This window comes from Mastigocoleus testarum BC008 (genome assembly GCF_001456025.1).
Taxonomy (GTDB): Bacteria; Cyanobacteriota; Cyanobacteriia; order Cyanobacteriales; family Nostocaceae; genus Mastigocoleus; species Mastigocoleus testarum.
Genome location: NZ_LMTZ01000087.1, coordinates 115,344 through 159,741 on the forward strand (window position 1 = coordinate 115,344; position 44,398 = coordinate 159,741).

The 44,398-nt window shown below is 37.8% G+C and carries 34 protein-coding genes and 1 pseudogene (1 of these 35 running past the window's edge); 11 read left to right on the top strand and 24 right to left on the bottom strand.

Annotation, left to right across the window (positions count from 1 at the left end; genetic code table 11):
- From phnL to phnD, 10 genes are all read right to left on the bottom strand, one after another.
- Positions 1–596, bottom strand: the 5' portion of a protein-coding gene (gene phnL / locus BC008_RS15915; RefSeq protein WP_027840420.1) for a phosphonate C-P lyase system protein PhnL. 106 nt of this gene lie to the left of the window's left edge; the window shows 596 of its 702 coding nt (coding positions 1–596); its start codon is at positions 594–596; its stop codon lies beyond the left edge, outside the window.
- Between the two features lie 98 nt (positions 597–694).
- Complete coding sequence (locus tag BC008_RS15920) at positions 695–1,525, bottom strand: ATP-binding cassette domain-containing protein (RefSeq protein WP_027840419.1); 831 nt, start codon at positions 1,523–1,525, stop codon at positions 695–697.
- An 83-nt stretch (positions 1,526–1,608) separates the two neighbouring features.
- The gene (locus BC008_RS15925; protein ID WP_058183659.1) at positions 1,609–2,508 is read right to left on the bottom strand and encodes an alpha-D-ribose 1-methylphosphonate 5-phosphate C-P-lyase PhnJ; all 900 of its coding nucleotides are present in this window, start codon (positions 2,506–2,508) and stop codon (positions 1,609–1,611) included.
- A 100-nt stretch (positions 2,509–2,608) separates the two neighbouring features.
- Positions 2,609–3,700 carry a carbon-phosphorus lyase complex subunit PhnI gene (locus tag BC008_RS15930; RefSeq protein WP_027847078.1) on the bottom strand — a complete coding sequence of 364 codons (1,092 nt, stop codon included), beginning with the start codon at positions 3,698–3,700 and terminating at the stop codon, positions 2,609–2,611.
- A gap of 538 nt (positions 3,701–4,238) precedes the next feature.
- Positions 4,239–4,811 (bottom strand): phosphonate C-P lyase system protein PhnH, encoded by a 573-nt coding sequence (gene phnH, locus BC008_RS15935; protein ID WP_027845033.1) that lies wholly within the window; start codon positions 4,809–4,811, stop codon positions 4,239–4,241.
- A complete protein-coding gene (gene phnG, locus BC008_RS15940) occupies positions 4,804–5,259 on the bottom strand; it encodes a phosphonate C-P lyase system protein PhnG (RefSeq protein ID WP_027845032.1) in 456 nt (151 codons plus the stop codon). The genes phnH and phnG overlap by 8 nt, the downstream gene beginning before the upstream one ends.
- Positions 5,256–6,050, bottom strand: coding sequence for a phosphonate ABC transporter, permease protein PhnE (gene phnE, locus BC008_RS15945; RefSeq protein WP_027845031.1), 795 nt, complete (start codon positions 6,048–6,050; stop codon positions 5,256–5,258). Before phnE (BC008_RS15945) ends, phnG begins: the two co-directional genes overlap by 4 nt.
- Before the next feature lie 45 nt (positions 6,051–6,095).
- Positions 6,096–6,893 (bottom strand): phosphonate ABC transporter, permease protein PhnE, encoded by a 798-nt coding sequence (gene phnE, locus BC008_RS15950; RefSeq protein WP_027845030.1) that lies wholly within the window; start codon positions 6,891–6,893, stop codon positions 6,096–6,098.
- On the bottom strand, positions 6,862–7,638 hold the full coding sequence (gene phnC, locus BC008_RS15955) for a phosphonate ABC transporter ATP-binding protein (RefSeq protein ID WP_027845029.1): 777 nt from the start codon (positions 7,636–7,638) through the stop codon (positions 6,862–6,864). The genes phnE (BC008_RS15950) and phnC overlap by 32 nt, the downstream gene beginning before the upstream one ends.
- A gap of 336 nt (positions 7,639–7,974) precedes the next feature.
- Positions 7,975–8,895, bottom strand: a complete 921-nt coding sequence (gene phnD, locus BC008_RS15960) for a phosphonate ABC transporter substrate-binding protein (protein ID WP_027845028.1) — start codon at positions 8,893–8,895, stop codon at positions 7,975–7,977.
- A 1,508-nt stretch (positions 8,896–10,403) separates the two neighbouring features.
- Between phnD and BC008_RS15965 the strand changes: the two genes are divergently transcribed.
- Positions 10,404–10,643, top strand: coding sequence for a hypothetical protein (locus BC008_RS15965; protein WP_027845027.1), 240 nt, complete (start codon positions 10,404–10,406; stop codon positions 10,641–10,643).
- Between the two features lie 305 nt (positions 10,644–10,948).
- On the opposite strand, the gene BC008_RS15970 is transcribed toward BC008_RS15965, so the two are convergent.
- Positions 10,949–11,407, bottom strand: coding sequence for a cupin domain-containing protein (locus BC008_RS15970; RefSeq protein WP_027845026.1), 459 nt, complete (start codon positions 11,405–11,407; stop codon positions 10,949–10,951).
- A gap of 44 nt (positions 11,408–11,451) precedes the next feature.
- Here BC008_RS15970 and BC008_RS48360 point away from each other — a divergent pair, with 44 nt between their 5' ends.
- Positions 11,452–11,631 (top strand): alpha/beta hydrolase, encoded by a 180-nt coding sequence (locus BC008_RS48360; protein WP_153009596.1) that lies wholly within the window; start codon positions 11,452–11,454, stop codon positions 11,629–11,631.
- 120 nt (positions 11,632–11,751) lie between these two features.
- On the opposite strand, the gene trxA is transcribed toward BC008_RS48360, so the two are convergent.
- Positions 11,752–12,075, bottom strand: a complete 324-nt coding sequence (gene trxA, locus BC008_RS15975) for a thioredoxin (RefSeq protein WP_027845025.1) — start codon at positions 12,073–12,075, stop codon at positions 11,752–11,754.
- Positions 12,076–12,156: 81 nt separating this feature from the next.
- On the opposite strand from trxA, the gene BC008_RS15980 reads away from it, so the two are divergent.
- Positions 12,157–12,543, top strand: a complete 387-nt coding sequence (locus BC008_RS15980) for an ArsR/SmtB family transcription factor (protein WP_058183660.1) — start codon at positions 12,157–12,159, stop codon at positions 12,541–12,543.
- 242 nt (positions 12,544–12,785) lie between these two features.
- On the opposite strand, the gene BC008_RS15985 is transcribed toward BC008_RS15980, so the two are convergent.
- Positions 12,786–13,241, bottom strand: a complete 456-nt coding sequence (locus tag BC008_RS15985) for a hypothetical protein (protein WP_058183661.1) — start codon at positions 13,239–13,241, stop codon at positions 12,786–12,788.
- Positions 13,242–13,484: 243 nt separating this feature from the next.
- Between BC008_RS15985 and cruF the strand changes: the two genes are divergently transcribed.
- Positions 13,485–14,357 carry a gamma-carotene 1'-hydroxylase CruF gene (cruF, locus tag BC008_RS15990; protein ID WP_027845023.1) on the top strand — a complete coding sequence of 291 codons (873 nt, stop codon included), beginning with the start codon at positions 13,485–13,487 and terminating at the stop codon, positions 14,355–14,357.
- 75 nt (positions 14,358–14,432) lie between these two features.
- Positions 14,433–15,632 carry a 2'-O-glycosyltransferase CruG gene (gene cruG, locus BC008_RS15995; protein WP_027845022.1) on the top strand — a complete coding sequence of 400 codons (1,200 nt, stop codon included), beginning with the start codon at positions 14,433–14,435 and terminating at the stop codon, positions 15,630–15,632.
- Positions 15,633–15,878: 246 nt separating this feature from the next.
- Here the strand turns inward: cruG and rnhA are convergent, their stop codons facing one another.
- Positions 15,879–16,787 carry a ribonuclease HI gene (rnhA, locus tag BC008_RS16000; protein WP_027845021.1) on the bottom strand — a complete coding sequence of 303 codons (909 nt, stop codon included), beginning with the start codon at positions 16,785–16,787 and terminating at the stop codon, positions 15,879–15,881.
- 378 nt (positions 16,788–17,165) lie between these two features.
- On the opposite strand from rnhA, the gene BC008_RS16005 reads away from it, so the two are divergent.
- The gene (locus BC008_RS16005) at positions 17,166–18,683 is read left to right on the top strand and encodes a site-2 protease family protein (RefSeq protein ID WP_027846599.1); all 1,518 of its coding nucleotides are present in this window, start codon (positions 17,166–17,168) and stop codon (positions 18,681–18,683) included.
- Between the two features lie 680 nt (positions 18,684–19,363).
- Here BC008_RS16005 and BC008_RS16010 read toward each other — a convergent pair.
- Positions 19,364–20,536 (bottom strand): MFS transporter, encoded by a 1,173-nt coding sequence (locus BC008_RS16010; protein WP_027846600.1) that lies wholly within the window; start codon positions 20,534–20,536, stop codon positions 19,364–19,366.
- 1,206 nt (positions 20,537–21,742) lie between these two features.
- Between BC008_RS16010 and BC008_RS16015 the strand changes: the two genes are divergently transcribed.
- The 3 genes from BC008_RS16015 (at position 21,743) to BC008_RS16025 (ending at position 27,988) form a co-directional block, all read left to right on the top strand.
- Positions 21,743–22,441, top strand: coding sequence for a pentapeptide repeat-containing protein (locus tag BC008_RS16015; RefSeq protein WP_058183663.1), 699 nt, complete (start codon positions 21,743–21,745; stop codon positions 22,439–22,441).
- 188 nt (positions 22,442–22,629) lie between these two features.
- The gene (locus BC008_RS16020; protein ID WP_027846549.1) at positions 22,630–24,750 is read left to right on the top strand and encodes an AAA-like domain-containing protein; all 2,121 of its coding nucleotides are present in this window, start codon (positions 22,630–22,632) and stop codon (positions 24,748–24,750) included.
- Positions 24,743–27,988 (top strand): WD40 domain-containing protein, encoded by a 3,246-nt coding sequence (locus BC008_RS16025; RefSeq protein WP_058183664.1) that lies wholly within the window; start codon positions 24,743–24,745, stop codon positions 27,986–27,988. Before BC008_RS16020 ends, BC008_RS16025 begins: the two co-directional genes overlap by 8 nt.
- A 112-nt stretch (positions 27,989–28,100) precedes the next feature.
- On the opposite strand, the pseudogene BC008_RS16030 reads toward BC008_RS16025, so the two are convergent.
- Both BC008_RS16030 and BC008_RS16040 read right to left on the bottom strand, forming a co-directional pair.
- A pseudogene (locus BC008_RS16030) lies at positions 28,101–29,594 on the bottom strand (IS5 family transposase).
- Positions 29,595–29,753: 159 nt separating this feature from the next.
- The gene (locus tag BC008_RS16040) at positions 29,754–30,875 is read right to left on the bottom strand and encodes an amidohydrolase family protein (protein WP_027847035.1); all 1,122 of its coding nucleotides are present in this window, start codon (positions 30,873–30,875) and stop codon (positions 29,754–29,756) included.
- A gap of 17 nt (positions 30,876–30,892) precedes the next feature.
- On the opposite strand from BC008_RS16040, the gene BC008_RS16045 reads away from it, so the two are divergent.
- Positions 30,893–31,162, top strand: a complete 270-nt coding sequence (locus BC008_RS16045) for a hypothetical protein (RefSeq protein WP_058183666.1) — start codon at positions 30,893–30,895, stop codon at positions 31,160–31,162.
- 160 nt (positions 31,163–31,322) lie between these two features.
- Here the strand turns inward: BC008_RS16045 and BC008_RS16050 are convergent, their stop codons facing one another.
- From BC008_RS16050 to BC008_RS16065, 4 genes are all read right to left on the bottom strand, one after another.
- Positions 31,323–32,657 carry a glutamine synthetase family protein gene (locus BC008_RS16050; RefSeq protein ID WP_027846795.1) on the bottom strand — a complete coding sequence of 445 codons (1,335 nt, stop codon included), beginning with the start codon at positions 32,655–32,657 and terminating at the stop codon, positions 31,323–31,325.
- 385 nt (positions 32,658–33,042) lie between these two features.
- Positions 33,043–34,215: a molybdopterin-synthase adenylyltransferase MoeB gene (moeB, locus tag BC008_RS16055; protein WP_027846796.1), complete on the bottom strand. Its 1,173-nt coding sequence runs from the start codon at positions 34,213–34,215 to the stop codon at positions 33,043–33,045.
- Between the two features lie 287 nt (positions 34,216–34,502).
- Positions 34,503–35,006: a Mov34/MPN/PAD-1 family protein gene (locus BC008_RS16060; RefSeq protein WP_058183667.1), complete on the bottom strand. Its 504-nt coding sequence runs from the start codon at positions 35,004–35,006 to the stop codon at positions 34,503–34,505.
- Between the two features lie 464 nt (positions 35,007–35,470).
- Entirely contained in the window at positions 35,471–35,704 is a 234-nt protein-coding gene (locus tag BC008_RS16065; protein ID WP_058183668.1) for an indolepyruvate ferredoxin oxidoreductase subunit alpha, read from the bottom strand.
- 318 nt (positions 35,705–36,022) lie between these two features.
- Between BC008_RS16065 and BC008_RS16070 the strand changes: the two genes are divergently transcribed.
- The gene (locus tag BC008_RS16070; RefSeq protein WP_058183669.1) at positions 36,023–36,886 is read left to right on the top strand and encodes a pentapeptide repeat-containing protein; all 864 of its coding nucleotides are present in this window, start codon (positions 36,023–36,025) and stop codon (positions 36,884–36,886) included.
- A gap of 176 nt (positions 36,887–37,062) precedes the next feature.
- Here the strand turns inward: BC008_RS16070 and BC008_RS16075 are convergent, their stop codons facing one another.
- The 3 genes from BC008_RS16075 to BC008_RS16085 form a co-directional block, all read right to left on the bottom strand.
- Positions 37,063–41,025, bottom strand: a complete 3,963-nt coding sequence (locus BC008_RS16075) for a WD40 domain-containing protein (RefSeq protein WP_027845655.1) — start codon at positions 41,023–41,025, stop codon at positions 37,063–37,065.
- Between the two features lie 891 nt (positions 41,026–41,916).
- Complete coding sequence (locus BC008_RS16080) at positions 41,917–42,534, bottom strand: cobalt-precorrin-8X methylmutase (RefSeq protein ID WP_036267437.1); 618 nt, start codon at positions 42,532–42,534, stop codon at positions 41,917–41,919.
- 79 nt (positions 42,535–42,613) lie between these two features.
- Complete coding sequence (locus tag BC008_RS16085; RefSeq protein ID WP_027845653.1) at positions 42,614–43,426, bottom strand: DUF1868 domain-containing protein; 813 nt, start codon at positions 43,424–43,426, stop codon at positions 42,614–42,616.
- Positions 43,427–44,398: the final 972 nt, after the last annotated feature.

The window sequence follows — 44,398 nt, forward strand, 5'->3', positions numbered from 1 at the left end:
TTTGCACGTTTAATTAAACTTATTACCTTCTTAGTTGTTTCAGGATCGAGACTTGCTGTAGGTTCGTCTAAAAGCAAAAGTCGCGATCGCATTATTAAACCACGAGCAATATTAACCCGTTGTTTCTCTCCACCAGAAAAAGTAGCAGGGGAAACTTTCCATAATCTTTCAGGAATATTTAATTCTTCAAGAATTACTTGTGATTTACTTCTCGCTTCTTTTCTGTCTACTCCCAAATCAAACAAAGGTTTTGCGACCACATCTAAAGTATTTTGACGTGGTAAAAAATCAAGAAATTGGGTTACAAAACTAATTTGCGTTTGCCGTAATTTTAGTATTTCATATTCACTCGCAGTAGCTAAATCTATCCAGTTATTTTGAACATCAAGATAATTAATATTGCCATTACTAGGTAAGTAAGTACGATAAATACATTTAAGTAAGCTACTTTTTCCGACACCAGAAGTTCCCACCAAAGCGGTTAATGTTCCCGTTTCTAAAGTTAAATCTACTGGTTTTGCTGCAGGAATGATTTTTCCTTGTTCGTGCAATACAAATTGTTTGGTTAATTGTTTGATACGTAGGATTTGTTTCATTGGGGATTAGGGATTGGGGATTAGGGATTAGGGATTAGGGATTGGAGATTTGTAATGAAAGGATTTCAAGAAAATATTTATAGCTAATCCCCAACACCTCAAAGCGCCGAAGCAACTAATTGTTGGGTATAAGAATGTTGAGGGTCTTCTAAAATTTGATCTGTTAAACCTGACTCGACAACTTGTCCATATTTCATCACTAAAGTGCGGGATGCTAAAAGACGAATTACTCCCAAATCGTGTGTGACCACAATCATTGCGACGCCCAGTTGCTGCTGAATTTCCAGGATTAAATCCAGTATTTTGGCTTGGACGGATAAATCTAAACCTGTAGTTACTTCATCTAAAAACAGTAGGGGTGGATCTATCGCTAAAGCACGAGCTATTTGTACCCTTTGTTGCATTCCTCCAGAGAATGATGTAGGTAAACAATCCATTCTTTGAGTTGATACTTCTGTACGTTCTAATAGACGACGAATACAATCACGAATTTGTCCATAATTAAATAAATCCCCCATTAACAAGCGTTCGGCGATATTTCCTCCTGCAGATATGCGGAAATTTAAGCCTAAATGAGGATTTTGATAAACCATGCCAAACTTATGGTTGCGTAGCCAGCGTTGCTGAGCAGCGTTTAAGCTGAATATATCGTACTTTGTCTCTTTATCTGTAAATATTACTTCTCCAGCTGATGGTAATTGGTCGAAATATAACATCTGCACTAAGGTAGATTTACCACTACCTGATTCCCCCATCACCCCTAGAATTTCTCCATGGTGTAGTTGAAAAGATATATCCTGTAAAGCTACGACACTACCACATCTGGGACAGATATTAGTGTTTGCGGCTTCTCCCGTCATTCTCAAGCAATCCAAACATTGTTTACCGTAAATCTTAGTGATTTTGTTGACTTCTAAAACCTTAGCCATCTTTATCTTTGCGAATTTAGTTTTGAGGAACTAGTTCTTGATTTTTTATAATTTTGATTTTATGTGTGAAAAACAAGTGACTTCTATTCCCTATTTCCTTTTCCCTGTTCTCTGTTCTCTAAAAGAGACGTCAGCAATTGCATATTGCAATAATCACTATCCGAACACTGATAAACTTTTCGCCCAACATCATCTATGAACTCATCTAAAAAGCTATTATTAGAACCACAACGATTACAAGGACGACGTTGTCCGGTTTGGTCTATAAAATCTTCAATGCGGAAGGGGACATCAGTAAACGCAAGAGGTTTAGCCTTAGTGTAAGGTGGTACAGCATAAATTTTCTTCTCTCTTCCCGCTCCAAATAAATAAAGTCCCTCTGACTGATGTAGTTTAGCAACGTCAAACCTAGGGATAGGTGAAGGATCTATCACATAAGCTCCATTAATCTGACAAGGATAGCGGTGGGAAATTGTAATTTCAGAAAATTGTACTATATCCTCATAAAGTTTTACCCAGAGTCTTGCGTAATCTCCTTCACCGTGCATTTGTTTACGTTTGGCTTCACTAGCTTCTACCATCACTAAAGGGTCTGGATAGGGTACCTGTAAAACAAGAATTTGACCTAGTTTTAGGAGGAATTCCGGTATGCGATGACGAGTTTGAATTACTGTTGCAGTCAGAGTATGTTTTGTTAGAGATACCCCCGGACAAGTTTTGCTGATAAATTTACGGATGTTAACCGCATTTACTGACTCATCACTCCCCTGATCGATAACTTTAAAAGTATCATCGGTACCTAATATTGAAAGGGTAATTTGCAATCCTCCCGTACCGAAACCTCTAGCAATCGGCATTTCTCTGGAAGAATAAGGTACCTGATAACCGGGAATAGCAATTGCTTTGAGTAGCGATCGCCGAATTTCCTTTTTTGCATCTTCATCCAAAAAACCAAAGTGGTATTTACGAGTTTGTTCTGTCATTGGGGAAAGTGTGGGGAGTGTGGGAAGTGTGGGGAGTGTGGGAAGTGTGGGAGGATGGGGAAGAGCAAATTACTCATTATTACTCATTACTTCTTACTCCTTACTTTCCTTCCCTTTCTTGAGTTTTTCGCAAGCGATCGAGGTCTGACTGAAATGTGACGTAGTGAGGCATTTTATAGTGAGAAGTAAAACCCATTGATTCAACACCGTCAATATGTAATAAGACATATTCAGGATCCTCTGAAGGGTTATCGGCTCCGTTTTTTTGCCCTTTTTGTAATGCTCTATCGAGAATCGCCATGGAAATTGCTTTTACTTCGTTGTGTCCAAAGCAAGCACCATAACCCAAACCAAATGTCGATTTACCGTTTTCTTCACTTTTGTCGTACATTGCAACTATCTCACATTCGGTCATTAAAACTTCCCCAGCTTCAATTAATTCTTGGGTAATTGGGTGGGGTAACATCACTGGTAAATAACCAACTCGTAGTTCTGCTACCGTCGGATGAATATCCCCATAACCGCGCATATTAGAATATGCGATCGCTAACAAAGATCCAGTTTCAGCTCTTGTCATTTTTGCTAATGCAGCAGAACGAGAAACAGGAAATACTAAGGGTTGGCGAGTAATATCGAAGGCTGACGCAGTATTTTGAGAAATTGGAGGAAGTAAACCTTCTTTACGCAAATACTCCAGGACTTTAGGGAAAGTTGTCGGAAAATTTTCCTTTGGTATATCCTGGAGCCAGTTTTGAGTTATCTGGCGAAATTCTTCTGGAGACTCATCCAATAGTTCAAATCGAAATAGACGCTGGAGATAATCGGGAGTCGGACCGAGCATTTGTCCCCCAGGAATATCTTTGAAAGCGGCAGAAATACGGCGAATCAAGCGCATATTTTTACCTTGATGAGGCGGAGTAACCCCCAAACGAGGACACGTAGAATTATATGCTCGTAAGTAAAATGCTGCCTCTAATGTATCTCCAGCACTTTGTTTAATAGCCAGAGATGCTAGCTGTGGGTGGTAAAGTCCTCCTTCTGAAAGAACTCTACTATGGAGAGCGTGAAGTTGACGGCGAATAGTATCTAAATTTAAAGGTTGTTGATTGCTTTCCTGAGCACGTAAAAATTCTAACAATTCTGCAGCTGCGGTAATCGCTCCTTCTCCACCTTTAATCGCGACGTATCCCATATTTATTTGAGTAATAAGTAATGTTAGGGTAGCGGGGCGCGTTAGCGCACAGTAATGAGTAATGAGTAGTGAGTAATTAGTGGATTATTTTTACTTCAATTTATTAATTGAAGCCGTTAACGATTCAATAATTATCTCATTGTTTTTATCATATTTTGTACCAATAATTTTAATACTAAATAGGATTTAATTTAATCATTACTTAGTCAATAATCTTTATAAGCAATAAATGTTTTTACACTTTAAGTAATAATTAATAAGTTATGAGTACATACAGGAAAGGAGAATACAAGTAAGTAGGCAAGAAAAAATAGACTATATAAACAAATGTAAAGCATCTGTGTTTAGCTTTTAGTAGTGCTTTAGCGCTAAAGCGCCATTACAAATAAGTTATGATTTTTCTTACTAACCTACTTAAGAGGAATACAAAATGAGTAATTAATTTCAAATCATGATTAACGAGTAAGTAAATCCCACACTTATTACTTATTACTTATTACTTATTACTTATTACTTATTACTTATTACTTATTACTCATTACTTATTACTTATTACTATTTGAGTCGTTCGCGGTATGGCCATAACTTTTGTCCGATCTAAAAGTAGAAAATCCACACCTAAAGGGAAATCAATTACCCATTCCCGTCGAGCTAGCCACCAAGCAGAATCGAAACCAGAAATTTTGACCGAACGATACCCAGGAATACCTGGTCCTGTTAACTTTAAATTTGCATCTCCCTCTCCTAAAGTACTTCCTTGAAGGACGATGGTTGCTCCTTTTTCTGGGCTTGGTAGAGTTCCTAAATTAGGCGTGAAATCAGCGGGAGGTGGATTAGTTGCATCAACCACCACAAAATTTGCCTCTGAAATTTCAACTTCCTTGGCTCTAAGCAAACGTCGTTCCCTATTTTGAAGTAATTTGCCATTATCATTGAAAAGTACGCTGGCATCTAATAAAACAGCTAAAACTCCCAACAATGCCGGACTATCATCTAAAAAATTACTCAGATCGGCAATAGTTCCAGGAAGTGCAAAGCAATCCAATAATTGGCGAAAAATTTTTTGTTGGATGTCACCGCGCCAAATCGGTTCTAATTCGATTTCAATCATCAACTTCTGGTGTAAGTAGGGATAAATTAATCCGAGTTTTTGCTAACATAGCCCCGCGTAATGCTTCTTCCTTTTGTTTTTTGAGAATCCCTTGTTGGACGGCTTGTAAAACTTGTTCCCATCCCAATAGTTGATTTGCCAAAATTGCATCACAGATTGCTAATGCTACAGCTAAATCAGGAGTATCATTCATTACTGATGCTGCTCCCTGCCAACTTTCACCATTTGCGCTTAACTTCACCCAAGCTGTAGATAAAGGTATTTCGCCCAAATAATACGATTCTTCAAAAACACCATCCTGCATTTGAAGTAGAGAAAGTCCATTTTCAGGTAAGGCTTCATGGTTAATTTCCCAACCTTTTGTGAGGCAATTCGCTAGTTCAATTACCATGGTCTCTGGATGGGCTGTTAATGCCCTTACCCATTGACTGCGGGGAATATCTTTCATACAAGTCTCCCGCGTAGCCAAACTGAGATGTAATCAATGGTAACAATAGTTAGCAATATGATTAAAATCAGAGCTGCCGAAGAGTCATATTGGAATAAACGCAGATTTTTTTGTAATTCTAAACCAATACCACCTGCTCCTACTAAACCTAAAACTGTAGCCATCCTAATATTACGATCAAAAAGATACAAGGTATAAGCAGTTACTTCTGACAATATTGAAGGAAAAGCTGCAAACACGATCAGTTGGACGAAGTTTGCCCCGGTTGCAACTAGTCCTTGGTAGATACCAGGATTAACTCGTTCCATGCTATCAGCGAAGAATTTTCCTAAAAAACCTGTAGTATGAATTCCCAAGGCTAATACCCCAGGTAGGGGTCCGACCTGCAGGACACTAACCAAAAGCAATGCTAAGATTAAATCTGGCATTGCTCTTAAAAAATTTAATATTTCCCGCGCGAAGCGATAAGCAATTGGATTAGGTGAAAGGTTTTTTGCTGCTAGTGGTGCAAGTAAAATACTCGCACTAAAAGCGATAAAAGTACCCCAAAATGCGATCGCCAAAGTTTGTCCCATTAACATTAAGTATTGGGGAAAGTTAGTAAAATTTGGAGAAGTATAACGACTGAGATATTCGAAAGTATTAGTTATACCTAAAGCAAGACTGCTAAAAGAGAGTTCTAAAGCGTTAATCATTAAAATTAGAACAATCAAGCAAATGCCTAGATACAATGGTACCAAATTGCGCGGTTTTGGCGGTAGTGGAGGTAGAAAATTATTGTGGGCTCGCATGTTTAAATTAATCGCATTTTTAAATTAAATTTCCAAATTACTTTTTCAGATAACTTTGCTGCGAATGATGTTAGATAGGCGATCAAAAAAAGTAACAATTAAGTAGATCGAGAAGAGAATTAGTACCAAACGACTATAGTAAAACAAGCGAATGCTTGAAACTAACTCATATCCAATACCGCCCGCTCCAACTAAGCCTAGAATTGTGGCAGCACGAACATTGCGATCAATAACATAAAGTACAGCACCACAAAAGTCTGGTAATGCTTGAGGTAAAATCGCAAACATTAATATTTGTAACGAGCTTGCCCCGGTAGCCTTAACGCCAGATATTACTTTTCGATTAACTACCTCCATACTTTCAGCAAAAAATTTAGCGAGAAATCCAGTGGTGACAAAAGTAAGCGCCATTACTCCAGGTAAAGGACCCAAACCAACTGCAGATACAAATACTAACGCCCATACAAGTTCTGGTAGAGCGCGCATAAAACTAAGAATGTTGCGAGTAATATGATACACCAAAGGGTGGGGAGTAGTATTAATAGCCGCCAAAATACCCAAAGGAAAACTTAAGACTAGAGCCAAAGCAGTAGCAACAATAGCTATTTCAATTGTTTCCCAAAGCTTACCAGCTAATTTCGGCAAATATTCCCATTCGGGTTGAATAAACCAATGACTGAGAAAGTCCAATAAGTTATCCCCAGAATTGTAAATATGCTGGGGGTTCATTTCCACAACTGGGGCTGTTAAGACTAATAATAAAGTAATAATAGTTATGCCAATGATAATACCTGTATGTGGTAGACCATTTTTAGTTGACCATTCCCAGTTGAATATTCTCATCAATGCTTCCATCCTCCCGCAGGTAAATTTTCCGTAAGCGATCACTCCCTAATTCTTTTGGCGAACCATCAAAAACTACTTTTCCTGAGTTAAGACCAATAATTCGGTCGGCGAAATTCATGGCTAAATCGACTTGATGCAAGCTAGCTACAACAGCGATCCCATCTTCACGACAAATTTTGTGTAACAGTGTTAATATTTCTTCGCTCGTTACAGGATCGAGGCTTGCTACTGGTTCGTCTGCAAGAATTATTTTTGGTTGTTGTGCGAGAGCCCGAGCAATACCTACCCGTTGTTGCTGTCCTCCTGAAAGACAATCGGCGCGCTCCCATGCTTTTGTAGTTAAATTAACTCTGGCTAAAGCCCAATGAGCAATAGTCTTATCTTGCTGTTTAAATAAGTACAGCAAACTCATCCACCAAGGGTTATAGTGCAATCTTCCAATTAAAATATTGGTCATCACATTTAAGCGTCCAACCAAGTTAAATTGCTGAAATACCATTGCAGCTTTCGCACGCAGACGAGATATATTTTGAGGTGTTAATTTTTGAGCTAAAACAGTTACTTCTCCTGATGTGGTACTTTCCAAGCCATTAATTATTCGTAACAAGGTAGATTTTCCCGCACCACTCGGTCCTAAAATCACAGTAAAACTACCGGCAGAAATACTTAATGTTGTTGGTTTAAGTGCCCGCAAGCCGTTGTTATAAGTTTTACTGACTCGCTCTAGTTCAATTACATGCATTTTAGTTTGTATTTATATTTTCTTAATCATTCAAAGATAAATAAAAAAGCGGTTTCACTGACAGGAGAAAAGTTCCCTGTCTCTATTTTTCTGCAGTCAGATGATTACTATGCTCGAATCACTCTTCTTCTTTATATAAAGAAGCTTTTATCAGCTACAGCTATTTTTCCTAGTAAAAAATCCTAAATTGTAATTTCCCTTACCAGTTCCCTGTTTCTTGTTCTTTCCCATTTCTTCTCAAAAAATAAATAAAGACACTCTCAGTGAGTAATTTGATACTCGTAAAAAGTGTCTACTTTCTGAGTTCCAATAACATCAACCAATTTACCGTTACTGTTATTTAAGAATTTCATCACGCCCTAAACCCAATTCCTTAACCATGTCGCGAATCAATTGGTAATCTTGGGGATCGACTGGATCGTAACGCTCTAATTCTCCATACCCACTAACTTTGATGTCTTTATGAGCATTGAGGATTGAATCCCTTATTTTTGCTTTTAGAGACTCATCTAACTCACGGCGATATGTCAAAGGTAAACCAGGAAGTGGTTCGGATTCAAGCAAAATACGGTTAGTTTCTTTGGATATTAAGCCTTTTTGTAACATCTTATTGTAAGTGATGTCATTATCAGCCGCTGCATCTACAGTTTTATTCTTTACAGCTAATTCAGCAGCATCATGACCTCCTGCGTAGCTCAAGTTACTAAAAAATTCCTGAGGCATTTTACCAGTTGCTTTTTTTACTAAGTAGGTAGGAACTAAACTACCACTAGTGGAAGCAGGATCAACAAAAGCAACACTCTTACCTTTGAGATCTTGAATTGATTTAACCTTGGAATTTCCTGGAACAACAAAAATACTCTTATAAGTAGAAAGACCCGTACTTTTTCTCACCCCAACTGCAAATGCTTCTGCATCGGCTTCTTTTTCAGCTAACACATAAGATAAAGGTCCAAACCAAGCGATATCAACTTTATCCCTTTTCATCGCTTCAATTACACCAGCATAGTCAGTTGCAGTAAAAACTTTAACGGGACGTTCTAATCTTTTCTCCAAGAAAACTCGCATGGGCTCAAACTTTTCAATAGTTTCCTCATTATTTTCTATTGGTATTAATCCCATTACAATCTCTTTTTTAGATTCGGTAGAAAAAGATTGATTATAAGAGCCTTTAGTATTTTTACTAGAAATTCGATTGCAGGCTCCCAAAACCGGTAACAGAATCAATAAAGCTGTCAATAATTTACGGCGATACATAGCTGTAATTTATTTAGTAGGTTGAACGAGCAGCAGAAAATAATTGAGTCACATGAAATATGACTATAAAGCATTGTTCTTTTCCCAACAGTAAGAAATAGCAACACTTTAAAACTTAGTTATTAAATTATATACAAGTGTGACAAATAATATATACATATTTGCTACATCAATAATTTTTGCATTCATACAATTGCTGTTATTAACCAGCATTTATTGCAAGTAACAAAAAATACTTCATCTCTATAGTGGAGGTTAACATTATAGGATTTTTATTTCACAGAATCAGCAGATACAAATGAATAAAAACTACATAATGTTAAGATTGATATCAGTATATTTAGGGATGAATAACAGTTATTATATTGTCTGGATACTAAGAAATAACTTATAAATAAAATCAAGTACTCAGCAAATCTTGCTATGGGTAAAGCAAGTAACTTGAAGTATTTATGAATTTAATAATATATACATATATATTTTTTTTTAAATGTAAAAAACGTAAAAAATGTAAACGAAAGTGATATATTATTTGTTTCAAGGAAAACGTGGTGTGAAAGTGTGCCCAAATCTATCTTAAGACATAGAAGCAGATGATTACGCAATTTGTAAATTTATTCCTAGGACAACGTACAACAAATTGAAAGATAGATTGAGGCTAAAACCGGCAAATACGCGGCTAAAAGATAGAAATCGATAATTTGACTGTTGCGACTCAAAAGCAAAATCAATTATGTATAAAAGAAAAGCATATTTCTTAGTGCTGCGAAATCGACCACAATCCGTAAATCATAAGTAAATCCCAAGAATTACTGTTTTTCTTCCAAATTACCTTTAGCCTTAACAAGTAAAATATTGTATGTGTATTAATATTTTTTGCCCCTCAAAGGTCAATATTTGTAAAACTTTTTGTGAAGTTCCTTTTACCCGTAGTGTGAATATCCTCATTCCGACTTCATCTAGGCTATTGGGAAACACTAGATCAAACTAATCAAGAAATCTAGTTGATTTTTATTTCGGGGAAACATAAATTCAGCTAATCCCTATTCTATTTTCTTACTTCCTTGCAACTGCTGGGAACTACAGCAGGATTAATTACGGATTTCGATAAATATGGACTGAAATAGCTTTAAATTAGCTAACAATGTACAGAGAGTCGAAATCAATAAAAATAACCAGACACTGCTGATTCTATATGTCAGGGCCGAATAATTTCCCTAGGGACTTTCAATTATCTCGATTAATAACTAGTTAATTGCAAAACTATTTCATTAACATGAAACAGTAATAGAATGAACTATAGGATGAAAGTCTTGTTGAACAAGTATGACGGCCTCTAAATTTAATATTATTAATAATATTAATTGCAATAAATTATATTAATTACAATAAATTTTTAAGTCAGACAGGTGAAGTTCAAGAATCGAGAATGACAATGCTGATATTGCTTCTATCTAATACATCTTTTTCAGTATTTCCCCAGTAGTAATATTTTGGAGACAATTAAAATGCTTGGCACAAAAGGCGAAACTTTAAACATCAATGACTGGTTAGCAAGAGCAGGATTTAAACAGGCAGATATTATCAAGATGCAACCAGATTTAATTCGTAATCTAAATAAACAGTGGCGAATTTATCGAGAAAACGTACAAACATTTATGGAAGAGAACGGTTGTTGTGACCCATCTCAATTTCAAATCAACCATCCATATCGCACACCCCAGTTGGTTGAAGTTGGAGAAAATTGATATTTTATTCTTCAGCTCTATCTATCAACTGTTCGCTATCGATCAAAGAGGATAAGTTATCAGAGAAGACAAAGTACGAAGTTATTCCAATTTTGCTCAAATATCCCCAGAAAACTTTAGTCGATCTATCCAATTCGATTAATGATACACGGCTTTTACTGAAAGCTGACCGAGCCTCAATTTAGAGACGTTCCATGGAGCGTCTCCAACTTTCGGGGTTAGTTAATATTAATGCAAGATTTTTTAACTAATGCAAGGTTTTTTAACATTATGATAGGTAGTACTTTCTTCTCATCTCTGAAAAATTAATTGTAAACGGCACCATCTTTGTGCGTAAAAATTACACCATTCTCAGTAAATTTAGCTTTTAGATCCTCATCTGGATAATTAGCCTCATCATTAGATTTACGAGCGCCAATTTCTAGGTAAGTCGCGATATTTGAAGAATGATTTACTAAATGGTGTCCATTTTCCTCTCCAGCAGGAAAGCCAGCAGCCATCCCCGCACTTAAAACTTGCTCGCCTGAATTGGTAATCAGCATGAGTTCACCCTCTAGAATGTAGACAAATTCATCCTCTTGAACATGCCAATGTCTTAATGCAGAACAGCTTCCTGGCTGTAGATGTACGAGGTTGACCCCAAAATCATTTAAACCCGCAGCATTACCTAACCTTTGTTTAATTCTTCCTGCGACTTTTGCTTTGAATTCCTCTGGGTAGTTGGTACCTGTTTCCTTTGGTACTTCAGAAGGGTTAATAATCATATATTTTTTTTACGAACTAATAATTTGTAGATAACTATCAGTTTATGGCTAACGCCACGCCCTTACGGGCTACAGTTTATGGGCTACCTGTAGTTCCGCTAACAGTTACTGTTACCCTGTTGTCTACTACTAATTACCCATTACCAATTACCAATTACCAATTACCAATTACCCATTCCATAACCCATTATCATAATGACACAACGGGAGCAAGCCAAATATAACGTTTGCCAAGACAAAAAGCAGGAGAAGCAAAGATAAATAAAGAAATGAATCAGAAAATTTATACTGATATACCTTGCTTTCTCCCTAACTTGTTTTAACTTTTTTTGCCCCTTTATCTGCTAGAGATACTGTGTTAAAGTCTTAGCAATGGTTGTTTTTGGTACTGCACCTACAACCGTATCCACCTGTCGGCCACCCTTAAACACCATGAGTGTGGGTATACTGCGAATACCATAATGACTAGCAACGGTGGGATTTTGGTCTGTATTCAGCTTCACCACTTTTATCTGTCCTGTATATTCCGCAGCAACCTCATCAACTACGGGGGTCACCATTCGACAAGGACCACACCAAGGTGCCCAAAAATCTACCAGAACAGGCATTTCACTTTCAAGTACTTCTTGCTTGAAGGTGGCTTCTGTCACATCTGTAACGGATGACATACTTGCCCTCTCTACAATTTTTCAAGTATTCGATAAAATCGAACAAATAAAATATAGTTCTTTTTGCGAGATAATGCAACTATGAGATTTCTGTATCACCCAGACCAAAGAGACATCACATTACCAGGAGTATTGTATGCATTGGGTGACCCAGTCCGTTTGGAGATAGTGCGGTTGCTGGCTGAAAAAGGAGAGCAGTGTTGTGCTGATTTTGATTTTGTCATCTCCCGTGAGGGATCAGCACCCCGCACTATAGCAAAATCAACGATGTCAAACCATTTCAAGATTTTAAGAGAGTCTGGAGTGGTGTTTACACGTAAGGAGGGGACACAGCATATAAATAAGTTACGGCGACAAGATTTGGAGGGATTGTTTCCCGGTTTGTTAGAGGCTGTGCTTTCTTCTGCAAAGCCATTAGCAACTTCTCAAGGTGAACTGACAAAACAAGCAGCTTCATCTTTTGGTTAATACTTTGGGTATATTTTAAAAGGTTTTGGTATAAAGGTTTCTGGTCGCCTGAGAGCTATTATTTCCCGCCTGAGAATTAAAAATTAAATACATAAAAATTAAATAGATAAAAAAGTAATTTATTATTCTACCCTGGAATGGCTTTATAATTTTCAGGGCATATACTGCATTGAAAATACATGCTAAGGGTACTCGACCGAGTTTTTGCGCGTTACAAAATGCTAGTTACAAGCTACCAATTACTAACCACCAATTATCAGCGACAAGTTACCAGTTACCAAAAGATGAATTAGTATTCCTGCAGCTAAACTCATCAAAGAAAGAACAAACGTAACCCAAAAAAAATGCTTCGACTTGAATCCAGCCATTTGGAAATCTACTCGGACTAAAGTTGTAGCGCAAAAAATTAATAATCCAAATAAAAACGAGCGGAACCAAGCAAGAATAGCAAAAAGAAATAGCGAGCCTAATATTATACCACCAAACGCTCGCCAACCAGATTTGAAAAATGTATTCAAAAAGTTGACAATCCTGGAAGATGGGTTTGTTAAAACACTATTTACAAATAGAGCAATTATTGCGATCGCAATCCATATATACCAAGGGGAATTAATTTGAGATATTTTCCATCCTAAGCAACTATAGGTGAAAAATAGAAGCATTAAGGATAACTTGGGGAGCTTAAGCAAAGTTAACATGGGCTGTTATTAGCAATGCTATTCTAAGTGATTTAGCAAATATTTATTACAAGTTTTGCTACATTTTAATGTGATTTTATTTACTTAACTATTTGGTTTCGCGGGAATTATAATCAAGCATAAATATAAATTTTCCCGTAAACACAGGCAATTATCTGGTAAATTTATTTAAAATATTTCGTAAATTTTTGTAAACTGTTAATAGTTAAATAAGCGTAATTCGCCTCATATTAAGGAATATTCATGAGAAAATCTGCGATTGCCGAGCGTATTTGCCTGGGAGGGCATATCTTGTCCCTGGTCTTTGGGCTGTTGGGCATACTACTAGTAATACCTCATCCTGAAATGCTTGTACATTTTGGCTCATATGGGCAAAATGCGATGCAGTTAAGTATGGCAGGTGGGGGCGTTGTATATATGGTTCTGGGTGCAAGTGCTGTATTTTTGTACCTTAGAAGAAACTTAGGTTTGTTTTGTGCTTTAGGATTTGCCTTACCTTCTGTATTTATATCTTTGGGAGCCGAACTTCTTGGTACTAGTACCGGATTTCCTTTTGGTAATTACAGTTATTTAAGTGGTTTGGGTTATAAGGTTGCAGGTTTAGTACCTTTCACTATTCCTTTGTCTTGGTTTTATGTGGGATGTGCTTCCTATTTACTCGCACGTATTGGCTTGCAGGTAGATAGAAAACCTAGTTTTTTGCGTCACGCAGCTGCGGTGATTTTAGGTGCTTTTTTATTAACGTCTTGGGATTTTGTGCTGGACCCTGCAATGAGTCAAACATCTTTACCATTTTGGTACTGGGACAAGCCCGGAGCCTTTTTTGGTATGCCTTACCAAAACTTTGCAGGCTGGATGGGAACTGGTGCTTTATTCATGACTGTAGCTGCTTTTCTATGGCGAAAGCAAACTGTTAGTTTGGAACGCTCCCAATTGCATTTTCCTCTGATTGTCTATCTCAGTAATTTTGCTTTTGCGATTGGATTAAGTGCTGGTGCAGGCTTTATTACTCCAGTAATTTTGGGCTTTGCAGTTGGGATTTTACCAGCTTTTGCTTTGTGGATGAAAGCAACCCCCACAACTACACCATCAATCATAGAGACTGGCACTAACTAAATAACAACAGCTTCTATAGATTCTGTCGTCAAGTAAGCAAAAAAACACTATCAATAAATATCGTAAAAGAAGGCTGTGGTCAAAGATTGGACACTTTTGAACGGTATCTGTCTATCAATATTAATGATTCAGGTACCTGCGGCTCTGATTATGCTGTCGCGAATCTTTAAAGGGGCGATACGTTATTCTCCAATCGAACCGCAAAATCCAAAGCCAGACCTTTTAGGTAAGGTAAGTGTGGTCGTTCCGACCCTGAATGAGGCACAACGTATTAGCCCATTATTAGCTGGCTTAACTCGGCAAACTTATGAAGTAAAAGAGATTATTGTTGTTGACAGCAACTCTAAGGACGGTACACCAGATTTAGTCAAAGCTGCTGGTGCAGGAGATCCTCGTTTTAAATTAATAACTGACGATCCATTACCCAGTGATTGGGTGGGTCGCCCTTGGGCTTTACATAACGGTTTTTTGCACAGTTCTGAAACAAGTGAATGGTTCCTCGGAATGGATGCTGATACTCAACCATCACCAAAACTAGTTAGTAGTTTAGTGCAAACCGCAATAACTCACGGCTATGACTTAGTTTCTTTATCTCCAAAATTTATTCTTAAGTATCCAGGAGAGTGTTGGTTACAACCAGCGTTATTGATGACTTTGCTTTATCGTTTTGAATCTGCTGGCGTGGATACTCAAGCAGCACAGAGAGTAATGGCTAATGGACAGTGTTATTTATGTCGCCGTTCAGTACTGACATCAGTTGGCGGTTATACCAGCGCCAAAAGTTCTTTTTGTGATGATGTAACTTTGGCGCGAAATATTGCCAGTGCAGGTTTTAAAGTTGGTTTTTTAGATGGAGCAAAGGTACTTAAAGTTCGCATGTATGAAGGGGCGCTGCAAACTTGGCAAGAATGGGGGCGTAGTTTAGATCTAAAAGATGCCTCCAGTCGCGCTCAAATTTGGGGCGATCTATGGTTACTAACTTCAGTTCAGGGTTTACCTTTGCCGATTGTCCTAAGTTATTTTATTTTTAAAGTACCTTTTGATGCTTCGTTTTCTTTTGTACTGCTATTGCTAATCCTAAATATATTTCTCCTATTCGTGCGGTTTGGAATGTTATTCGCAATTGCAGCTTCATACGAATTGAGCCAAGCAATAGGGGCTGGGCTATTTTGGCTTTCACCTTTAGCCGACCCCCTAGCAGTAGTAAGAATTTTACTTTCAGCAGTCAATACGCCACGGGAATGGCGAGGACGAAAATATACAGTAAACAAGTGAAAGTAAACCGTGAAAGTTAATCTTTGACGGTTAGTTTTGACCTTGAATGGTAAACAGTTGACGGTTGACAGTTGGGTAGTCAGTGGCTGTTAGCAGTTCTGAACTACCTAAACTTAACCGTCAATCAACAACTAAATCTATTGCTAGCCGGTCACTAATGATGAATAACACATCACACATTCAAAGTGACAACAAATTCAAATTAACGACAAATTTAAATTGACAAGTGAAAAATGACAATTCCGATCAATCTTCATCATTCACTAAGTCAGCACGTTCGAGTTCCCAGAGAATTTGATTGCCTTCCCTTCGTACTCGCGAAACAACCCAGTTTCGCCAACGCCATTGGTCACCTCGACTGGTTACAGCACTAGCATGAACATCCATTAAGTCTGCTAGTTCTGAGCTAGTTATTAAGTAGCCTTTTTCTGCAATCTCGTCCGCAATCCGAAGGGTTTCTACTAAGTTGTGTAAGTGTGCGATTCTTATTTCGCCTGATTTATCCTCGCTTACAGCAACAGCAGAGGCATTAGATGAATCCATATTGGTTGTATCCGATGCAAAAGTACTGGTTTGATGTGTATCTTTGTTAATTATCGTAGATTTGCTGCCAGAATCCGAGACCTTTACTGCTTCTATTTGATTTGTTTGCAGCGAATCGGGGTTTTTGGCAGTAGAATCTAACGATTGTTTGAGTTGGGGATATTTACCACTAGCAAAAGTCGTTGCTATCTGGTCGCAACGTTCGTTACCCGTGTTACCAGAATGACCTCGGACATGTTGCCATTTAATTTGTTTGGTATTTAGTTGGTCGAGAGTTACCAACAAATCTTGATTGAGAACTGGTTTCCCATTTGATTTTTTCCAACCCTTTTTTTTCCAACCACCTACCCACTTGGTAACGCAGTTAATGAGATATTCGCTATCGGTGTAAAGAGTAATAGAATCTCTTTGCTCCGTTGTTTTGAGAAATTGTAACGCGGATATCGCAGCTTGCATTTCCATGCGGTTATTTGTTGTTTGAGGTGAAGAATCACCCATTTCATGAATTGAACCATCATTAAAATAAATAACCACTCCCCAGCCACCTGGACCCGGGTTTCCGGTGCAAGCTCCATCAGTATATATACTTTCGATCGTGGGTACTGAAGACATAGTAAGAATATATAAAACTCAAAAGCAAATTATTGCAATTCTTCAGGGTAGTTAATGTAACATTTTTTGGTATTAAATCTCTAAAAAATCCCAAAATAAAAATACTCGGGCAATTGAGAATAGATCTTCATAGTACTCGATTCCGGACATTTCAACTGATATTGGATTAGACTAATTAATGGGTGATGGGTAATGGGTAATGGGTAATGGGTAATGGGTGATGGGTAATGGGTAATGGGTAATGAACAATAAAGCAATATAAAAAATGTCTTCATTGCTACCTTTGTAGAAGCTCTCGGCGATAAACGTTATAGATTATTAATATCCTCAAATACCTGGTAAATTCAGGTTTGATTATCAAAAGTGAGTTATTTGGAGATGGTTACAGCACAGACTCCTGTAGTCGCGGCTATTGTGTTAGTCAGTTTTGGGATATTAGGTTGGGGCTTCTTTCGCGCCAAAGGCTTTGGCAAGCTAGGAATTTTAGCCTGGTTACAGTCGGTGGTATTAATGGTTCCTTGGTTATTATTTTTTGGCCTGTTTGCTGCCGGAATTTATGTTAATCTCGCAGGAATACTACTTTTAATTGTTGTTTCTACTACAATTTACATTGCGATAGGAAGAAAATTGCGGGAACTTGGACAAGATGCCATACTACGACAAAAGGCAAATCAGAGAATAGCTTCAGAAACGTCATCAGAATCTTCTAGTTCCGATCTAGAATCTTCTACTAGTGAAACTAGCACCTCAGGGCAAAGAAATTCTGAATTACAACCGGAAATAATTCCCATTCCGGAAGAAGATTTGAACGCTATCAAAGGAATTTTTGGTATTGATACGTTTTTTTCTACCCAAACTATTGCTTACCAAGAAGGTGCAATTTTCAGAGGAAATATTCGGGGAGAACCGGAAGTTGTTCACGAACGCCTCACTGCTAATTTAAAAAAATCTTTAGGCGATAAGTATCGCTTATTTTTAGTAGAAAACACTGATGGTAAACCTGTGGTAATTATTTTGCCTAGTCGTAATGAACCCCGTTCTATGACACTAGCGCAAAAAATCTTTGGCGTAATTTTATTTTTTGCGACTATCGCAACAAGTATGGAAGCTGCAGGGATTCTGCTCAGTTTCGATTTCTTTGCTAGTCCAGAACGTTACCAAGAAACTTTAACTATTGCCGGTGGAATTATTGCAATTTTAATTTCCCACGAAATCGGTCATTGGTTCTTTGCTCGACGCTATGATGTTCGTCTGAGTTTGCCTTATTTTATTCCAGCAGTACAAATTGGTTCTTTTGGTAGCATTACCCGCTTTGAGTCAATCCTACCTAGTCGCAAAGTACTATTTGATATTGCTTTGGCTGGTCCCGCAACTAGTGGAATTGTATCTTTAGTTTTATTAATTGTGGGATTTTTACTATCCCAGCAAGGGAGTTATTTCGAATTACCCAATCAATTTTTTCAAGGTTCAATTTTGGTTGGAACTTTAGCAAAAGTTATTTTAGGTTCTGCTTTGGAATCTCCATTGGTGGGGGTACATCCACTGGTGATTATTGGTTGGCTGGGTTTGGTCATAACTGCCTTAAACTTAATGCCAGCAGGACAACTTGATGGAGGACGTATTGTCCAAGCAATTTACGGGCGTAAAACTGCACAAAGAACAACTATTGTCACTTTAATTGTTTTGGGATTAGTTTCTCTGGGAAATCCTTTAGCAATATATTGGGCAATTGTAATTTTGTTTTTACAAAGAGATTTGGAGCGCCCCAGTTTAAACGAAATTACTGAACCAGATGACGCCCGTGCTGCTTTGGGTTTATTGGCATTGTTTTTGATGATTACAACTTTAATACCTTTAGCTCCTGCTTTGGCTGGAAGTTTAGGTATTGGTAGTTAAAGGTAAAAATGTACTACTGTATCTGAGTTTTAATTTAGATGTTGCGGCAGTCTAACTAACTCAGTAACAGTAATAAACCTAATAAACCAACATTCCGCTAGTCCCAGACATGGAAGTAGCACTCTTAAGTCCAAAATCAAAATAGAGACGTAGCGATACTGCGTCTCTACAAATATATTTCTACGAATACGATTGGTGGTGACGTTACGCATTCACGGACTATTAGAAATAATCACAGAAATTTCTAAAATTTACCCGTACAAAATCAAATTTAGCCAAAGGAATCATATTTGTCCTTTATTTGTCCCCAGTTTGTCACCATACCTGGGGAATAATAACCTCAGACATAGATAACTATCGATTTGTTCCTCTTTTCGCCCAGGTAAAAGCAAGCTTTGCCTGGGGATTTTCGTCTCTTTAATTATTTAAAATAACATAATTCAAACGTTCAAGCAATTTGTGTTATGAGTTGTAACAGATTGGTTGGCGATTGGCGACTGGGGATTGGTAATGGGTAATAGAGAAATGTCCGCGGGATACCGGAAGCCACTGTTCAGCTTGCTGTGTTCAAGAAGCCCGCACTGTACTGTAAGTATTGCGTACGCTTCGACCCCTAATCGCCAGTCGCCATATGCCGCTTGCGGCGGCACGCAGTGCTATCCCCAATCCCTAATCGCCAATTACCGACTCGCAGCAATACATAATCCTGATAACAAAAATGCGATCGCACCCCCAATAGCTTCAGCTACAGGTTCCCTCAATAATCGTTCTGGAACTAGTACATTTGTTACGGCCAAGGATAAGGATATACCCGCAAAAAACATTCCTACTCCTAAACCCGACCATTTGGGAGGAACTACTGATAGGGCGAAGGGTATTCCACCGTTGATAATTAAGCTAAAAGCCGCAATTAGTAAAATAAAAGTGGCGATCGTGGCGTTGGTAAATACTATGGACACCATCAGCACGATGCTAGCCCCAATACCATATAACATCGCTTTACTATTACCGATTTTACTAGCAATAATGCCTGCGGGAACTGCGGCTAAAGCAATTACGACGCCAATACCAACCATTTCCCAATTAATATTAATGTTGAGTTGAGCTTGTAATACTTTGGCTAAAGTATCCATTAATAGTCGCGCACCTAAGCCAATTCCTGCACCGGTTCCCAAAATTAAACCCAGTTCCCGAATAATTCCCCTTGGATCCGCGTCGGATCGATCTATTGGAGAGTTTGGCTGGTTAAAAAAACGTAATACTGCTGCTGAAGTGAATAGAGCAATAGAACCAATTGCAAAAATTGCTAGTGGAGAAAATTCTAATACTACCCGATCTGCTACTGGTCGAAAAGCGTTAACTGTTCCTCCAACTAGGGTTAGGATACTCGCTGCTATTGGTAAATCTTCCGTGGGAGCATAGCGCCGCAATAATGCAACTGCTGGAGCGCGAAATATCATCATTGAAACAACCCAGGCGATCGATAATACCGGTAGTAACCAACTAGTTATCTCTGATCGGTCAAAAACAGTCAGAATAAACGGAATTGTCATGAACAATATTGAAGAAACGATCACACTTTTCCAAATAAACGGAAAGCGATTTCCTTTCTGCTGTGTTAAACGGTCAGAAAATCCACCTACAAGTGGTTCGAGTATCACAGCTATAGCATTTTCTAAAATTACTAATCCGGTTACTAATTGGGTGGAAAAACCAAATGAAGTCAACAACTGGGTCAAATAAAAATTATAAATCAACCAAGTGAGGAATATAGCCCCTATAAAAGCAGCTAAACCCCAAACCTGCGACCATAAGATAAAAGGTTTTGATGAGTCTGGTGAGGAGGTACTCATATTTTTTTTAGCTTACCCCTGAGGTTTTTTCTGTTGAAGTGATTTACTATCAGCACTTTGTTATTGCTGCTCGATCTAGATTATTTTTCCATCTCTAACAGCTATAAATATCTGGATGAAGAGATTCAATTAAGAATTTGAAAAAAGTAGTGTTTGCTATCTGCCTTAATTTATCTCAATCGTCAATAGTTTTGCTATTAAGATTTTATATTTTTAGTATTTATCAAATTTCCTAGATTTTTGAGTTATCTAGTAACAAAATCGGAATTATTTAGAAAATTGATATTACCGTATATTCTTGGAGCTAAATATAGAGAGAATTCAATAATATTAAAATACTTATGAAATAATATCCTTGAAATGATGAATTTTATATTATTGGTATTTATATTATTTTTTAAATCCGCTATATTGATTAAGTGTAATTAGCTAAAAGTTAATTAACAGCAGTAAAAATAATCAACAATAAAGATTTATTGGAAATTTTACTTAGATTATATAATGTGAATTTATTAAAGTTTAATCTTGTAGATAATTCACTTACTTAAAAACATTTATTTTACGAAAAAATTGATTCAATATTTTATAGATTAACAGGAATGAGTATGTACTTTAAACTCCAAAATTCTGATAAGATTACTTCTTTTTGGAGTCGGAGAAAAATTATATTTACGACTGCATTTTTGATGCTATTAATTTCTTCCGGGTCTTGCTCTATATATTTTGTAGTGTCTTTATTTTCAAAACCTCTTTCAATATTTCCAACATCAATTCCTTGGATTAATGGCGAATCTGAATGTAAGCATACTAATCGAACATGGCGCGATGGAGAATGTTGGGATTATGAACATGATATGACGTTTTGATGTCTGTTTTATTAGAGATATGTAATTGGTAATTGGTAATTGGTAATTGGTAACTGGTAATTGGTAATTGGTAACCGGTAATTGGTAATAAGGCTCAATGTCATAACTCAAGAATTGATTGTGGGTAAAACATCATGATCCCCCTAAATCTCCCTTGGAAGGAGGGGAACTTTGAGATTATGTGAAGATTTATTAAGCAAGGATACTTTTGTTATTCATATGATGCTCTGATTTTAAAAGTGACTGCGTAAGTTCGCTGGGAAATGATATATAAAGGATTACGGAATTGTTGGGTTTCTGATTTTAATTTATTCAATCGGAATCAGTAAGGAGCACTCACATGAACTACCATTTATCCGACAAGGAAAATCATCAATTAGATTGGAAATTGCGTTTAGTCCAAGAGATTCTCAATCAGCCCGATCAAACTAAAAAATTGAGTGGTGTTGACTTAAGTGATGCTGACCTTAGTAATGCTGACCTTAGTAATGCTGACCTTAGTGGTGCAAATCTCAGTGGTACTAACCTCAGTGGTGCTGATTTAATTCGCGCTAACCTCCGAGCAGCCAATCTTCAGGACACAAAAATTGATGCTAAAACCAAAATTGATGGTAAATGGTATCTTGTATGGGAAATTGTTAATCAGCAAACTTCTGGACGAGAACTCGGTAGTTCAAATCTAATAGATGCTTATCTCAGAGGTGCGGATCTTACAGAGGCTAACTTTAGGAATGCTTATCTTAATGGTGCGGATCTTGCTGAAGCGGAGTTAATAAAAGCTAATTTTAAAGGTGCAAACCTTAGAGGTACAAACCTCAATAGTGCTAATCTCAAAGATGCCGATTTAACAGATTCTAACCTTAGTCGCGTTGATTTCAGAAATGCGGATCTTAGGGGTGCGAATTTGACAGAATCCAATTTGCAAGAAGCTGACCTGAGCAATGCTGATGTTGAAGGAGCACGGTTTGGGGGTAATCTAGGAATTTCGGAATCAATGAAGCGCGATTTGATTGCTCGCAAAGCAATTTTTATTTCCTAAAGGTATAATCAAAAACCTGGTTCTAAATATTTAAGATAAATTATTTAAGGTAAATTTTGGTGTTTAATAACACTATTTACGAGAAATTACACAGATAGCTAAGTTAAAATCACTAATAAATATAGGAGTATTCGTTTATATATTCCTTCTATGTTTATCTTTATATTTTTTATTAAGTATGTAGCGATATGGCGAAAAAAATCCTGCTTTTATCAGCCAATCCCACAAATACCTCCAAGCTGCGCTTGGATGAGGAATTGCGGGATATTCAAGCAGGTTTTGAACGTGCTAGATATCGAGAAGAGTTTGAAATAATTTCTAAGTTGGCGGTGCAAACTGAGGATTTGTACCGTGCTTTGTTGGATCATAATCCACAAATCGTGCATTTTTCTGGACATGGTGAAGGAGAGCAAGGTTTAGTTCTGGAAGATGGCTCTGGACAAATGCAATTGGTAAGTGCAGAATCCCTAGCCAAGTTATTTAAGTTGTTTCAGGACAAGATTGAATGTGTTGTACTTAATGCTTGTTATTCGGAGGTGCAAGCAGAAGCAATTCACCAACACATTGATTATGTTATTGGAATGAATCAAGCAATCGGGGATAAGGCTGCAATTAAATTTGCAAAGGGGTTTTATGATGCTTTGGGTGCAGGTAGGACTATTGAAGATGGGTTTCAGTTGGGTTGCACATTAATTGGTTTGGAAGGTATTCCAGAGTCTTATACTCCGGTTTTAAAAAGTAAAAGTTCTCAAAACCTAGCTTCAACATCTAATACCAAGGATAATAAACGGATATTTATTAGTTACAAACGGGATGTATGTCCTGATGAACAGGTAGCTTCGGAAATTGTCCAAGCAATGTCACCTCACCATGAAGTTTTTATTGACAAAAAAATACTGGTTGGTACCTGTTGGGCTGAATTGATTGAAACAGAAATTCGCCAAGCTGATTATCTGATTGTTTTACTTTCATCTCGGTCAGTATGCAGTGAGATGGTGGAAACAGAAATCCGCATGGCGCACGAATTTGCCCAAGTTCAGGGAGGAAATCCCCAAATTCTCCCAGTGCGGCTTAATTATAGCGACCCATTTCAGTATCCTCTAGGTGCTTATTTAAACAAGATTAACTGGGCATTTTGGCAAGATGCTTCAGATACACCTCGTCTAATTGAGGAATTAAAGCAAGCTGTTGCTGGAAATCAACTAACCATCGATAAACTCCCAAGGAAAGCTGAATTAAGTCAGGAAAGTGAAAGTGAACCTTCATCTGTACCCCGACCCTTCCCTTCAGCACAGCCGCTACCATTGGAAATGCCGTCAGGTACAATGGATACCTCTTCAGCATTTTACGTGAAACGTCCCACTGATGCGATCGCACAACGAATTATTCAACGACGGGGAGTAACAATTACCATCAAGGGACCGAGACAAGTAGGTAAAAGTTCGCTGTTAATTCGTACTATTGATGCAGCAGTTCAGGCGGGTAAGCGAGTTGCGTTCCTAGATTTTCAACTGTTTGATAAAGTGGCTTTGGATAATCCTGAAGTATTCTTTCGTCGCTTCTGCTTTTGGCTGGCTGATGCACTAGAAATTGACGATAAAGTAGATGAATATTGGAATTCAGCCCTAGGTAATAGCCGTTGTTGTACTCGATACTTGGGTCGCTATGTGTTGAAGGAATTGGATCAACCACTAGTTTTAGCAATGGATGAGGTTGACAAAGTATTTGATAGTGACTTTCGCAGCGATTTCTTTGGGATGTTGCGTAGCTGGCATAATAGTCGTGCAACTAAACAGATCTGGAAAAATCTTGATTTGGTACTCGTTACTTCTACTGAACCCTATCAGTTAATTAACGACCTGAATCAATCTCCTTTTAATGTGGGGGAGGTAATGGAATTAGCAGATTTCACTTCAGAACAAGTTGCTGAATTAAACCAACGCCATGGTTTACCCCTTAATTCTAATCAAGAGAAACAATTAATGATGTTGCTTGACGGACATCCTTATTTGGTGCGGAAGTCTTTGTATTCGGTTGCGAGCGGGCAAATCTCTCCTGCTGAATTATTTAGTAATGCTAGCGCCGAGCATGGTTTATTTGGCGATCATCTGCGTCATCTCCTGTCGCTGTTGCATAACAAAAGGGAGTTAATCCAGTGTTTGCTGGGAATTATTAATCATAATCAATGTGACAATAAACTGGTTTTCTGGCGGCTTCGGGGTGCGGGTTTAGTACGAGAGTCAGGGAGAAAAGTATTACCCCGTTGTCAACTTTACGCCGATTACTTTCGGGATAATCTGCATGTCTAAAGGAAATTCTCAAAGAAATCAAGCAAACATTTACACTGTGGGCGGAACAGTACAGGCTGGGGATGGTGTTTATATTCCTCGCCAAGCTGATGAGGAATTATTGACTTTGTGCCAACAGAGTATTTTTGCTTATGTCCTTACATCTCGCCAGATGGGTAAGTCCAGTTTGATGGTACGGACTGTAGAACGATTGGCTGTGGAGGAGATTGAATCAGTTGTAATTGATTTGACTCAATTGGGGGTAGGTTTAACTGCCGAGCAATGGTATCTGGGCTTACTTAGTATTGTTGAAGATACTTTGATGCTGGATACAGATGTGGTGGAATGGTGGCAGAAACATTCACATTTAGGTTTCACTCAGCGGTTAACTCGGTTTTTTGAGAAAGTTTTGTTGCTTGAGGTAACATCACCTATAGTTATTTTTGTTGATGAAATTGATACTACTCTCAGTCTGGATTTTACAGATGATTTTTTTGCGGCGATTCGCTACTTGTATGTCGCTCGCGCTCAAAATTCAGAATTTAAAAGACTTTCTTTTGTCTTAATTGGGGTTGCAACACCAGGGGACTTGATTCGCGATCCGAAGCGAACACCTTTCAATATTGGACAGCGTGTAGATTTAACTGACTTTACTTTTGAGGAAGCGTCACCTTTTGCAAAGGGATTAGGGTCAAACATTGAATCAGCACAAAAATTGTTGAGATGTGTGCTGGAATGGACGGGAGGACACCCATATTTAACTCAGCGTTCGTGTAGCGTTATCAGCCAGCAGCACAAAGACAGTTGGTCGTCACAAGAAGTGGAACAGGTAGTTGAGAGTACTTTTTTTGGGGTAATGAGCCAGCAAGATAATAACTTGCAGTTTGTACGGGACATGCTTACCAAAAGAGCACCAAATCAGGATGAAGTATTGAGCGTCTATCGACAGATTAGCTTCGGTAGGAAAACTGTTTTGGATGAAGAACAATCGATTACCAAATCGCACCTGAAGCTGTCGGGAGTGGTGCGACGTGAGAATAATGTTTTACGGTTGCGCAATCGTATTTATGGACAAGTATTTGACCGCAGATGGATCAATCAACATTTGTCGTTTAGTTTACAAGAACGATGGGAACAGTTAAAGCCTACACTCCCTTATTTGGTTAGCTTAAGTTTAGTGGTACTGTATCTTAATTTAGCGTGGCGGAATGCCGAAATCAGTGAAATTAAGACCTTAGCTCTAAGTTCTGATGGCTTTTTGCACTTGGATGGACGGAAAGCTCTTGAATCAAGTTTAAAGGCTGCGATAAAAATGCAAGGTAAACCCTGGATTGATGCAAATACCCGCGCCCGGGTAGAATTGGCATTATTAAATACAGTTCACAATGTTGCTGCACCCAACATCTTGGGAGGACATTCAAACGGGGTTCGCGGCGTCAGCTTCAGCCCTGATGGCAGGCTGCTAGCTTCTGCCAGCCTTGATAAAACGGTGAAACTGTGGGATACCAACACCGGCAAAGAAATTAAAACCCTCAAAGGGCATACAGGAGCAGTTAATAGTGTCAGCTTCAGCCCTGATGGCAGGCTGCTAGCTTCTGCCAACCTTGATAAAACGGTGAAACTGTGGGACACTACATCCGGTAAAGAAATCCAAACTCTCAGAGGGCATACAAACGAGGTTTATGACCTCAGCTTCAGTCCTAATGGCAAACTTTTAGCTTCTGCAAGTGCTGCTGACAAGACAGTGAAATTGTGGGATACCACCAACGGTCAAGAAATTAAAACTCTCACTGGGCACACAAACGAGGTTCGTGGTGTCAGCTTCAGCCCAGACGGTAACACGATTGCTTCTGCTAGTGCTGACAAGACAGTGAAACTGTGGGACATCAAGACCGGCAAAGCAGTTAAAACCCTCAAAGGGCATAGTGACTGGGTTTATGACGTCAGCTTCAGCTCTGATGGTAATACGATTGCTTCTGCTAGTCGTGATAACACTGTGAGACTGTGGGACATCAAGACCGGCAAAGAAATTAAAACCCTCAAAGGGCATAGTGACTGGGTTTATGATGTCAGCTTCAGCTCTGATGGTAATTTTCTAGCTTCAGCCAGTGCTGACACCACTGTGAAACTGTGGAACATCGAGACCGGCAAACAAATCGAAACTCTCAGAGGACATGGAAACGAGGTTCGTGACCTCAGCTTCAGTCCAAATGGGATTTTTCTAGCTTCAGCCAGTGATGACAAGACAGTGAAGCTGTGGGACATCAACACCGGCAAAGAAGATAAAACCCTCGCTGGGCATACAAACGAGGTTTATGAACTCAGCTTTAGTCCCGATGGCAAGTTCCTGGCTTCTGCAAGTGTTGACGAAACAGTGAAACTGTGGGACATCAAGACCGGAAAACAAATTAAAACCCTCAATGGACATACAGGATCATCAGTTAATAGTGTTGCCTTCAGCCGTGATGGAAAACTCCTAGCTTCTGCAAGTGGTGACAATACTGTGAAATTATGGAATCCTGACACCGGCGAAGAAATTAAAACCCTCACTGGGCATGCGGATCCAGTTAATAGTGTCAGCTTTAGTCCAGATGGAAAACTCCTAGCTTCTGCAAGTGGTGACAATACTGTGAAACTGTGGAATGTTACTACCCGCAAAGAATATAAAACTCTTACGGCGCATAAAGGTCCAGTTAATAGTGTCAGCTTCAGCCGTGATGGTAAGCTCTTAGCTTCAGCCAGTCATGACGCCACTGTGAAACTGTGGGACGTCAACACCGGCAGAGAAATTAAAACCCTTACCGGACACAAAGACTTAGTTTGGAGCATTAGCTTCAGCCATGATGACAAAATCCTAGCTTCAGCCAGTCATGACACCACTGTGAAATTGTGGAATATCAACACCGGCAGAGAAATTAAAACCCTTACTGGACATACGAACTGGGTTTATGACGTCAGCTTCAACCCTGATAAAAAGACGCTGGCTTCAGCTAGTGTTGATAGGACAGTAAAACTGTGGGACCTCGGTACCGGCGAAGAAATTAAAACCCTCACTGGACATACAGGACCAGTTAATAGTGTTAGCTTCAGCCAAGATGGTAAGCTTTTAGCTTCTGCTAGTCGTGACAATACTGTGAAACTATGGAAATGGGATTTTAAGTATTTACTCAAAAAAGGATGCGATTTTATCCGCAAGGATTTCAAAACCAATCCCCCTAATAATGAAGAAGAGAAACATCTTTGTAATGGTATTCAGTAGTGATAAATGAAGTTTTTTTCAGAAATTAAATCACAGTTTCAAACCTAGTTTCGATATTTGTTATTAAGTAGGGCTTGCTGAAAAAGTAATGAAAAAGTGAGACGGAGATTTATTAGTTATTCAAGGAAGGGGTAAAAATAAGTTTATTTTTATAAAAAGCGATTAAAGTATAATTTTTATTAATGCTATACCCTAAAAAAGGTAAATTTCTGAAAAATAGACATAAAAAAGCTCTCAATAAGCGTGACAGATAAGTGGAAAGATTCATAACGAGAAAAGTGATTGCAATCGCAGTTTTAGAAGTATGAGAAAGTTTAGTCATGACACAATTTAGGCTAAATCTTCTTTTACCTTGCCCAAACTTTCCTTCAATAGAACTACGGATCTTCTCATCATAAGCAGCTTGTTTCTTTTTCTCCTTACTAATATTTGTAGGTGGTCTTCCCAAGGGTGGTCCACTAATTCTAATACCTCTTTCTTTACACCAAGCTCGATTTTCAACTGTACGATAAATTTTATCTACATGAACCGATTTTGGATAATAACCAGTATAGTTTTTAAAGAATTCTATTTGTATTTTTAAATCTGTTGATTCATTGAAATTATTCCAGCTAATATGGTCTAAAAATACATATCCATTAAAATAGCTAGCAGATAATTTTGCCCCAAATTCTACTGTTTTACCGGCTTTACCCCTAATAATTGGACGTATATGCGGTTGATTTAAACTAACGATACGGTTATCAATACTCTTCAAATTGTTTTCATATAACCACAATTGTTGGCGATAAATTTCGCTTACTACTAGCAACATCTTATATTGTCTTTTACTTAAACTAGAAAGAGTAGCTCAAAATAGTAATTAGCTTCTCAATATGAGATAAATTTCTCTTAATATATTGAAGTTGCTTTTTTATCGCATTTCTTCTTTGCTTTTGACGCGGACGACGTTTTTTAGCTATCTTTAAGTAATTCTTTCTCGCAATGTTACGGTAAGTTCTTGGTTTTATACCTATTTTATCTTTTACTTGCTTATAGAGATGATCTATTATTTTCTCTGTATGCTTTCTACTTTGATTTAATAGTCCTAGATCCGTAGGATAACTAATATCACTTGGCGCACAAGTTGCATCTAATATTAATTTACCTCGATTTGTTGATTCATTTAAGTCTTTTTTTTTATTGATTCAGAAGAAGAATTTTCTAACATCTCCTTCACCATTTTTTGATTAATTCTATTGACTAGTTCCACACCTAATCTTTGACGAAAGTGAACCAGCATCGAGGCATCAAAAGGGGTATCATTACTATAAGATGAAATTCCTATAAAATATTGTAGGTAAGGATTCTCCTTGATTTGTTCTACTGTTTCTCTGTCTGTTATTCCTAGCTTTTCTTTAATTATTAATGCCCCTAATGCCATCCTAAATGATTTTGCTGGCGCTCCCATATCAAGAGAAAAAAATGAAGCATATTCTTCTTCAAATTCTGACCAAGGTATTAAAGAAGCCATAATCACCCAACGGTTATCTTTCGACAACTTGCCCTCAAAGGGGAGTTCAAAGTTTTCTGATGATATCTGAGACTGCTCCTCTTTACGGTACATATATACTAAAGCACGCGCAGCGTGCTACTCACGCTAATGCAAGGGTTTTGAGCTATTTTAAGCTTTTTTCTTGCACCTGAATATATTTCTTGGGGCTGATAATGTATGTTGCATCATATTTTTATATTTATTCAGCAAGCCCTAAGTAGACTACTACACCTATACACTCAACCCATAAACCCGATCGCTATTCCCCCGCAAAATAGCCACAGCCATTTCATCAGCTTCCCTAACAGTTAAATCCCCATCTTTAACAGAATCATCCAAAACTTGACCCAAAACTTTCCGTCCCCATTTCGCACCTAAGTAATATAAATCGGGAATCAAATGAGCATCGGAAGAATACATTAATTTACTAACAGGTGCTAACTCTATTAATTGACTGATAATATTTCTCATTCCCGCCACACTTAATGAAGGTATAGCTAAACCAAGACCGATATAAACATTGGGATAAACCGAAGCTAAGTAACCAGCTTCACGGGTATAGGGATAGGAAGCATGCAATAAAACAATCGGAGCATCACGAAAGCGATTATCTTCTAATAAAAATCTTAAGTGTAAAGGATTTGCTTGGCGTAAATCTAAATCTGGATCGCCAAATCCGGTGTGAAATTGGATTGGTATTTGATATTGTGCTGCGACCTCTAAAGTTTGGATTATTAAAAAGTCAATCAAAGATTTATCATTTAAGCGAGGTACTTTTTCTCCCGTGGTTTGTTTGAGTTTATCAAACTGATATTTAACTACAGGCAATTTTACAGGCTTAATTTCTAAACCCGTGCGATAAGCAGCAATACTTTTAAAACCCACTACTTCTGGCGGTGGGGGGTCAATTTCTGCTCTAAATTTTTCCCAGAATTTATCAAAGCTGTTTGTTTCGGAAATCAGATTTTGGGCAATATCTTCTATTCTTAATAACCGTCGTACAGGCATAAATAGTTGATGCCATTCCCAAGGTAAAATTTGCTCTGGAAGAAAGCCATCATCCAACAAAATTGCATTTAAATTAGCAGCATTAAAACAAATTTTTGTTAACTCTTCTAAGCCTAAATTATTCCGCGCAGTGATAATTTCTGACTCTTGAGGTTCGCATTTTAACAGGTCTGCCATATCCCGCAAACTGCGACGATAGAACAAAGTATGACAAACATGATTATTAATTATATCGGGATCATGAGCCTCGGTAAAAGCAGCAGCATAAGGACGACTGGCGATAAATTCTGGCTTTAACAAATTATGAGTATGTTGGTCGATCGCAGGAATATCCCAAAGTTCCATATTTCTAAATTCCTCCCTTGGGGGAGGTTAGGAGGGGGTTAGATTTCTCGGGGGAGGTTAGGAGGGGGTTAGATTTCTCGGAGGAGATTAGGAGGGGGTTAGATCTCTCGGAGGAGGTTAGGAGGGGGTTAGATTTCTTGGGGGAGGTTAGGATGGGGTTAGATTTCTTGGGGGAGGTTAGGAGGGGGTTAGATTTCTTAGGGGAGGTTAGGAGGGGGTTAGATTTCTCGCGGGAGGTTAAGAAGGAGTTAAATCTCTCGGATGAGGAAAAGTCACCAGGGTGTTAAATTTATCGATATAGCTTATACCAATTTGAAAAAATAATGAGACAGATAGATTTTTTCTTAGGAGACGTTGCACGCAACGTCTCTACCGGAGAATCTGTTGCAATGATTTATCGAATTGGTATTAGGTCATCTATAAAATAAAAAAATCAGAAGTTTTAAATCAATAACGCGACAACAATATCTTCACTTCCTCCTCTATTTTCATATCCTTCATCGCTTCCCACTCAGCCTGACGCACAGCAACAAATGCTTGAAATAAATCCGGTCCCAAAGCATTTTTCAGCACATTATCATTAACAAGATTAACGATCGTATTCCCCAAAGAAGTGGGTAAAGGGTCTATTCCCTTTGCTTTCAGTTGAGCTTCAGAGAGATCTCCAGGGTCAAATGTCACCGGTTCTCCCAGTTCCAGACCGCGCTTAACTCCATCCAAACCTGCTGATATCACACCTCCCAAAGCTAAATAAGGATTAGCAGCAGCATCAACGGTTTTTAACTCAAAATTAGTTGGGAACGGTGAAGCAAAACCAGTTGGGACTCTGACAACAGCTTCCCGATTATCAAACCCCCAACAGCGAAACGCACCACTCCAAGAATGGGGATAAATCCGACGGAAAGAATTAACGCTCGGTGTTGTCAGCGCCATTAAAGCAGGTAAATGTTCCAGAATTCCAGCTATAAAACTGCGAGCAGTTTTGGAAATTCCCCCAATTCCATCTGGGTCGGGAATAATATTTCGCTCTCCATCCCACAAACTTAAATGTAAATGACAACCACTACCAGCTTGGTCAGCAAAAACTTTTGGTATAAAAGAAGCCGTGAGTCCATGTTTAAGTGCAACTCCCCGCACCGTTTCCCGAAAAATTATTTGTCTGTCAGCAGCTTGCAAAGCATCACTATAACTAATCGAAATCTCCTGCTGACCTGGACCCGACTCCGGATGATACAATTCCACTTGAATTGATTGAGCAGCCAAAGCATCAGCAATATCATCAATTACAGCAGAGTTAATATCCATTCCCAAGGTGGAAGCAAAAACTGTGTTGTCGATGGGAATTATCCCATCAGAATTAGATTTCAACAAATAAAATTCATTCTCAAAAGCCCCTTTGACTTGCAAACCAAAATCTTGGGCTTTAGCGATCGCACTTTTGAGAAATCCACGGGGACATAAAGACCAGGGAGTTCCATCCTTGAATATATTTCCAATAACCCTAGCGTGGGTGGGAGCATAGGGTAACACATTGAGAGTAGACCAATCCGGAACAACCCAAGCTTCAGCAACCGGAGCAAGACCTGCTTCCGGAATTACCGCATCATACATTACAGGAAATGCTTGCTGTGCAACTGTCATGCTGACTCCCGTATCAAAATGTTCTGCTAAGACGTCAACGTGAAAAGCTTTGGAACGGATAATATTGGCGTTGTCACAGAAAAGAATGCGGACAAATTTAATATTGTTTTCTTTTAGGTGCTTAAGAATGTCTATTTGCATATTTCTTTTTTTACTGTCCCGGCAAAAAATAGGTTTAAACTTATACTCGCACGTTCCGTACATTTAAGAACGTAATAATATTTTTGTGTCTAATCATTAAATTAAATTGACAATATTTTGGAGCCCTAAAGCGCTACTACAAATAAAAGACATAACACTACCTTTTTAGATTAGGTTAGAACGTTGGCTAATTTTGAAATCTATAGCTAGCAAACTTTTGGTTTGCACCACTGCGCGCGATCACAGATCGTATTTTAATTTTTGGCTTGCGCGTAGCGCTATATTTCCTCATTCTTAAAACGATTAAGGACGCACATTGGTGCGTCCCTCAAGACAAAAAATTAAAACAAAATAATGGTATTAATTGTGTCACCCAAATTTACAATTAATATTCTGGAACAGACGGATCGATTTCTCGACTCCAAGCAGTAATACCACCCTTAACATTAATACCCTCAATTCCATTTTCTTTGAGAATACCTAATGCTTTAGCCGAACGTCCGCCCATCTTACAATGAGCAATTAGACGATGACCATTAAGTATTTCCTTAACCTTGTCAACACCCGCGCCATTTTCTATATCTGGAAGGGGAACGAGTACAGAGCCAGGAATTTGAGCAATTTCATACTCATGGGGGTTGCGAACATCTAGCAGGACAAAATCTTTTTTGCCACTATCTAGTAACTCTTTCAACTCGTTGACAGACATTTCTTGGATATCCATTTGCCTTTTCGCCTCCTCGGCTTTTGCTTGGGGAATACCACAAAACTGTTCGTAGTCTATCAGTTTTTCAATTACAGGACGTTCTGGGTTTGGACGAAGCTTTAATTCCCGGAATTTCATTTCCAAGGCATTATACAGCAATAATCTACCACTGAGGGTATTACCTTGTCCGATAATAACTTTGATAGTTTCCGTTGCTTGGATACCGCCAATCATGCAGCATAATACCCCTAAAACGCCGCCTTCCGCACAAGAGGGAACCATTCCTGGTGGTGGTGGTTCGGGATAAAGATCGCGGTAATTTGGTCCACCTTCGTAATTAAAGACCGTTGCTTGTCCTTCAAAACGGAAAATAGAACCGTAGACATTGGGTTTGTTTAACAATACACAAGCATCATTAACCAAGTATCGTGTCGGGAAATTATCAGTCCCATCTACAACTACATCATAAGATTCAAGTATAGAAAGGGCATTTTCTGAACTGAGGCGAGTTTCGTATAAATCAACCTGACAGAAAGGATTAATTTCTAGAATACGACTTTTAGCGGATTCAATCTTAGGTTTACCGACCCAAGAAGTTCCGTGAATTACTTGACGTTGTAGGTTAGAACTATCAACTACATCGAAATCTACAATACCGATGCGTCCGATACCAGCAGCAGCAAGATATAACAGTAATGGCGAACCTAGTCCACCAGTACCGACACATAAAACACTAGCTGCTTTTAAGCGTTTTTGCCCATCTAAGCCGACTTCCGGCAAAATTAAATGACGGGAATAACGTTCGTAATCGTCTTTCGTAAGTTGGATATCATCCAAATTCGGATTAAGCATAACTGTGGAATGAGGAAGCCCAGAATTTTTATCGTACCCAAAAAAGATACCTTTTTGATATTTGTGATTTTTAACTTAACTTTTTGTTTTAAAGGGAATGGGTAATGGGTAATGGGTAATGGGGAATGGGTAATTGGTAATGAGTTAATTTTTCTGACTCCTGACTCCTGACTCCTGACTCCTTACTTCTTACTCCTGACTCCTGACTCCTGACTCCTGACTCCTGACTCCTGACTCCTAACTTCTGACTCCTGACTCCTAACTTCTGACTCCTGACTCCTGACTTCTTACTTCTGACTCCTTACTTCCCAAAGTTCTTCTGCTTGGAATTGATTTTCGCTATTCAAAACCCAGCTATTTATTTCAGCAGCTTTACCATCTCGTACCGAAACAATTATGTAAGAATATTCTTGCCAAGCATAATTGCGATCAAATTCTGAAGGTTCAGCAGGATAATCAGGGTGGGAATGAAAAATACCAATGATATTCATTCCTGAATCACGCGCTGACTTTTGTGCTTTTAACATCACCTCGGGTGCGATCGCATATCGCCGTCTTTTAGAAAAACCGATAGTATTACTGATACTATTATCGACCTCATCATCCAGTTTGCTTTCGGAAAAATCTAATGCTGTATCTGGATTCCAAGCATTTTCAGTTAATATTACCTCCGCCACAGTTTTTTGAGTTTCAGTTAAAGAACCGAGCAAAATACCACAGCATTCCTCTGGATAAGTACTTTCAGCATGTTGAAAAATATCTTGTAAATGTGTAGCGAGCAGTTGAATCATTAATCAGTTAACAGTTAACAGTTATCAGTTTATGGCTAACGCCACGCCCTTACGGGCTACAGTTATCAGTTATCAGATTTCAGTTATTAAAATTTTTAAGATCGTTTATTTAATTTATGAATTGGGACTTACGCAATTTCTCCTTATTTAGGGCTTGCTGAATAAAATTGGAAACTATAACAGGTAAGGGTTTAAAGCTTTTTTGTCCCAAACAAGTGCAAGGGAATAACATTTATAGTCTCAAAAACCTTGCACTTTAGTCCGCGATATCGCCGGGTAAATTCGAAATTAAGGGATGGAACTACTATAAAAGCAAGCTGTGTGGCTTCTAGATTCGCGAAGTTCTACTTTTTCAGCAAGCCCTATTTAAGGGAGTTTGGAAACTTAAAAGCTTTACTTGAAAACCTTTTGTTTCCCATTTAATTGACGCAAGCCCCAAATTCAAATACTAAGAATTGGAAAAACTATAATGGCAGTGGTGTTTTTTGTAAATCTGGTCTTTCTTCAGGAACAATAGCTCCTTCAACTGGACAAACTTGGATACAAATACCACAATCGATACAGGTGTTGAAATCAATCCAGTACCAATCAGTTCCCTTCATATTTTTACCGGGACCATCATGAATACAAGCTACTGGACATGCGTCAACGCAATCCGCAATGCCTTCACAGACATCAGTAACTATTGTATGTGACATAGCGTTCTCTCTGCTTGGATCTTCTGAATTTAAGTTAGCAGTTAATAGGGTAGCAAGAATAGGTTGGGGATTCAGAATTGCGGATTTTTAGAATAGTAGATTTTTTACTATTACTATTAAAGAAATTTAATTTTATTATTTTAGCTTTTTGATTTTTTTCGATCGCACTGGCTTCTAGCATAGAATTATTTTATTTATTCGTATATTGAAACACTTTTTGTTAAAATCTATCTAAAGACATATGGAATCACAGGCATCACTCGAAGTATGTTTGGATCTCCATAAGAAAATAAGTAAATAAATTACCCAGATAAATTCGTGGATACTCTTTCTCAATGGCTTAAATCAGATGAGGTTACTTCAATATTAAGTATCCCAGCTGAAGATGTTATTTTTGTAGATGGTGAGACTTCCAAGAATGATAAGAAAAATTTAGCATCTACCATTGCTGATAATGATATTAGCGATCAGTCAGAAAATACACAATCAGAATTGACAGTTAAACCTGTAATAGATATAGATTTAGATTTAGAACAAACTGCAGAAATTGATAATATATCTCATTTAGAACAAGAAATTCTTGAAAATATTGCTAACGGGAAAGACCTCAGTGGTTCTGACCTCACTGGGGCTAACCTGAGAAATGCAAATTTGAGCGGAGTTAATCTCAGTGGAGTTAACCTCAGTGATGCAAATCTGAGTGGTGCTAATCTCAGTAATGCCAATTTGAGTGGTGCTAAACTCAGTGGTGCTATCCTCATAAATGCTGACCTCACTGGTGCTGACCTCTGGGGGGCTGACCTTAGTAATGCAGACCTGATAAATGTCATCTTCAGAAAAGCCAACCTTAGTGGAGCCATTCTGAGTAGTGCGGACCTAAGTAATGCAAACCTCAGTGGTGCAGATCTAAGTAGTGCAGATCTAAGCAGTGCGGATCTGTGGAGCGCTGACCTTAGCAGTACTGATTTTTGGGACGCCGATCTGAGTGGTGCTATTCTCAACCGCGCCGACCTTATAAACGCTAACCTAACTCTAACTAACCTTAATGATGCTGACCTTACCCTAGCTGACTTTACTCTTGCTAAAAACATCACAATTAAAAATATTAAAGAAGCTTTCAACTGGGAACAAGCAAAATATAACCCAATATTTCGCAAAAGGCTTGGCTTATTGGCAGCATAGTTTTAACTTAGATGCTTAAAAACATATGCTCATGTGAAGAATCTTAAATAACATCAATTAGCGAAAATCATCACAGACATGATTTTGTTCCATTCCCTAAACCCTCGGTAGTGTTCAGAACCAAATAAACACCTTTTAACTGTTGACTGTCAACTGTAGTCCATCAAGATGTAGCGTTAGCTATAAACTGAAATACTCCCTAGTTCCTGTAGGGTAGTTTTTTGTGCTTCCGTTAAACCTGTAGTTTTGTAAAGATTCATGTTTTCGTAAAGACGAGGAATCTTTAGGGTTTGCAAACATTGAAAAGTTTCTACATCCCAAATTTTAATTGTTGAATCTCCATCACCGCTAATTAAAGTTTTTCCATCAGAACTGAAAACAACTGACATTACCCATGTTTCACAAGCATCAATAGAAACAATATATTCACCTTTCACCACATCCCAAAGTTTAATAGTGCGATCGCTACTACAACTTGCAAGTAAATTACCATCAGGACTAAAAGTAAGACCTAAAATCCAATTTGTGTGACCTGAGAATATATTCATACATTTACCTGTAGGAATGTCCCAGAGCCTAACAGTCATATCTGCACTATTTGCTGTTGCTAATATATCTCTTTGGGGATGAAAAGCTACTCGCCATGTTAGTATAGTATCCCCTTTAAAACTTTGACGACATTCTTTAGTTTCTAAATCCCAAATTCTCACCGTATCATCAAAATTTCCCACAGCGATACTTTTACCGTCTGGGCTAAAATCTACAGACATTGCATAATGTTCTGACAACGTATATAACAATTCTCCCGTTAATGGATTCCATAAACGGACAGTGCGATCATAACTGCTACTAGCTAAAAGATACCCGCATTTTGGTTGCAATCCAATGAGGTTTGCAGAAACTGGACTAAAAGCAAGCCCTGTGACTAAACTTTTGTGTCCTCGCAACACTTTGATACATTCACCTGTTTCCACATTCCACAATCTAATTGTCAGGTCTGCACTACCACTAGCAACAATTTTACCGTCAGGGCTAAATTCTACAGCAAATATATATTCAGTATGTCCGCGTAGAGATTTTACACCTAATGTCTGCAAATTCCATAATCTGACAATGGAGTCTTCGCTTCCACTAGCAATTAAAGCTATTTGTTCCCCACTTGGATCAGATTTAGTAGGTTTTGAGGGTTCAAGCTTTGAGGGTTCAAGCTTTAAGGGTTCAAGCTTTAAGTAATTAAAGTTTGAGGAATTAAATTTGGAAAAATAAGCTACAGAACCAATCCAACTATGCCTTGCTTTCAAGGTTCTGATGCATTCTCCATTTGCAATATCCCATAACCTAACAGAAAAATCCTGACTGCAACTTAATAATAAAGTTCCTTGGGGATTAGAAACAATATTATCAACAGAATTCTTATGACCTTGGAAAATTTTAATACATTTTTTGGTAGTGATATCCCAGAGTCGAATTTTTCCATCGACACTGCAACTAGCCAATAAATTAGGTTTGTCTCCAACAAAGGTGATAGCCATTATCCCATGTTCGCAGTCATGCAAAACACCAATACAAGATTTACTTTGGATATCCCATAACCTAATAGTTTGGTCTAAACTACAACTAGCTAAAATACCTTGAGAATTAATAACTACTCGTTTCACCCATTCTCTATGATCTGTGAAAGTGTGAATGCATTCCCCGGTTACCATATCCCATAATTTCACATTTCCATCGTCACTAGCACTGGCGATAGCTCCGCGTATAGGAGAGTTTATGGTTAAATGCTCTGTGTCTGTAGTTCCTGCATCAGTAAATTCTTTATTTGTCAATTCTTCTTTTAAAAATTCTTTTTCTACAAAAACATCTGGGGTGAAAGTTATACCCCAAATTCCCTTAGTGTGACCTCGTAAAACTTTAGTACATTCTTTTGTTGCAATATTCCAAATTCTGATAGTACAGTCCGCACCACTACTGATTAAGGTTTTCCCATCAGGTACAAGTACAGCATTATAAACACTACCTTGGTGACCTCGAAAAATTTTTATACATTGCCCGGTTGAAATATCCCAAAATTTCATGGTTCCATCGTGGGATGTACTGACAAAAGTACTATCATTTATGTAAATAAGACTCCATATGGGTCCCTTATGTGCTTTGTAAGTCGTTAATAGTTCACCAGTATTAACATTCCATAGAAAAATTGAACCCTCTGAATGACCTGTAACTAATGTTTTACCATCTTGACTAAACACCGCAGACATTGCCACACCAAAAGTCTTGGCAAATACGGAATTAGATAGGTCACTATGGCTAAAATTAACCTGCTGCAGAGGTGTTTCTTGGAAATATGCTTGCCAAATACTCAGGTAAGATAAATTATACCCCCGCAAATCCGTTTGGATTTGACATAACAAGTTAAGAATGTTACCTGCAGCATACCCAGGTTCTAATGCTGGATTAGGGGAAGAAACAATGTTCTCAAAGTTAGTTTGCTGTAACTCATATAAAATATTGCTAAGAGTAGTTTTAATTCCCTGCTTATGGTGGAGTTTGAGCAACAGTTGTTCGATAACAGGCTGAAGAATTAACTTTGTTTGGGTAATGCGGATATAATCCTTTGCTGTAGCTTGAATTAGAGCGTGAGTATTAAAAGTTTTATGAGCAAAGCTAGGAGCAAAAGCAGGTACATTTAAATTACGAGTTTTATCTTCTATTTCCTTCGTCACCTGTTGAATTAACCGTCTGGTGACATATTCCATAACCACAGGTTGCAAAGTAAATTTGGTAGAAGCACTCGTACTCTTACTTGTACTGTTGATGTTATCGAGCAGATTTTTACTTTTTTCAATTAAACTACGCCGACTCAGAGACTCCAAAGCCTCTAACATTTTCATTGGGGATACGGGTAAAACAAAATCAGCGCGTAATTTCTTCAGGGTCACAGGTTCACGGTTAACTGCTAACCAGTAAAGCAAATCCTTTTCCAAATCTGATAGGCGATGGAATTGCTGACTTAATAAGTCATAAATACTACCAAAAACCATTGTTCCTTGACTGCAAAATTCTTTGACATCACCATCAAATAATTCCCGGATTGTAGTTGCAACTATTTTGAGAGCTAGGGGATTACCGCCATAATGATGAATTAAATATTGCCATTGGGCATTATAACTGGAGAAAAAACCTTTAGTTTGTAACAATTCTAAAGCTGCGTCTTCCCCAAGTCCTTCTAAATTTAGCGATCGCACAGGTAAAGTTTCCCCTTCCAGTGCAGCTATTTCCCGAGGTTTTTCCCGACTAGTTAACAATAAACAACTTTGGTGTGGTGTTTCTGCTATTTGTTGCCAAAATTGTCCATAACCTTCATATCCGGTTTGATAATACCCACTATTATCCCCACTTGCTAAAATTGATTCGGCATTATCGATAATTATGAGACAGCGACGCAAGCGTAAATAACCAATAAATTGAGCAATCAACTCGCCGATATTCTCTGATGTATTAATATCCTCACCTTGAGCGCAAAATTGTAAAAGACTTTTCAATAATTCCTCTAAGGTTTGTGAATTACGTAAACTACGCCAAACTACAAACTCAAACTTTTCTTCTAATTGTTGTGCTAACTTTACCGATACTGAAGTTTTACCAACACCCCCCATTCCCAATAAAGCTACCAAGCGACAATTGCTATTGACTATCCAATTTTCTAACTGCATCAACTCTTGGGAACGCCCAAAAAATATTGAAACATCAACCGCTTCACCCCAATCAGTCTTTTGTTTGAAATATTGGCGTTCGGGTTTGAAGTCTGAAATTTTGGATTCTAAGCCTTGATTTGGAAAATTTTTTTCTATTTTTGTGTGTTTTGTACTTCCAGGTTTTGTATAATCATTTTGGGTTAAATTTAAATTGAATGCATAAAAGAAATACTCCAAAGTCTGTTTGTCTACCGCTTCTTCACCAGCTAGCACTTTAGAGATGGTGAAAGGTGCCAGTTGGGTACGAAAACTAAGCTCTTCTAGAGTAAACTTCGCACCATCATTTTCTAAACTTTCAGCTTGGTGTTTCGCGCTAGTTAGTTTGTGCAATCCAATATCGGTCAGAATGACACCGCGTTTGCGTCTTTGCTTTTGCCGTTCCATTGGCAGATTTGAGAAAAGGTCGTCGGGAATAAATTATATATGTCCTAATTTTTATACAACTTCATGGACATTATTTTCTTTATTATGAGTTTTTTTTAAGCTTGGGTGAGGAGATAAAACTGCAAATTGAACGTAAGGTAGGTTAAAGTTGAATTTATAAGCTTGAAATCAAGCTATTTGATATACAAAGTGCAACCTACCCTATGGATGATTTTGACTGAAAATACCATTTGTATTTGGAGAGATAATTCATTGATTTTGATGTATGAGTACAATACCAGCGCTTAACAGATCGCTAAAAATATACGTAAAAACAGTGAATACACGCCTAATCGGTCAAAAGTGTTCCTCTAGTCGAATGCAATATTGACAATCGAAGACTAAAATGGAGTAATTCTTAATCGATTGTTAATTCATTGGAAAAGAAAAGCCACCCTTTAATTGCTTAAGTGTGGCTATAGTTCGTGTTGTATATATGGTAAATAACACCCTAGTACCTGTAAATTAACATCGTACGTGTTAAAAAGTATTAGAATGTCAAGATTTCAAGACATTTGCAGGGGTGCCCGAAAACTTTATCTAGTAGCGAAAAATACTGGATAAAGTTTTTCCAAATACACCGGTTAAAGCGAAAAATTACTGAATTATTGAATATTTTTCGCTGAAGAAAACAAAATCGAGTTAGCGTTCTATGTATCTCAAAAAACTTTATCCAACATGAATATACTTAGAGGAAAATAAGTTTCATTTTATCCGAGAGTGAGTAAATGTGGATGGATTTTCTAGATTCAGGATGAACTTGAACCATATATCATACCTAGTGAAAACACTATTATTATTTTGTTTTCGTCAATCGTTTGATACGTTAGTATATTATTCTGTTCTCAACATTTAATTAGAATTTGCTTCGCAAGCAAGTGTAATCAAAGCATTAAGAATTGCTACTGCAACGGAGGAACCACCCTTGCGTCCTTCAACGCAAATTTGATGTACTGATGTTTGTGCAAGCACAGTTTTAGATTCAACTACGGAAATAAAACCAACAGGAGCACCAATAATTAAAGCAGGTTTAATATCAGCATTTTTTACTTCCTGACAAAGGGATAATAAAGCGGTGGGTGCATTACCGATGACAAAAATTGCATGGGGGAATTCTCTGTAGCATTTTAATAAACCTGTTTCTGTACGAGTTTTTCCTGGAAGTGCTTCCTCTACTTGAGATACCGCACTAATTAATTGATTATTGAAAGTACGGGACAATAAACCTGCAATTCCTTGTTTTACCATTCCAACATCAGTCACAATTGGTACCCCTTCAATTAGAGCGGAAATTCCACTTGCGATCGCGTTAGGAGAAAACTTTACTAAATGCTTGAATTCAAAATCAGCAGTAGAGTGAATAACCCGGCGGACAATAGCATACTCATCTCGTTCAAATTCATGTCCGCCAATTTCACGGTCAATAACCGCGAAACTTTGTTCCATAATTGGGTGTATGGGTAAATTCATCAAAATCAAACAATCGAGATTTTAGCAATTGGGAGTCTAAAAATCAAAAATTTAAAGGTCAAAAATCTAGAAGTTAAATCTAGAATTCAACAATTTGGGAGTCAAAATCCAATGTAGGCCAATCAGGCTCGCGATAAAATCGATTCATATCATCAAACTTTCGTAATTGAGCGCTTGTCACTATCATTTCAGGTGAATTAGGTAACCATTGTTGATTTAGATTGGAAAACATTAACGCCAAACCTTCCCTATCAAAATCAGAAGGAATTTCGCCAAAGTATCCCAAAGTAATATGCGCTGTAAAATGATAATGTTGCTCAATACCTAAACCCACCAGCTTAGGATTTTGATAAATTGCTCTACGAAGATTAATGATATTGGCATAGCAAACTTCATTTTGAGGCACTAAGCAAACACCTATAGCCCTAGGCATGACTAATAATCCTAACATCTGCCAACGAATTGAGCTATTGCCAAGGTAGAGTAGTTTATCGTGACTCTGAAAAATTTCCGTAAAGCAGCTGCGTAAATCTTCTTCAAAATTGGGATTACTTTCACAAGCATCGCGATAAGCGCTATCCCAAATCAAGTCTGCTAAGGTGAAATGTAAGCTATTAGTGGGTACGGGTACAATCAAACCCTCGTGGGATGGTAACTCCAATAATTGTTGTTGGTATTGAATTAAAGCGTCGTAAAAAGCAGAATTTGCAGCATCTTCTTCATAGGGTGGAGTAATGACTGTGTAGCCAGGAAAAGGAGAAGCTTGTCTCACTCCTTCGCTGTTTGGCTTGAATTTAAAAGATTCTTGAATATGCTGTACTTGAGATTTGTAAGCTTCCGGTAGCGTCATTCGTGCTACCCGATTTAGATAAGTCTGATAGTTGTTATCCAACTTTGATTTCCTCTTACTCTCCTTTGATAGATTGTAAGTAAATTGAATGAAGTTGACTAAGGGATAAGTTCTCAAACTTTGGCGAACCCTATGCAAAATCTATAAAATTGTTGACATGGGCTTCATCTATAATTCATTCCTTCATGCTGTGGACACTAAGTGTTTATGCTTATGCTCAACACTTCGCTAAGGAATCAAAATTTAATAACCTATAGTTCTAATAGTTCTAAAATTTGGGATGTTGCTTTATCCAATACCTGTAGCTAGAGCTTCCCTACTTAAGCTTCCTTATCTACAGAACGGAAGAATCCGGTACGCCTATACTGAATGCTAACAGCACCTTAATTTTGTACTCTATCTAGTCCACATCCCTGAAAAACATAACTAAAGCCTACAACAACTACAGCAATCTACACTAAGAAATATTATTCATGACTTTAGTTGAAATTCATGACTTTATTAGCTGAAATAAAAATTTTGTAGACTTTATCTACATGAATTATCTGGCAACATAAATACTATTTATTCCAATAGAAAGAATAATTGATGCCAAATATCATCAGTTCATAAAATCACAAATAAATATTACAGATAGTTAAAAATAATTATGTTTGGGTATTTAAGGTGTAATCCATTGAACAAGGATTATAAAGCTTAAGGGTTAAACTACAAATAATATTATTTTGACTTTCATACTCTTTAGTAATTGTGCAATATTATTTAACTAGGACATTGTGTATATTTATAATTTAAATGTTCTCAAACTTTGTTTTTTATAGATTAATTATCAATAGTTATTCTTTGATTATATTTTTAATAAGGATATAAATATATACCAAGAAATACTTTTCATAATTAGGTTATAATAGCAAACTAAATAGTTGTCATATAGGACTAGTATTTGATTTCTGAAAAAACTCCGTACATCTGGAGAGATAGAAAATCAAAGGTAGTATTTCGAAGAAACCACTC

Coding starts and splice junctions, on each gene's coding strand:
- BC008_RS16025 (WP_058183664.1), top strand. CDS start 24,743: ATGTCTAAAGGAAATTCTCAAAGAAATCAAGCAAACATTTACACTGTG.
- BC008_RS15980 (WP_058183660.1), top strand. CDS start 12,157: ATGAGATTTCTGTATCACCCAGACCAAAGAGACATCACATTACCAGGA.
- rnhA (WP_027845021.1), bottom strand. CDS start 16,787: ATGTCTTCAGTACCCACGATCGAAAGTATATATACTGATGGAGCTTGC.
- phnC (WP_027845029.1), bottom strand. CDS start 7,638: ATGCATGTAATTGAACTAGAGCGAGTCAGTAAAACTTATAACAACGGC.
- phnD (WP_027845028.1), bottom strand. CDS start 8,895: ATGTATCGCCGTAAATTATTGACAGCTTTATTGATTCTGTTACCGGTT.
- BC008_RS15985 (WP_058183661.1), bottom strand. CDS start 13,241: ATGTTAACTTTGCTTAAGCTCCCCAAGTTATCCTTAATGCTTCTATTT.
- trxA (WP_027845025.1), bottom strand. CDS start 12,075: ATGTCATCCGTTACAGATGTGACAGAAGCCACCTTCAAGCAAGAAGTA.
- BC008_RS15965 (WP_027845027.1), top strand. CDS start 10,404: ATGCTTGGCACAAAAGGCGAAACTTTAAACATCAATGACTGGTTAGCA.
- BC008_RS16040 (WP_027847035.1), bottom strand. CDS start 30,875: ATGGAACTTTGGGATATTCCTGCGATCGACCAACATACTCATAATTTG.
- BC008_RS16050 (WP_027846795.1), bottom strand. CDS start 32,657: ATGCAAATAGACATTCTTAAGCACCTAAAAGAAAACAATATTAAATTT.
- cruF (WP_027845023.1), top strand. CDS start 13,485: ATGAGAAAATCTGCGATTGCCGAGCGTATTTGCCTGGGAGGGCATATC.
- BC008_RS16005 (WP_027846599.1), top strand. CDS start 17,166: ATGGTTACAGCACAGACTCCTGTAGTCGCGGCTATTGTGTTAGTCAGT.
- BC008_RS15930 (WP_027847078.1), bottom strand. CDS start 3,700: ATGGGATACGTCGCGATTAAAGGTGGAGAAGGAGCGATTACCGCAGCT.
- BC008_RS15970 (WP_027845026.1), bottom strand. CDS start 11,407: ATGATTATTAACCCTTCTGAAGTACCAAAGGAAACAGGTACCAACTAC.
- phnH (WP_027845033.1), bottom strand. CDS start 4,811: ATGATTGAAATCGAATTAGAACCGATTTGGCGCGGTGACATCCAACAA.
- BC008_RS16065 (WP_058183668.1), bottom strand. CDS start 35,704: ATGTCACATACAATAGTTACTGATGTCTGTGAAGGCATTGCGGATTGC.
- BC008_RS16020 (WP_027846549.1), top strand. CDS start 22,630: ATGGCGAAAAAAATCCTGCTTTTATCAGCCAATCCCACAAATACCTCC.
- BC008_RS16060 (WP_058183667.1), bottom strand. CDS start 35,006: ATGATTCAACTGCTCGCTACACATTTACAAGATATTTTTCAACATGCT.
- phnE (WP_027845031.1), bottom strand. CDS start 6,050: ATGCGAGCCCACAATAATTTTCTACCTCCACTACCGCCAAAACCGCGC.
- BC008_RS16010 (WP_027846600.1), bottom strand. CDS start 20,536: ATGAGTACCTCCTCACCAGACTCATCAAAACCTTTTATCTTATGGTCG.
- phnE (WP_027845030.1), bottom strand. CDS start 6,893: ATGAGAATATTCAACTGGGAATGGTCAACTAAAAATGGTCTACCACAT.
- BC008_RS16075 (WP_027845655.1), bottom strand. CDS start 41,025: ATGGAACGGCAAAAGCAAAGACGCAAACGCGGTGTCATTCTGACCGAT.
- BC008_RS16080 (WP_036267437.1), bottom strand. CDS start 42,534: ATGAATTTACCCATACACCCAATTATGGAACAAAGTTTCGCGGTTATT.
- BC008_RS16015 (WP_058183663.1), top strand. CDS start 21,743: ATGAACTACCATTTATCCGACAAGGAAAATCATCAATTAGATTGGAAA.
- phnG (WP_027845032.1), bottom strand. CDS start 5,259: ATGAAAGATATTCCCCGCAGTCAATGGGTAAGGGCATTAACAGCCCAT.
- BC008_RS15925 (WP_058183659.1), bottom strand. CDS start 2,508: ATGACAGAACAAACTCGTAAATACCACTTTGGTTTTTTGGATGAAGAT.
- moeB (WP_027846796.1), bottom strand. CDS start 34,215: ATGCTTAATCCGAATTTGGATGATATCCAACTTACGAAAGACGATTAC.
- BC008_RS15920 (WP_027840419.1), bottom strand. CDS start 1,525: ATGGCTAAGGTTTTAGAAGTCAACAAAATCACTAAGATTTACGGTAAA.
- BC008_RS48360 (WP_153009596.1), top strand. CDS start 11,452: ATGGCTAACGCCACGCCCTTACGGGCTACAGTTTATGGGCTACCTGTA.